The sequence below is a fragment of the Nonomuraea sp. NPDC048901 genome, from assembly GCF_040649695.1.
GTDB lineage: Bacteria > Actinomycetota > Actinomycetes > Streptosporangiales > Streptosporangiaceae > Nonomuraea.
In genome coordinates this window covers 1-56,418 of record NZ_JBEZFW010000013.1, presented here as the reverse complement: position 1 = coordinate 56,418, position 56,418 = coordinate 1, and the positions used below count along the sequence as shown (strand labels likewise).

General features: G+C 70.6%; 54 protein-coding genes and 1 pseudogene (1 of these 55 only partly in view). 38 read left to right on the top strand and 17 right to left on the bottom strand.

The window, feature by feature from the left end; translation table 11 throughout:
• From AB0C30_RS37495 to AB0C30_RS37430, 14 genes are all read left to right on the top strand, one after another.
• On the top strand, positions 1-202 hold the end of the coding sequence (locus AB0C30_RS37495; protein ID WP_357952959.1) for a DUF5605 domain-containing protein. It extends 1,547 nt beyond the left edge of the window; the window shows 202 of its 1,749 coding nt (coding positions 1,548-1,749); its start codon lies beyond the left edge, outside the window; the stop codon is at positions 200-202.
• 134 nt (positions 203-336) lie between these two features.
• Positions 337-594: a hypothetical protein gene (locus AB0C30_RS37490; RefSeq protein WP_357952957.1), complete on the top strand. Its 258-nt coding sequence runs from the start codon at positions 337-339 to the stop codon at positions 592-594.
• Positions 595-848: 254 nt separating this feature from the next.
• Positions 849-2,558 carry an IlvD/Edd family dehydratase gene (locus AB0C30_RS37485; RefSeq protein WP_357952955.1) on the top strand — a complete coding sequence of 570 codons (1,710 nt, stop codon included), beginning with the start codon at positions 849-851 and terminating at the stop codon, positions 2,556-2,558.
• A gap of 9 nt (positions 2,559-2,567) precedes the next feature.
• Entirely contained in the window at positions 2,568-3,242 is a 675-nt protein-coding gene (locus tag AB0C30_RS37480) for an SDR family NAD(P)-dependent oxidoreductase (protein ID WP_357952954.1), read from the top strand.
• Positions 3,243-3,268: 26 nt separating this feature from the next.
• Entirely contained in the window at positions 3,269-4,207 is a 939-nt protein-coding gene (locus AB0C30_RS37475; RefSeq protein ID WP_357952952.1) for a sugar ABC transporter permease, read from the top strand.
• Positions 4,204-5,028 carry a carbohydrate ABC transporter permease gene (locus AB0C30_RS37470; protein WP_357952951.1) on the top strand — a complete coding sequence of 275 codons (825 nt, stop codon included), beginning with the start codon at positions 4,204-4,206 and terminating at the stop codon, positions 5,026-5,028. Before AB0C30_RS37475 ends, AB0C30_RS37470 begins: the two co-directional genes overlap by 4 nt.
• A 32-nt stretch (positions 5,029-5,060) precedes the next feature.
• Complete coding sequence (locus AB0C30_RS37465; RefSeq protein ID WP_357952949.1) at positions 5,061-6,338, top strand: extracellular solute-binding protein; 1,278 nt, start codon at positions 5,061-5,063, stop codon at positions 6,336-6,338.
• 40 nt (positions 6,339-6,378) lie between these two features.
• Entirely contained in the window at positions 6,379-8,346 is a 1,968-nt protein-coding gene (locus AB0C30_RS37460; protein WP_357952946.1) for a PKD domain-containing protein, read from the top strand.
• Positions 8,347-8,377: 31 nt separating this feature from the next.
• Positions 8,378-9,496 carry a serine hydrolase domain-containing protein gene (locus AB0C30_RS37455; protein ID WP_357952944.1) on the top strand — a complete coding sequence of 373 codons (1,119 nt, stop codon included), beginning with the start codon at positions 8,378-8,380 and terminating at the stop codon, positions 9,494-9,496.
• Between the two features lie 56 nt (positions 9,497-9,552).
• The gene (locus tag AB0C30_RS37450) at positions 9,553-10,323 is read left to right on the top strand and encodes an IclR family transcriptional regulator (protein ID WP_357952943.1); all 771 of its coding nucleotides are present in this window, start codon (positions 9,553-9,555) and stop codon (positions 10,321-10,323) included.
• 40 nt (positions 10,324-10,363) lie between these two features.
• Positions 10,364-11,224, top strand: coding sequence for a fumarylacetoacetate hydrolase family protein (locus AB0C30_RS37445; protein WP_357952942.1), 861 nt, complete (start codon positions 10,364-10,366; stop codon positions 11,222-11,224).
• Positions 11,224-12,231 carry an alcohol dehydrogenase catalytic domain-containing protein gene (locus AB0C30_RS37440; protein WP_357952940.1) on the top strand — a complete coding sequence of 336 codons (1,008 nt, stop codon included), beginning with the start codon at positions 11,224-11,226 and terminating at the stop codon, positions 12,229-12,231. Before AB0C30_RS37445 ends, AB0C30_RS37440 begins: the two co-directional genes overlap by 1 nt.
• Positions 12,232-12,255: 24 nt before the next feature.
• Complete coding sequence (locus tag AB0C30_RS37435) at positions 12,256-15,075, top strand: FAD-binding and (Fe-S)-binding domain-containing protein (RefSeq protein WP_357952938.1); 2,820 nt, start codon at positions 12,256-12,258, stop codon at positions 15,073-15,075.
• Between the two features lie 45 nt (positions 15,076-15,120).
• Entirely contained in the window at positions 15,121-15,768 is a 648-nt protein-coding gene (locus AB0C30_RS37430; RefSeq protein WP_357952936.1) for a DedA family protein, read from the top strand.
• Here AB0C30_RS37430 and AB0C30_RS37425 read toward each other — a convergent pair.
• Positions 15,712-16,452: a GntR family transcriptional regulator gene (locus AB0C30_RS37425; RefSeq protein WP_357952934.1), complete on the bottom strand. Its 741-nt coding sequence runs from the start codon at positions 16,450-16,452 to the stop codon at positions 15,712-15,714. The two genes, AB0C30_RS37430 and AB0C30_RS37425, sit on opposite strands and share 57 nt — an antisense overlap.
• Before the next feature lie 158 nt (positions 16,453-16,610).
• On the opposite strand from AB0C30_RS37425, the gene AB0C30_RS37420 reads away from it, so the two are divergent.
• Positions 16,611-17,381, top strand: coding sequence for an inositol monophosphatase family protein (locus AB0C30_RS37420; protein ID WP_357952933.1), 771 nt, complete (start codon positions 16,611-16,613; stop codon positions 17,379-17,381).
• 105 nt (positions 17,382-17,486) lie between these two features.
• Here the strand turns inward: AB0C30_RS37420 and AB0C30_RS37415 are convergent, their stop codons facing one another.
• Entirely contained in the window at positions 17,487-18,212 is a 726-nt protein-coding gene (locus AB0C30_RS37415) for a WYL domain-containing protein (protein ID WP_357952931.1), read from the bottom strand.
• Positions 18,213-18,274: 62 nt separating this feature from the next.
• Between AB0C30_RS37415 and AB0C30_RS37410 the strand changes: the two genes are divergently transcribed.
• The gene (locus AB0C30_RS37410) at positions 18,275-19,171 is read left to right on the top strand and encodes an NAD(P)H-binding protein (protein WP_357952929.1); all 897 of its coding nucleotides are present in this window, start codon (positions 18,275-18,277) and stop codon (positions 19,169-19,171) included.
• Between the two features lie 51 nt (positions 19,172-19,222).
• On the opposite strand, the gene AB0C30_RS37405 is transcribed toward AB0C30_RS37410, so the two are convergent.
• Entirely contained in the window at positions 19,223-19,849 is a 627-nt protein-coding gene (locus AB0C30_RS37405) for a GntR family transcriptional regulator (protein ID WP_357952927.1), read from the bottom strand.
• A 95-nt stretch (positions 19,850-19,944) separates the two neighbouring features.
• On the opposite strand from AB0C30_RS37405, the gene AB0C30_RS37400 reads away from it, so the two are divergent.
• The 4 genes from AB0C30_RS37400 to AB0C30_RS37385 all read left to right on the top strand — a co-directional run bounded on the left by AB0C30_RS37400 (position 19,945) and on the right by AB0C30_RS37385 (position 23,733).
• Positions 19,945-21,132 (top strand): CoA transferase, encoded by a 1,188-nt coding sequence (locus AB0C30_RS37400; protein ID WP_357952925.1) that lies wholly within the window; start codon positions 19,945-19,947, stop codon positions 21,130-21,132.
• Positions 21,129-21,956, top strand: a complete 828-nt coding sequence (locus AB0C30_RS37395; protein WP_357952924.1) for a CoA ester lyase — start codon at positions 21,129-21,131, stop codon at positions 21,954-21,956. Before AB0C30_RS37400 ends, AB0C30_RS37395 begins: the two co-directional genes overlap by 4 nt.
• A 171-nt stretch (positions 21,957-22,127) precedes the next feature.
• The gene (locus tag AB0C30_RS37390; protein ID WP_357952922.1) at positions 22,128-23,465 is read left to right on the top strand and encodes a TRAP transporter large permease subunit; all 1,338 of its coding nucleotides are present in this window, start codon (positions 22,128-22,130) and stop codon (positions 23,463-23,465) included.
• A gap of 31 nt (positions 23,466-23,496) precedes the next feature.
• Positions 23,497-23,733, top strand: coding sequence for a hypothetical protein (locus AB0C30_RS37385; RefSeq protein ID WP_357952920.1), 237 nt, complete (start codon positions 23,497-23,499; stop codon positions 23,731-23,733).
• Positions 23,734-23,769: 36 nt separating this feature from the next.
• Here AB0C30_RS37385 and AB0C30_RS37380 read toward each other — a convergent pair whose 3' ends face one another.
• Positions 23,770-24,414, bottom strand: a complete 645-nt coding sequence (locus AB0C30_RS37380; protein WP_357952919.1) for a helix-turn-helix domain-containing protein — start codon at positions 24,412-24,414, stop codon at positions 23,770-23,772.
• A gap of 229 nt (positions 24,415-24,643) precedes the next feature.
• Between AB0C30_RS37380 and AB0C30_RS37375 the strand changes: the two genes are divergently transcribed.
• From AB0C30_RS37375 to AB0C30_RS37360, 4 genes are all read left to right on the top strand, one after another.
• Positions 24,644-25,627: a sugar ABC transporter substrate-binding protein gene (locus AB0C30_RS37375; RefSeq protein WP_357952917.1), complete on the top strand. Its 984-nt coding sequence runs from the start codon at positions 24,644-24,646 to the stop codon at positions 25,625-25,627.
• Positions 25,624-26,658, top strand: coding sequence for an ABC transporter permease (locus AB0C30_RS37370; protein WP_357952915.1), 1,035 nt, complete (start codon positions 25,624-25,626; stop codon positions 26,656-26,658). The genes AB0C30_RS37375 and AB0C30_RS37370 overlap by 4 nt, the downstream gene beginning before the upstream one ends.
• Complete coding sequence (locus AB0C30_RS37365; RefSeq protein ID WP_357952913.1) at positions 26,655-27,422, top strand: ATP-binding cassette domain-containing protein; 768 nt, start codon at positions 26,655-26,657, stop codon at positions 27,420-27,422. Before AB0C30_RS37370 ends, AB0C30_RS37365 begins: the two co-directional genes overlap by 4 nt.
• A 147-nt stretch (positions 27,423-27,569) precedes the next feature.
• On the top strand, positions 27,570-28,040 hold the full coding sequence (locus tag AB0C30_RS37360) for a pyridoxamine 5'-phosphate oxidase family protein (protein WP_357952911.1): 471 nt from the start codon (positions 27,570-27,572) through the stop codon (positions 28,038-28,040).
• A 27-nt stretch (positions 28,041-28,067) separates the two neighbouring features.
• Here AB0C30_RS37360 and AB0C30_RS37355 read toward each other — a convergent pair whose 3' ends face one another.
• From AB0C30_RS37355 to AB0C30_RS37345, 3 genes are all read right to left on the bottom strand, one after another.
• Positions 28,068-28,778 carry an SDR family oxidoreductase gene (locus tag AB0C30_RS37355; protein WP_357952909.1) on the bottom strand — a complete coding sequence of 237 codons (711 nt, stop codon included), beginning with the start codon at positions 28,776-28,778 and terminating at the stop codon, positions 28,068-28,070.
• 484 nt (positions 28,779-29,262) lie between these two features.
• A complete protein-coding gene (locus AB0C30_RS37350) occupies positions 29,263-30,567 on the bottom strand; it encodes an NAD(P)/FAD-dependent oxidoreductase (RefSeq protein ID WP_357952907.1) in 1,305 nt (434 codons plus the stop codon).
• Between the two features lie 292 nt (positions 30,568-30,859).
• Positions 30,860-31,855: an Lrp/AsnC family transcriptional regulator gene (locus AB0C30_RS37345; RefSeq protein ID WP_357952905.1), complete on the bottom strand. Its 996-nt coding sequence runs from the start codon at positions 31,853-31,855 to the stop codon at positions 30,860-30,862.
• Positions 31,856-32,305: 450 nt separating this feature from the next.
• On the opposite strand from AB0C30_RS37345, the gene AB0C30_RS37340 reads away from it, so the two are divergent.
• The 3 genes from AB0C30_RS37340 (at position 32,306) to AB0C30_RS37330 (ending at position 34,250) form a co-directional block, all read left to right on the top strand.
• Positions 32,306-32,920 carry a hypothetical protein gene (locus AB0C30_RS37340; protein WP_357952903.1) on the top strand — a complete coding sequence of 205 codons (615 nt, stop codon included), beginning with the start codon at positions 32,306-32,308 and terminating at the stop codon, positions 32,918-32,920.
• Positions 32,921-33,265: 345 nt separating this feature from the next.
• The gene (locus tag AB0C30_RS37335; RefSeq protein WP_357952902.1) at positions 33,266-33,835 is read left to right on the top strand and encodes a TetR/AcrR family transcriptional regulator; all 570 of its coding nucleotides are present in this window, start codon (positions 33,266-33,268) and stop codon (positions 33,833-33,835) included.
• Positions 33,828-34,250 (top strand): thioesterase family protein, encoded by a 423-nt coding sequence (locus AB0C30_RS37330; RefSeq protein WP_357952900.1) that lies wholly within the window; start codon positions 33,828-33,830, stop codon positions 34,248-34,250. Before AB0C30_RS37335 ends, AB0C30_RS37330 begins: the two co-directional genes overlap by 8 nt.
• A 120-nt stretch (positions 34,251-34,370) precedes the next feature.
• Here the strand turns inward: AB0C30_RS37330 and AB0C30_RS37325 are convergent, their stop codons facing one another.
• From AB0C30_RS37325 to AB0C30_RS37315, 3 genes are all read right to left on the bottom strand, one after another.
• Entirely contained in the window at positions 34,371-35,432 is a 1,062-nt protein-coding gene (locus AB0C30_RS37325; protein ID WP_357952898.1) for a GMC family oxidoreductase, read from the bottom strand.
• A gap of 273 nt (positions 35,433-35,705) precedes the next feature.
• The gene (locus AB0C30_RS37320; protein WP_357952897.1) at positions 35,706-37,271 is read right to left on the bottom strand and encodes an aldehyde dehydrogenase family protein; all 1,566 of its coding nucleotides are present in this window, start codon (positions 37,269-37,271) and stop codon (positions 35,706-35,708) included.
• Positions 37,272-37,311: 40 nt separating this feature from the next.
• Complete coding sequence (locus AB0C30_RS37315; protein WP_357952895.1) at positions 37,312-38,739, bottom strand: DUF1338 family protein; 1,428 nt, start codon at positions 38,737-38,739, stop codon at positions 37,312-37,314.
• A 139-nt stretch (positions 38,740-38,878) separates the two neighbouring features.
• Between AB0C30_RS37315 and AB0C30_RS37310 the strand changes: the two genes are divergently transcribed.
• Positions 38,879-39,775, top strand: a complete 897-nt coding sequence (locus AB0C30_RS37310; RefSeq protein ID WP_357952893.1) for a LysR substrate-binding domain-containing protein — start codon at positions 38,879-38,881, stop codon at positions 39,773-39,775.
• A 57-nt stretch (positions 39,776-39,832) separates the two neighbouring features.
• Here AB0C30_RS37310 and AB0C30_RS37305 read toward each other — a convergent pair whose 3' ends face one another.
• Positions 39,833-42,367 (bottom strand): LuxR C-terminal-related transcriptional regulator, encoded by a 2,535-nt coding sequence (locus AB0C30_RS37305; RefSeq protein ID WP_357952891.1) that lies wholly within the window; start codon positions 42,365-42,367, stop codon positions 39,833-39,835.
• Positions 42,368-42,432: 65 nt separating this feature from the next.
• Here AB0C30_RS37305 and AB0C30_RS37300 point away from each other — a divergent pair, with 65 nt between their 5' ends.
• The 3 genes from AB0C30_RS37300 (at position 42,433) to AB0C30_RS37290 (ending at position 45,770) form a co-directional block, all read left to right on the top strand.
• Positions 42,433-43,539: a hypothetical protein gene (locus AB0C30_RS37300; protein ID WP_357952889.1), complete on the top strand. Its 1,107-nt coding sequence runs from the start codon at positions 42,433-42,435 to the stop codon at positions 43,537-43,539.
• 50 nt (positions 43,540-43,589) lie between these two features.
• A complete protein-coding gene (locus tag AB0C30_RS37295; RefSeq protein WP_357952886.1) occupies positions 43,590-44,126 on the top strand; it encodes an RICIN domain-containing protein in 537 nt (178 codons plus the stop codon).
• An 840-nt stretch (positions 44,127-44,966) separates the two neighbouring features.
• Positions 44,967-45,770: a hypothetical protein gene (locus AB0C30_RS37290; RefSeq protein ID WP_357952885.1), complete on the top strand. Its 804-nt coding sequence runs from the start codon at positions 44,967-44,969 to the stop codon at positions 45,768-45,770.
• Positions 45,771-45,988: 218 nt separating this feature from the next.
• On the opposite strand, the gene AB0C30_RS37285 is transcribed toward AB0C30_RS37290, so the two are convergent.
• Positions 45,989-46,396: a hypothetical protein gene (locus AB0C30_RS37285; RefSeq protein WP_357952883.1), complete on the bottom strand. Its 408-nt coding sequence runs from the start codon at positions 46,394-46,396 to the stop codon at positions 45,989-45,991.
• A gap of 523 nt (positions 46,397-46,919) precedes the next feature.
• Here AB0C30_RS37285 and AB0C30_RS37280 point away from each other — a divergent pair.
• From AB0C30_RS37280 to AB0C30_RS37270, 3 genes and pseudogenes are all read left to right on the top strand, one after another.
• Positions 46,920-47,381: pseudogene (locus AB0C30_RS37280) on the top strand (respiratory nitrate reductase subunit gamma); the annotation flags it as partial.
• Positions 47,382-47,444: 63 nt separating this feature from the next.
• Positions 47,445-48,584, top strand: coding sequence for a N(5)-(carboxyethyl)ornithine synthase (locus tag AB0C30_RS37275; RefSeq protein ID WP_357952882.1), 1,140 nt, complete (start codon positions 47,445-47,447; stop codon positions 48,582-48,584).
• 72 nt (positions 48,585-48,656) lie between these two features.
• On the top strand, positions 48,657-49,325 hold the full coding sequence (locus AB0C30_RS37270) for a selenium-binding protein SBP56-related protein (protein ID WP_357952881.1): 669 nt from the start codon (positions 48,657-48,659) through the stop codon (positions 49,323-49,325).
• A gap of 200 nt (positions 49,326-49,525) precedes the next feature.
• Here AB0C30_RS37270 and AB0C30_RS37265 read toward each other — a convergent pair whose 3' ends face one another.
• The 4 genes from AB0C30_RS37265 to AB0C30_RS37250 all read right to left on the bottom strand — a co-directional run bounded on the left by AB0C30_RS37265 (position 49,526) and on the right by AB0C30_RS37250 (position 52,918).
• A complete protein-coding gene (locus tag AB0C30_RS37265; protein WP_357952880.1) occupies positions 49,526-50,320 on the bottom strand; it encodes a hypothetical protein in 795 nt (264 codons plus the stop codon).
• Between the two features lie 385 nt (positions 50,321-50,705).
• The gene (locus tag AB0C30_RS37260) at positions 50,706-51,302 is read right to left on the bottom strand and encodes a hypothetical protein (RefSeq protein WP_357952879.1); all 597 of its coding nucleotides are present in this window, start codon (positions 51,300-51,302) and stop codon (positions 50,706-50,708) included.
• A gap of 264 nt (positions 51,303-51,566) precedes the next feature.
• On the bottom strand, positions 51,567-51,884 hold the full coding sequence (locus AB0C30_RS37255) for a hypothetical protein (protein ID WP_357953418.1): 318 nt from the start codon (positions 51,882-51,884) through the stop codon (positions 51,567-51,569).
• A gap of 188 nt (positions 51,885-52,072) precedes the next feature.
• Positions 52,073-52,918, bottom strand: coding sequence for a hypothetical protein (locus tag AB0C30_RS37250; protein WP_357952878.1), 846 nt, complete (start codon positions 52,916-52,918; stop codon positions 52,073-52,075).
• Between the two features lie 223 nt (positions 52,919-53,141).
• On the opposite strand from AB0C30_RS37250, the gene AB0C30_RS37245 reads away from it, so the two are divergent.
• The 4 genes from AB0C30_RS37245 to AB0C30_RS37230 all read left to right on the top strand — a co-directional run bounded on the left by AB0C30_RS37245 (position 53,142) and on the right by AB0C30_RS37230 (position 55,915).
• Positions 53,142-53,504: a hypothetical protein gene (locus AB0C30_RS37245; protein ID WP_357952877.1), complete on the top strand. Its 363-nt coding sequence runs from the start codon at positions 53,142-53,144 to the stop codon at positions 53,502-53,504.
• Positions 53,461-53,655 carry a hypothetical protein gene (locus AB0C30_RS37240; protein ID WP_357952876.1) on the top strand — a complete coding sequence of 65 codons (195 nt, stop codon included), beginning with the start codon at positions 53,461-53,463 and terminating at the stop codon, positions 53,653-53,655. The genes AB0C30_RS37245 and AB0C30_RS37240 overlap by 44 nt, the downstream gene beginning before the upstream one ends.
• 47 nt (positions 53,656-53,702) lie before the next feature.
• Positions 53,703-53,843 (top strand): hypothetical protein, encoded by a 141-nt coding sequence (locus tag AB0C30_RS37235; protein WP_357952875.1) that lies wholly within the window; start codon positions 53,703-53,705, stop codon positions 53,841-53,843.
• A gap of 104 nt (positions 53,844-53,947) precedes the next feature.
• Complete coding sequence (locus tag AB0C30_RS37230) at positions 53,948-55,915, top strand: ABC transporter ATP-binding protein (protein WP_357952874.1); 1,968 nt, start codon at positions 53,948-53,950, stop codon at positions 55,913-55,915.
• Here AB0C30_RS37230 and AB0C30_RS37225 read toward each other — a convergent pair.
• The coding region (locus AB0C30_RS37225) for a serine hydrolase domain-containing protein (RefSeq protein ID WP_357952873.1) at positions 55,809-56,418 on the bottom strand (610 nt) is incomplete at its 5' end. The two genes, AB0C30_RS37230 and AB0C30_RS37225, sit on opposite strands and share 107 nt — an antisense overlap.

The window sequence follows — 56,418 nt, the reverse complement described above, 5'->3', positions numbered from 1 at the left end:
CTATTACCTCGCCTACCTCGGCCACATGCAGCCCCGCCGGCGGACCTTCTCACTGCGCCCGGGGCCCCGCTACCGGGCCGACATCCTCGACACCTGGAACATGACCATCACCGAACTACCCGGCAGTTACGAAGGAGAATTCGCGCTGCCGCTGCCCGGCCGCCCCTTCCACGCGATCCGCCTGCGGGCGATCGAGGACTGACTCGATGAGCCGGCTTCCCAACCCGTTGATTCCCGCATTCAATCCCGATCCCAGCTGCGTCGTCGGCGGGAGCCGGGACGCAGGTCATGGCGCGGGCGTGCCAGCCGACGCTCGGCCGGTCATGGACAGTCCGGGTGGCAGGGGATGAGGTCCTGCCGCGCATCGAAACGGACCATCCACCGCCCGGCCCGCCATGGACGGGAGCGGGCGACCGCATCCGGCTGATCGTCGCCGACGAAGCAGGCGCCGGGACGCGCCTGGCCGAGCTCGACGGCCGCTTCTGGGCAGCCGAGACGGCGGCACCGTTCACGGGCCGAGTCGCCGGCATGTTCGCCGAGGAAGGCGTCGTCCGCTTCGCGCACTTCCGCTATCAGGGGGAAGGCCATTCATGAGGTGCCGTGCGGCGTGTCCGGGCCACGCCTCGCGGTGGCGAAGGCCATCCGCGGATCTCGCCCCCCGCACGTAGCGGCTGTGGCCGTTCTGGGCGGCGAAACCCAGGTTTCCGAGGGTTAGACCCACGTTCCAGAAATCGAAACTTTTCCTCAACTGCCTCTTCCCTGAGCGGTGAAGTCTGAGCTAGTCTCGCCGCACGTTCCACAAAATCGATTTAAGTTCCAATAAATGGAATTTCTGGATGTGATAGCCCATGTGCCGCAGTTCTCGGTGGTACGCCGGCACCGACCGCAACGCCTACATTCACCGGGCATGGATGCGGCGAGGGCTGCCGTCTCGCGCCTTCGACGGCCGGCCGCAGATCGCGATCGCCAACACCGCCTCCGATCTCGTCCCCTGCAACATGCACCTGGATGAGGTCGCCGAGCATGTCAAAAGGGGCGTCTGGGAAGCGGGCGGTGTCCCGCTGAATCTTCCGGTGGTCTCGCTCGGCGAGACGCAAGTACGGCCGACCGCCATGTTGTGGCGCAACATGGCGGCGATGGCGACGGAGGAGATGCTGCGGGCCAACCCGATCGACGGTGTGGTGCTGCTCGGTGGCTGCGACAAGACCATCCCCGCCCTGCTCATGGCCGCCGCCTCGGTGGACCTGCCCGCGGTCGTAGTCCCCGGCGGCCCGATGCTCACCGGTCACTTCCGTGGCCGGCCGCTCGGCTGCGGCACTGACGTGTGGAGGCTGAGCGAGGAGGTGCGCGGCGGCAGGCTGAGCGAGGCCGAGTTTCTCCGCTCGGAGTCGTCCATGATCCGCAGCAAGGGCCACTGCAACACGATGGGCACCGCTTCCACCATGAGCCTGCTGGCCGAGGCGCTCGGCATGACCCTGCCCGGCCTGGCCGGCACCCCCGCCCCGGACAGCCGTCTGCTGGCGGGCGCCCACGAGAGCGGCGGCCTCGTCGTGGAGATGGTCGCCGCCGGACGCCGTCCCAGCGCCGTGCTCACGCGTGCATCGTTCTCCAACGCCATCGTCGCTCTGGCCGCGATCGGCGGCTCCACCAACGCCGTGGTGCACCTGCTGGCCATCGCCGGCCGACTCGGCGTCGAGCTGACGCTCGATGACTTCGATCGCACCGGCTCCGGCGTACCGCTGCTGGTCGACCTGCAGCCCGCAGGCCGGCACCTCATGGACGACCTGTACCGCGCCGGCGGCCTGCACGCGGTGCTGAACCAGGTCCGCGACCTGCTCGACCCCGAGGCGATCACGGTCACCGGCCGCCCCCTCGTCGATCACCTCGACGAGGTCACCATCCACGACGGCGACGTCATCCGTACCCGCGACCAGCCCGTGCTGCAGGACGCCGGCATCGCCGTGCTGTACGGCAACCTCGCCCCTGACGGCGCCGTCATCAAACCGGCCGCCGCCTCCTCCCACCTGCTCAAGCACCGCGGGGCCGCCCTGGTCTTCGACTCCGTCGAGGACCTGTACGCCCGCCTCGACGACCCCGACCTGGACGTCACCCCGGATTCGGTGCTGATCCTGCGCGGCTGCGGCCCCAAGGGCTACCCCGGCATGCCCGAGGTCGCCAACCTCCCCCTGCCTCCCAAGCTGCTCGCCCAGGGCGTCCGTGACATGGTCCGCATCTGCGACGGCCGGATGAGCGGCACCGCGTACGGCACCGTCGTGCTGCACGTCGCTCCGGAGGCCGCCGCCGGCGGCCCCCTGGCCAAGGTCCGCACCGGCGACATGATCATCCTCGACGTCCCGGGGCGGCGGCTCGACATCGACATCCCCGACGAGAAACTGGCCGCGCGTGAACCCGCTCCGGCCGCCGTGAACGCCTTCGCCCGACCGTCCCGCGGCTGGCAGCGCCTTTACCTCGAAACGGTCCAGCAGGCCAATACCGGTGCCGACCTGGACTTCCTCGTCGGCTCCAGCGGCGATCACGTGCCGCGTGAATCTCACTGAAAGGACAGCATGCGCACCGCGCTCATCACCGGCGGCGCCGGCGGCCTGGGCAAGGCCGCCGCCGCCCGTCTGGCGGCCGAAGGCGTCAAGGTCATCACCCTCGACATCGCCGACGACGCCGACATAGTGTGCAACGTTGCCCACGCCGATGCCGTGCAGGCCGTCGCCGAAAAAGTGGGCCCGATCGACATCCTCGTCAACTCGGCCGGAGTCGTCGGACCCACCGCACCGCTGTGGGAGATCCCTCTCGACGGCTGGCGAAGCACCTTCGAGGTCAACGTGCACGGCACCTTCCACACCTGCCGGACCTTCGTGCCCGGCATGCGTGAGCGCGGCTGGGGCCGCATCGTGAACATCGCCAGCATGGCCGGCAAGGACGGCAACCCCAACATGGCGCCCTACTCCGCCACCAAGGCCGCCGTCATCGCGCTCACCAAATCGCTCGGCAAGGAACTCGCCACCAGCGGCGTGCTCACCAACGTCATCGCCCCGGCCGTCATCGAGACCCCGATGAACGCCGACACCGGCCCCGAGGCGCTGGCGCACATCACCAGCCTCATCCCCATGCGCCGGATCGGCCGCCCCGAAGAGGTCGCCGAGCTCATCGCCTGGCTGACCTCCGACAAGGTCAGCTTCTCCACCGGAGCCGTCTACGACATCAGTGGCGGCCGCGCCACCTACTGACCGACCTTTCCCTTCTGGAGGAAACGATGGCGACAGTCCTCAGCCACGAGGTGCGGCGCCGCGCGCCCCGAGCCCGTCCACCTGGCCGGCGCCGCACCATCGGCCGGAACCTGTGGTGGTTCGTCATACCGGGCCTCGTGCTCTACCTCTACGTGGTGGTGATCCCCACCGCACAGGGCGTCTACATGTCGTTCACCAACTGGAGCGTGTATTCGCCGTCCCGCGACTTCGTGGTGCGCAACTACAAGACAATCTTCAACGACGCCACCTCGTCCGACATTCTGGTGCGCACGCTGGTCATCGCCGTGGCGACGACGATCATCCAGAACGTGCTGGGCATGGTCTTGGCGCTGGTCCTGAACGCGCGGGTGTTCGGACGGAACGTGCTGCGGACCGTCATCTTCGCACCCGTCATCGTCTCGCCGCTGGTCTGCGGCTACCTGTTCAAGTACCTGTTCGCTCCGCCGGGCATCGGAGCCGTCAACGACATCCTCCAAGCGGTCGGGCTGGGGAGCCTCCAGGAGGACTGGCTCGGCCGGCCGGGCACCGCGCTCACGGCGGTGATCGTCGTCGTCTGCTGGCAGTTCGTCGGCATGTCGATGGTCATCTACCTGGCCGGCCTCCAGGGCGTGCCGGCCGAGATCGTCGAGGCGGCGTCGATCGACGGCGCCGGCGCGGTGCGGAGGTTCTGGTACGTGGTCCGGCCGATGCTGGCCCCGGCCATCACGATCAACCTGATGCTCGGCCTCATCGGTGGCCTGAAGATCTTCGACCAGATCTACGCGACGACGCAGGGTGGGCCCGCCGGGCAGACGGAGACGATCTCTACGTTGATCTTCAAGCAGTTCAACATCGTGGGTGACTACGCCGCGTCCGCGGCGCTCGCTGTCGCGATGGCCGTCGCCGTCGCCGTCCTGTCCCTGATCCAGTTCACGGTCCTGCGCCGGCAGAAGGGCAACTCATGAACGCCAAGCGGCTGGGCAGCGCGCTCAACCATGTCTTCGCGTACGGCAGTGCCCTGCTCTTCGTCGTCCCCCTCTACATCTTGATCAACCTCGCCATTCGACCCGTCGACGACCTGTCGCCCGCGTTCCTGCCGACCACCCGGCCCACGACGGACAATCTGACCCGAGCACTCACGGAGTCGAACCTCGGCCCGGCCATGGTCAACAGCACTGTCCTGACGACGATCTCCTGTCTGGCCATCGTCGTGCTCGCCACGATGGCGGCCTACCCCCTGGCCAGATCGACGGCCAAACTGTCCAACGCCACCTTCTACCTGTTCCTCGTCGGCTTGCTGCTGCCCTTCCAGGTGGCGTTGCTGCCGCTCTACCTGACGATGCGGGACCTGGGGCTGCTCGGGTCGGTATGGTCGCTGATCATTTACTACGCGGGCCTGCAGATGCCGTTCGCGATCTTCCTGGTGACCACGTTCCTCAGAACCAGCGTGCCCTTGGAGTACGAGCACGCCGCGCGCATCGACGGCTGTGGCGACGTGCGTGCCTTCATCCACGTCGTCGTGCCGCTCCTGCGGCCCGTCCTCGGCACCGTGGTCATCCTCAACGCCGTGGGCATCTGGAACGACTTCTTCACGCCGCTGCTCTACCTGGCCGGCAGCCACCAGGAGACGACCCCGGTGGTCATCTTCCAGTTCGTCGGCCAGTACACCGTCGAATGGCCGCTGGTCTTCTCCGGCCTCCTCATCTCGATGGCCCCGATCCTGCTCCTTTATCTCGTCTTCCAGCGCTACGTGATCCACGGATTCGCCGGAGGGCTGAAGGGCTGACCCTTCGGCTCCAACCCCCCTGGAGAAAGTCAATGCAGATTTCCACCAAGGCGATGGGCTGCGCCCTGCTCGCCGGGCTCTCGCTGGCCGCCTGCTCGACCGCGCCCGCCGACAGCGGCGGCCCGGCCCCCACCTCCACCGCGTCGGGAGCCATCAGCGGCACGCTCACCATCCTCTACGTCAAGATGTTCCAGCCCGCCCTCGAGCCGGTCGTCAAGGCGTTCGAACAGAAATACCCCGGCACCAAGGTCGACGTGAACTACGTCAGCGGGGATGTCGGCAACCTCATCGGAACGCAGTTGCAGGCCGGCACCGCCGCCGACATCTTCGTCACGCTGCCGGGATCCGGCGGCGTCATGAACGTTCACACCCTCGCGGCGCAGGGCAAGCTCCTCGACCTGTCGGACTCGCCGTGGGTGTCCGGCATCCCGCGGCTGTGGCAGAGCGACATGGCGTTCAACGGCAAGACGTACGCGTACCCGGGAACGCTCCAGGGGCTGGGCGCCATCTACAACATGACCAAGCTCAAGGAACTGGGGCTGAAGCCCCCCAAGACCTGGAGTGAGGTGCTCGGCCTGTGCAAGAGCGCCAAGGACCACGGCCTCTACGCCTACGCGCAGGGGCTCAATGACAGCGCGGGCCCCCAGATGATGTTCCTCGCCCTGTCCGCGGACCTGGTGTACGGACCTACCCCGGACTTCTCCACCCAGCTCAAGGAGAAGAAGACCACGGTGCCGGCCTCGCCGTGGCGGCAGGTCCTCGACAAGTACAAGCAGATGAACGACGCCGGCTGCTTCGGCGAAGGCGTGATGGGCCGGACCCGGACCCAGGGTAGCGATGAGGTGGCCGCCGGCAAGGCCCTCGGGATCGTCGACGTGGGCGCCGCGATCGCGCCCATCGAGAAGGCGGCGCCGAAGAGCGAGCTCACGATCCTGCCCATGCCGGCCACCGACGATCCCGCCGGCACCTACTTCCCGGCTCTGCCCGGTTTCACGGTTTCGGCCAACGCCCAGGCCAAGAACCCGGCCGCGGCCAAGGCGTTCCTCAACATGCTGGCCGAGCCGGAGAACATCAGCGTGTACGCCAAGGGCTACGCGAGCGTGCCGCTGATCCCCGTCCCCGGCTTCAAGCCGCCCGCCAACCTGGCGGCCCTGAACGAGGCCATCGCCGCGGGGAAGTCCGCCAAGATCGCTGACTGGCCCAACCCCAAGGTCAACGACGTGGCCCAGCAGGGCGTGCAGGCGATCTTGCTCGGCAAGGACACCATCGACGAGGTGCTCCAGAAGATGCAGGAAGCGTTCGAAGGCTAGTCATCCCGACCTCGCGCGTACACACCTCACGGAGCATCCAATGAAAAGAACGCTGCCACTTACCAGCGCGGTCACCGTCGGAGTCCTGCTCGGTCTACTACCGGCGCAGAGCGCGAGGGCGGCCCAGGCCGCCGAGTGCGCGGCCCGCACGCCCGGCGGGCCCGTGTGGGTCACCGCCGGCTGCGTCGACCCGCAGTTCGACCGACCCGTCATCGACAGTGAGACGGATCCGGCCGGCCCCGTGCCGCATCACAAGGTCTCGGGCCACTTCGAGGGCACCACCGTCAAGTTCACCGTCTACCTCCCACCCAAGAGCCAGTGGAAGGGCCGCTTCTTCCAGTACGTCTACCCCCTCCAGGACGAGAACGCCACGGACGACAACATCCGCTTCGGTGCGGACAGCGGCGCCTACACCGTTCAGATCAAGGGAACCATCGGCTACCGGGCCGATGCCGCGGCGGCCAAGTTCGCCAGGACAGTCGCCGCGAACTACTACGACGAGCAGAGAAGGATCTACGGCTACATCTGGGGCGGCAGCGGCGGCTCGTACCAGACCATCGGTGCCATGGAGAACACGACGGGCGTGTGGGACGGCGCGGTGCCGTTCATCCCCGGGGTGCCGACCTCGATCCCGAACAACTTCTTCGTCCGCGCCTTCGCCCGGGTCGTCCTGCAGGACAAGGCGCAGCAGATCGCGGACGCGGTGAGCCCGGGGGGCTCGGGCGACCCCTACGCCGGTCTCAGCTCGGTGGAGCGCGCGGTGCTGCGTGAGGTGACCAGGATGGGTGTGCCGCTGCGGGGCTGGGAGGATCATTCCTACCTGCTCGGCTTGACCGACCCCCAGGGTCTGCTCGGCTACGCGGGCACGATTCGCGCCGCAGATCCCACCTACGCCGACGACTTCTGGAGCAAGCCCGGCTACCTGGGTACCGAGCAGTCGCCGCTCGGCGAGCTGTTCCGCGCCGCGAAGGTCGACCACCTGGCCACCATCACGCACGTCGATCCCACGAGCCTGACCCTGGACAGCGCTCCGCCGGCGAGCAGGACCTTCCTGGACTTCACGGTCTACGCCGCCGACGGCACGACAAAGATCGGCGCCCTCACGGGTTCGCTGAACGGCAAGGTGTTCACGCTCGGCAGCGGCAACGCGCCCGAGGTGCTGAAGGCGCTCGCGGCGGGCGTCAAACTGCGCGTCGACAACCGCTGGTCGCTCGCGCTCACCTCCTACCACCGCCACCAGGTCCCCACCCGGCCCGGCTTCTACGCCTGGGACCAGTTCCGTGACGCGAACGGGCGGCCGCTCTACCCGCAGCGCGCGGTCGAGGTGGGCCCGGGCGTGTCCCTCGGCGTCAGCGGCGGCGGCACGCACACCGGCACGTTCAGCGGAAAAGTCATCATGGTCGCCAACCTGCTGGACGTCGATGCCTTCCCCTGGGACGCCGACTGGTACCGCGAGCAGGTGGGATCGGAGGACAACTTCCGTGTCTGGTTCACCGACAACGCCGACCACATCGGTCCCCACACCCCTTACCTGATCGACGGCACGGGCATCCTGCAGCAGGCGCTGCGGGATGTGAGCGCGTGGGCCGAGCGCGGGGTGACACCTGCGAAGTCCACTCGGTACAACGTGACCGACAGCCAGGTCGCCGTGCCGGCGAGGGCCGCGGCACGCCGAGGCGTGCAGCCCGTCATCGACCTGACCGCGCGAGGTCGTACCACCATCGAGGTTCCCGCGGGCAAGCCGGTCACCTTCACGGCCGAGATCCAGACACCTGCGGGAACAGGCACGATCGTGTCAACCGAGTGGGACTTCAAGGGCGACGGAACGTTCAGCGCGCGACCCTTCGGCCCTCCCCGCGCTTCCGCGGAGGTGCGCATGACGTTCACCTACACCAAGCCCGGGACCTACTTCCCGGCGTTGCGCGCCATCGCCCAGCGCGACGGTGACGCGAACACACCCTTCACGAAGATCCAGAACCTGGGCCGCATGCGGGTCGTCGTCCGTTGACCGGCTCCACGAACGGAGAGGAAACACCCTGATGACCTTGGTAGAGACCGGTTTCGACAAGGTGGCGGACGCCTTCTCGCGCACCGTCGCCGGCGACGAGCGCGCCGGCGCCGCGCTGTCGGTGTGGATCGACGGGACGCCGGTCGTCGAGCTGCAGGCCGGCGTCGCGGATGAGCGCACGGGGCGCGCGTTCACGTCCGACACCCTCGTGCTGACGTACTCATGCACGAAGGGTATGGCGTCGGTCCTGGTGGCGATGCTCATGGAACGCGGTGCGCTGCCCGCGCTGGACACCCCGGTCGTCGATCTCTGGCCCGAATTCGGCGTACACGGAAAGGACGGGGTGACCATCGGCGACGCTCTGGCGCACCGGGCCGGTCTGTCGGCTCCGCGCCGCGACCTCACCTTCGAGGAGGTGCTGGACAACCTGCTGACGGCGGACGCCCTCGCCGCCCAGGAGCCGCTGTGGGCGCCCGGCGAGCATCACCAGTACCACGCGGTCACGCACGGGGCGATCACCGCCAAGCTCGTCACGCTCGGCACCGGCCAGGTGATCGGGCGCTGCTTCGAGGAGCACGTCGCTCGCCCGCTGAAAGCCGACGTCTGGATCGGGCTTCCGGACTCGGAGGAGCCACGCGTGGCCCGTGTCGTCACGGACGCGCTGGAGGAGGCAACGCCGACGGGCGACCCCGAGGCGATCTTCTGGCTGGAACGCGCGATAAACCTGGGTTGTGGTCTCACGATCGACCACCTCACCGAACCGCGCTTCCGCCGTGCCGGCCTGGCCGGCGTGACCGGCACGGCGACGGCGAGCGGACTGGCCCGGATGTGGTCGGCGACCGTCACGCCGACGAACGGCGTGCGCCTGATCAACGACGACTCCGTGCACGCGCTTTGCGAGGTGCGCAGCGAGGGAGCCCCGTACTTCTTCGTGGAGCCGCCCTATCAGTCCTGGGGCGCCGGGGTCATGGTGCCCTCGGACTGGCAGCGCTACCTCTCACCGGCGTCCTTCGGGCATGACGGGGCGGGCGGACAGGTGGCGTTCGCCGATCCTGAGGCACGGATGGGGTTCGCCTATCTGACGAACCGCATGGGCGATGGGGACCGCGGCAAGTCCGTCGTGGCGGTCCTCGCCCAAGCACTCGGCTGAAGCCGGTTGAGAGGAGAACTTCGTGCTTTTGGAATGATGGTCTAACATTCGGAATCATGTCCGAGCCTATGGAGGAACCCAAGCTCGTCGGGTCCGACCGGGTGCTGGCGGTGCTGGCCGAGCTGGCCCGCCACCCCGACGGGATCGGCCTGGAGGAGATGGCCCGCGCGGTGGCCAGCCCCAAGCCGACCGCGCATCGCGCCCTGGCCGCGCTGCGCCGCGCCGGGTTCGCCACCCAGAACGGCCACGGCCAGTACGTGCTGGGGGATGAGTTCCTGCGGATGGCCTTCGCCCACCACGAGGCCCGGCCCGACCACGTCCGGGTCACCCCGATCCTCAAGGCGCTGTGCGAGCGGTACGGCGAGACGGTGCACTACGCGGTGCTGGACGGCACCTCGGTCGTCTACCGCTCCAAGCTGGACCCGGCCGCCGGTGCGGTGCGGCTGACCTCGGTCGTCGGCGGCCGCAACCCGGCCCACTGCACCGGTGTCGGCAAGATGCTGCTCGCTCACTCCCTGCCGGACGAGGACGCGGTGCGCGCGTGGGTGGGCGGCCGGACGCTGGAGCGGCCGACCGAGCGCTCGGTCGGCACGGCCGAGGAACTGCACGCCGAGCTGGTACGCGTCCGTGAGCAGGGCTACGCCGTCGACGACCAGGAGAACGAGCCGGGCGTCAACTGCCTGGCGGTTCCGGCGTACCTGAACTCACCCGCCGTGCCCAGCGGCGCGATCAGCGTCAGCGGCCTGGCCTACCGCACGCCGCTGGACAAGCTCGTCGCCGACCTGCCCGCCATCCGCGCCATCGTGTCCGGCAAGGACCTCTCGTGAGGCCCGCCACCGCCCTACCGCAGATTCACGGAGACTGATCTTGTACCTCATGCGCATCGGCGCCCCCGGCGCCGAAAAGCCCGTCGTCCGCGTGGACGACACCCACTACGTGGACGTCTCTGATCTGACGCCCGACTTCGACGAGCGCTTCTTCGGCGCCGGCGGCACGGCTCTGCTGGCCGGGCCGGTCGCCGAACGTATCGCGGCCGGTCAGGTGGCGGAGTTCGCCGGCGAGCGGGTCGGGGCGCCGATCGCCCGGCCGCACCAGATCCTGTGCATCGGCCTCAACTACAGCGACCACGCCGCCGAGACCGGCCAGGCCGTCCCGGATGAGCCGATCCTGTTCACCAAGTCGCCCAACACGCTGGTCGGCCCGTACGACGAGGTGCGGATCCCGCGCGGCTCGACGAAGACCGACTGGGAGGTGGAGCTGGGCATCGTCATCGGCCGCCGCACCTCCTACCTGGACTCGGTCGAGCAGGCCCGCGACGTCATCGCCGGCTACTGCGTGGTCAACGACGTCAGTGAGCGCGCCTTCCAGATGGAGCGCGGCGGGCAGTGGAGCAAGGGCAAGTCCGCCGAGACGTTCAACCCGGCCGGCCCCTGGCTGGTCACCCCCGACGAGATCGCCGACGTCACCGACCTCGGCATGCGGCTGGACGTCAACGGCGTGCGCCGCCAGACGGGCACCACCAAGACGATGATCTTCGATCCGTACGTCATCGTGCACCACCTGAGCCAGTTCATGGTGCTGGAGCCCGGCGACCTGATCAACACCGGCACCCCGCCCGGCGTCGGCATGGGTCACAACCCCCAGATCTGGCTCCAGCCCGGCGACGTGATGGAGCTCGGCATCGACGGGCTCGGCAGCCAGCGCCAGCAGGTCGTAGGGCCCCGCTAGTGCGTGCCCTCGTCCTGACCGGCCCGGGCAAGGCCGAGGTGCGGGAGGTGGAGCCGCCGCTCGCCGTCCCCGGCGAGGTGGTCGTCGACGTCGAGCGGGTCGGCGTGTGCGGCACGGACGTGGAGCTGTTCACCGGCGAGATGAGCTACCTGCGTACCGGCCGGTCCTGGTACCCGCTGCGCCCCGGTCACGAGTGGACCGGGGTGGTCAGCGCGGTCGGCGAGGGCGTGGACGGCGGCTGGCTGGGCCGCCGGGTCACCGGCGACACCATGCTCGGCTGCGGCCACTGCGACCGCTGCCAGGCCGGCAATCACCACGTCTGCGCCGACATGGTGGAGATCGGCATCAGCCGCGGCCGTCCCGGAGCCCTGGCCGAGCAGCTCGCCGTGCCGGCCACGGCCCTGCACGCGCTGCCCGACATGATGGACGCCACGCTCGGCGCACTGGTCGAGCCGGGCGCCAACGCGCTCAGGGCCTTCCGCGCCGCCGGGCTGCGGCCGGGGGAGCGGCTGCTGGTCCTCGGCACGGGCGCGATCGGCCTGCTCGTGGCCTTGTTCGCCCGCGCGGAAGGCGTAGAGGTGCACCTGATGGGGCTGCACACCCCGGATGTCGCGCGGGCCCTCGGACTCACCGGCGTCTGGACCCGGCAGACGCTGCCGGAGCTGCCGTGGCATGCCGTGGTCGACGCCTCCAACGCCCCGCAGCTGCCCGCCCTGGCGCTCGACCTCGTCGAGCCCGCGCGACGCGTCGTCTACATCGGCCTGGCCGGGACACCGAGTACCCTCGACACCCGCGACCTGCTGCTGCGGGACGTCACCGCGGTCGGCATCCTCGGCGGCTCGGCCGGGCTGGCGGGCGCCATCGCCGCCTACGCCGACGGTTCGCCGGCCCCCCGCCCGCTGGTGGCCGCCACGGTCGGCCTGGCCGCGACGGCCGAGGTCCTGGCCGGGCACCGGCCTGACGACGCCGGCCCCGGCCCGAAGATCCACATAGATCCGCGACTGTGAGATCCGCGACTGAGAGAAGCACGCGTGAGCAGCACGATGCCCGTCCCCGATGCCGCCGTACTGTCGGCGGTGGAGGCAGCCGTCCCCGGGATCGCCCGCACCAGGGCCAGTGACCGGCTCGGCATGGCGCACGACGCCTCGCACTACCTGCTCACGCCGCAGGCGGTGCTGGTGCCCGAGAGCGCGGAGCAGGTGGCGGCGCTGCTGCGTACGGGCCTGCCGCTCACCTTCCGTTCCGGCGGCACCAGCCTGAGCGGGCAAGGGGTCAGTGAGCACCTCCTGGTGGACACCCGGCGGCATTTCCGCGGCATCGAGGTGCTGGACGGCGGGGCGCGGGTGCGGGTGCAGCCGGGCGCGGTGCTGCGGCAGGTCAACGCCCGCCTCGCGCCGTACGGCCGCAAGCTCGGCCCGGACCCGGCGAGTGAGTCGGCGTGCACGATCGGCGGCGTCGTGGCCAACAACTCCAGCGGCATGACCTGCGGCACGCACGCCAACACCTACCAGACCCTGGAGTCGATGACGCTGGTACTGCCCAGCGGCACCGTCATCGACACCGGCGCCCCCGACGCCGACGAGCGGCTGCGCGCCCTGGAGCCCGCGCTGGCCGAGGGCCTGGAACGGCTGCGCGACCGGGTGCGCGGCAACCCCGACTCGGTGCGCCGCGTCACCGCCCAGTTCTCACTGAAGAACACCATGGGCTACGGCCTCAACAGCTTCCTCGACCACTCCTCGCCCGCGCAGATCCTGACCCACCTGGCCATCGGCAGCGAGGGCACCCTGGGCTTCGTCGCCGAGGCGGTGCTGCGCACGGTCCCCGCCCACCCGCTGGCCGCCACCGGCCTGCTCGTCTTCCCCACCCTGCGCCAGGCCATGGCCGCGATGCCCGATCTGGTCGCCGCCACGCCCGCCGCCGTCGAACTGCTGGACGCCGAATCCCTGCGCGTGGCCCAGACCGACCCCAAGGCCGACGAGGTGTTGCGCACGCTCGCCGTCGCCGAGCACGCCGCCCTGCTGATCGAATGGCAGGAAGCGGACCCGGATCTCCTGGCCGAACGAGAACGGGCGGCCGAGGAGCTGTTCCCGCGGCTGGCGCTGTCGGCCCCGGCCCGGCTGAGCAGGCAGGCGGGCGGCCGGGCCGCGTTGTGGCATATCCGTAAAGGTCTGTACGCCTCCGTCGCCGGCGCCCGCCCCAGCGGCACCACCGCTCTGCTGGAGGACGTCGCCGTTCCGGTGCCCGCCCTGGCCGACCTGTGCGACGAGCTGATCGCCCTGTTCTCCGAGCACCGCTACGAGCGCAGCGTCATATTCGGCCACGCCAAGGACGGCAACCTGCACTTCATGCTCAACGAGCGCTTCGACACCGACCTGGAGCGCTACGCCGACTTCACCGAGGACATGGTGCGGGCCGTCCTGGCCCGGGGCGGCACGCTCAAGGCCGAGCACGGCACCGGCCGGGTCATGGCCCCGTTCGTGCGCCGCCAGTACGGTGATGAGCTGTATGAGGTGATGCGCGAGGTCAAGCGCCTGTGCGACCCGGCCGGCGCGCTCAACCCCGGCGTCGTCCTGACCGACCGCGACGACGCGCACCTGCGCGACCTTAAGGCCGTCGTCACCGTCGAGCCCGAGGTGGACCGGTGCGTGGAGTGCGGCTACTGCGAGCCGGTCTGCCCCAGCCGCGACCTGACGACCACTCCGCGCCAGCGCATCGTGCTGCGCCGCGAGCTGGCCGCCGCCCAGGCCGCGGGCGACCACGAGCTCGCCCGGCGACTGGAGGAGGAGTACGGCTACGACGCCGTGGACACCTGCGCCGTGGACGGCATGTGCGCCACCGCCTGCCCGGTCCTGATCAACACCGGTGACCTGACCAAGCGCCTGCGCGGCGAGCGTCACGGCCGCCTGGCCCAGAAGGGCTGGAAGGCCGCCGCCAAGCACTGGAGCGGGGTGACCGGCGCGCTCGACCTGGCGCTGGACACGGCGAAGGCGGTCCCGCCCCTTTTGCCGGAGGCGGCCAGTCGTGCCGCTCGCGCCATCACCGGCTCCGAGGCCGTTCCGGGGTGGACCCGCGACCTGCCGCGGGGCGGGAAGCGCCGCCGGCCGGATCCGGTGGAGAACGCGGACGCGGTGTATGTCCCGTCCTGCCTAAACACCTTGTTCGCCCCCGCCGACGGCGGCCCCGGCGTAGTGGACGCGTTCACCCGCCTGGCCGCGCGCGCGGGCGTGCGGCTGCACGTCCCGGAAGGGATCGGCGGCCTGTGCTGCGGCACTCCCTGGTCGTCCAAGGGCTACACCGATGGCCATGACCTCATGGCCCGCCGCGTGGCCGACAACCTGCTCGAAGCCACTGGGCTCGAAGCCACTGGGCTCAAAGCCTCCGGCCAGGGCCGGATCCCGGTCGTCAGCGACGCCGCCTCCTGCACCGAGGGCTTCCACCGCCTGACCGACTTGCTGGGACAGGACCTGCGGGTGCTCGACGCGGTCGCCTTCACCGCCGAGTACCTCCTGCCCCGCCTGACCGTACTCCGCCGCCGCCCGTCCCTGGCCCTGCATCCCACCTGCTCCTCCACCCGCCTCGGCCTGGACGCCGCCATCACCCGGATCGCCGAAGCGGTCGCCGAGCGGGTGGTCGTCCCCGACGGGTGGCAGTGCTGTGCCTTCGCCGGTGACCGCGGCCTGCTCCACCCGGAGCTCACCGCCTCGGCCACCCACGCCGAAGCCGCCGCCGTACGAGCCGGCGACTTCGCCGCGCACGCCTCGGTCAACCGCACCTGCGAGCTCGGCCTGACCCGCGCCACCGGCCGGCCGTACCACCATCTGCTCGAACTTCTCGACCAGGCATCCGCCTGAAGACGAACGTCCGCCTATGGCGGTCGGCCGGGCTAGGGTTGCTGCGTGCACATCGACGAACTGCTGCAGGCCATCCCGCCCGCGTGGCTGTGTGCCCTGGTCGGCCTGGTGATCGGGGTCGAGAGCCTCGGCATCCCGCTGCCCGGCGAGATCGTGCTGGTCAGCGCCGCGCTCTTGTCCGCCAAGGGCGTCGTCAGCCCCGTGTGGGTGGGCATCTGCGCGAGCGCGGGGGCGATCGTCGGCGACTCCATCGGCTACGCCATCGGCCGCAAGGGCGGCAAGCCACTGTTCGAGCGACTCGGACGGCGCTTCCCCAAGCACTTCGGGCCCCACCACATCGGCAAGGCCGAGCACTACTTCGACCGGTTCGGGGTGTGGGCCGTGTTCGTCGGGCGCTTCATCGCGCTGCTGCGCATCCTGGCCGGGCCGCTGGCGGGGGCGTTGCGCATGCCGTACTGGCGATTCCTGATCGCCAACGTGCTCGGCGGGATCGTCTGGGCGGGCGGCACCACCGCGGTGATCTTCTATCTCGGCATGGTCGCCGAGAAGTGGCTGAAGGGCTTCTCATGGGTGGGGCTCGTGGCGGCGGTGCTGTGCGGCATCGCCACCACCTGGTACGTCAAGCGGCGCGCGGCCTCAGCGCTCGATGAGGGTGACCTCAAGGGAGTAGAGCGAGGCCCGGTAGACATGTGAGCCGTGCTCGACGGCCCTGCCCTGGTCGTCGTAGGTGGTGCGGAGCATGGTCAGGAGCGGGGCGCCGCGCCGCTCGTCCAGCAGTTTGGCCTCGGCCTGGTTCGCCGCGCGGGCGCCGATGCGCTGGTTGGCCACCCGCATCCGCACACCCGCGCCGCGCAGCAGCTCGTACAGGCCGCGGCCCTCCAGGTCGGCCGCCGTCAGCTGGGCCAGGCCCAGCGGCAGCCAGTTGTGCAGCACGGCCAGCGGCTCGCCGGCGGCGAAGCGGAGCCGTTCGAGGTAGAGCACGTCGGCGCCGGGCTCGACGCCCAGGACGGCGGCGATCTCCTCGCTCACCGGCCGCGGCTCCAGGGCGAGAACCTGGGTCGCCGGTTCCTGGCCCGAGCGGCGCAGGTCGTCGTAGAGGCTGGTGAGCTCGACCGAGCGTTTGACCTGCCCGTGCACCACCTGGGTGCCGACGCCGCGCTTGCGGACCAGCAGGCCCTTGTCCACCAGATATTGGATGGCCTGGCGGATCGTGGGCCTGGACAGGCCCAGCTTGTCGGCGAGCAGGATCTCGTTGTCCAGCCGAGAGCCGGGCGCCAGGTCGCCTCGCCGGATCGCCTCGGCGATCTGCTCGGCCACCTGGAAGTAGAGCGGCACGGGGCTGGAGCGGTCCAGGTCGATCGCCAGGTTCGCGGTCATGCTGATCAGATTAACCCAGGTCAGAATGTCCTGACAAATCTCGCGCGTAGGCAGTAGGTCATGACAATCTGCTGTCTTGACATAATTGAAGAAGTACGTCGAATGCCCGGAATTGGGCATGACCGTGCTGATGAGCGTGAAGTGCCCCTGGAGGAGACATGGACGCGACACAGTTGCTCGACACCGCCTCGGAAGCGGCCAGGGCGGTCGGGCCGAGGCTGCGCAAGGCCTTCAGGTCGAGGCCGCCGGTCGCCACCAAGCGCGACTTCCACGACCCGGTCACCGAGCATGACCGGGCGGCGGAGGAGACGATCCGCGCCGTCATCACCGCCCGCTGGCCCGGCAGCGCGATCGTGGGGGAGGAGGGCGGCGTCACCGGCTCGGGCGAGCTGCGCTGGTACGTCGACCCGATCGACGGCACCGCCAACTTCGCCGCCGGCCTGCCGTTCTTCTGTGTCTCCATCGCCGCCGCGGTGGCGGGTGAGCTGGTGGCGGGCGTCGTGTACGACCCGGTGCGTGAGGACGAGTTCACCGCCTCCACGCTGGGCGCCTGGTGCAACGGCACCCCGATCCGCAGCCAGGGGGCCACCCGTGACAGGGAGGCGATGCTGCTGTCCAGCTACCCCACGCCGCTGGACCTGGAGCTCGACGGGGAGCGGGCGCTGCGCCGATTCGGCCGCTTCCTGGAGTCCTTCGCCGCCGTACGCCGTCCGGGCAGCGCCGCGCTCAAGCTCGCGCACGTCGCCGCCGGGTGGGCCGACGTCGCGTACGGCACCCGCTCCCACCCGTGGGACGTGGCGGCGGGCGCTTTGCTGGTCCGGCAGGCGGGCGGCGTCTACGTCGGCGACCCGCTGGAGGCAGGCGACTATCTGGCGCATGTGGGCGGCTTCGACCTGCGCGGCTCCGCCCTCGCCGAGGTGACGCCCTGAGCGGGGCCGTACTGTTGGCAGCCGGTCTGCTGAGCGTCGCGATGCCGGTCCGCGTCGGCGGCCCGGCGCTCATTACCGCTGCTGCCGCCGCGACCACCTGAGCTCTCAGCCCTTGGGCCGGCGGCCGAAGTCCGTGGCGAGCCAGGTCGCGAGGTCGTCGGCCGGCCGGCCGCGGTCGCCGGACCCCGGTTCCCCCGCCTCCGGCTCCCGCACGCGGTCGAGGCGGAACACCCGCCAGTCGCCGGCGTCGAGGTCGTGGGCGAGAACGTACCAGCGTCCGCGGGTGTAGATGCACCGCACCGCCTCCACCCGCCGCCGGCTGGCGGTCCCATGCCGGTCGCGGTAGCCGAACCGCAGCACGAGGTCCTGATCGGCCGCATGGAGCAGCGCCGCCAGGGTCGAGGGTTCCACGCCCTCACCCTCGCCGTCGACGTTCTCGCTGCCCGCGGCGGCGGTGTCCAGGACGGTGCGCAGCCGCCGCGGGAGCACCTGCGACAGCTTGGCCAGCGCCCGGTGCGCGGCGTCCCCGGCGAGGATCCCCTCGGCCATGCGCAGGGCCGCCACCAGAGCCACGACCTCGTCGTCCTGGAAGACCAGCGGCGGCATCCGGTGCCCCGGGCGCAGCGCGTAGTGGCCACCCGGCCCAGGCCGGCCCTCGACGGCGTAGCCGAGCCTCTGCAGGCGGGCCACGTCGCGACGCAAAGTGCGGGTGCTGACCTCGAGCCGCCCGGCCAGATCGGAAGCCGACCAGCTCGGCCGGGCGGCCAGCAACTCCAGCAGCAGGAGGGTCCGTCCGGCGGGATCGCCATCGGCAGGGGCGAAATCGGTCATGACTCCAGTGTCGCCACAATCGCGGACAGGATCCGGCCACATCTCCCCATACGGTGGAGGTCATGGAGATCGCAATCACAGCACCGTCCGGCAACGTCGGCCGCTTCCTGGTCGGTCACCTGGTCCGGGCCGGTATCCGTCCGCGGCTGCTGAGCCGCCACCCCGAGCAGCCCCGCGCGACCTGGGGCGACCTCGTCGACGCCCGCGAGGTCGACCTGCGGGACGCCGCGGCCGTCACCGAGGCGACCCGCGGCGTCGACGCGCTGTTCCTGATCGTGCCGCCCGGCGAGGCCGCCGACCCCGTCGCGGCGTACGCCGAGGTCGGCGAGGTCGTCGCCGCCGCGGTCGCCGAGAACCGCGTCCCCCGCACCGTCCTGCAGAGCAGCGTCGGAGCGGAGCTGCGCGAGGGCGCCGGTGAGATCGACGGGCTGGCCCTTGCCGAGGAGGCGCTGGACCGGGTCGTCGCCAAGCACGCCGATCTCGCCGTCACCCACCTGCGGTGCGGCTACTTCTTCAGCAACCTGCTGTTCGAGCTCGACAGCATCCGCTCGGGCACCGTGGCCGTGCTCCTGCCCACCAGCCAGCGGTTCTCCTGGGTCGCGCCGGCCGACATCGCCGCGGTGGCCGCGTCCCTGCTGCTGCGCGCCGACTGGTCGGGACGCCGGGTGCAGGCCGTGCACGGACCACAGGACCTGTCCTGGGACGACGCCGTGGCCGTGGTCGGCGACGTCCTGGGCCGCACGGTCACCGCCCACCGCGTCGCCGACGACGAGATGCGCGCCACGCTGGCCGGTGCCGGCATGTCCCCGGCGTGGGTCGAGGCCATCATGGGCATGTCGACCGGGCTGCGCGATGGATTCGTCCCCGAGCAGCCGAGGACCCCCGTGACCACGACCGACACGACGCTCGGAGCATGGGCCTGGGCCGAACTCCGTCCCGCCCTCGACGCGACTGGGTGACGCGTGCGCGACCTGTGACGACCACCGCCGGGGAGGTCCGGCTGAGGGCGGTCAGTGGCCCTTGCGGTAGTCGCCGGCCAGGCGTACGTGCTCGATCATGATGTGCTCGGCCGCGGCGCCGTCGGCGGCGGCCAGGGCGGCCAGGATGCCCTCGTGCGCGTCGAGCTGCAGCTTGACCTGCTCGTCGTCGAGCCACAGCGACGCCCCGGCGGGCACGGGGAAACTGTCGCGGACCGCCCTGGCGTGCTGGCCGAGGAAGGCGGGACCGCCGATGTCGGCGATGCGCAGGTGGAAGTGCCTGCTCTGCTCGCCCAGCCGCTCGTGCCGGCCCTCTTCGGCATCAAGGATCATCGAGGCGTGCAGCTCGCGCAGCGCGGCCAGGTCGGCGGCGGTGATCCGGGTGGCGGCCAGCCGGGCGCCCAGGCCCTCGACGACCGCCCGCAGGCCGTAGTACTCCTCCACCGCCTCGTCGCCCAGGTCGACCACGGTCGCGCCGTGGTGGGCCTCGTAGCTGATCAGCCGGTCCTTCTCCAGTCTGCGCAGCGCCTCGCGGACCGGCGTGACCGAGACGCCGAGCCTGCGGGCCACCGCTCCGGCGCGCAGGGCGGTGCCACCGGGGATCCTGGCCGTGCGGATCTCCTCGAGCAGCACGTTGTAGACGTATTCGGCTTTGCTCATGGGAGGACGCGGCTCGCTGGTCGGCATGACCATCAGTGTCCCGCAATCTGAGAAGCGTATTGACCTATGACATATTTCTTATAAGTTACATCGTTATGACGAGCCTCGCCGACCTGCGGGTCATCGACGCCGCGACGTTGTTCGCCGGGCCATCCACCGCGATGATGCTCGGCGACTTCGGCGCCGACGTGATCAAGATCGAGCATCCCCGCCGCGGCGACCCCTCGCGCGGGCACGGCGCCTCGGTCGACGGGGTGGGCCTGTGGTGGAAGACGCTGTCGCGCAACAAGCGCGCCGCCGCCGTCGACCTGTCGCGCGCCGAGGGACAGGAGATCCTGCGCCGCCTGGTCGAACGCTCCGATGTGCTGGTCGAGAACTTCCGCCCCGGCACCCTGGAACGCTGGGGCCTGGCCCCCGGCGACCTCATGGACATCAACCCCCGCCTGATCGTGGCGCGGATGACCGGCTTCGGGCAGTTCGGCCCGATGTCCAGTCAGCCCGGTTTCGGCACGCTGGCCGAGGCGATGAGCGGGTTCGCGGCCATGACCGGCCAGCCGGACGGCCCGCCCACCCTGCCGCCCCTGGCCCTGGCCGACGGCATCGCCGGGCTGGCCATGTCGTACGCGATCATGGTCGCCCTGCGCGCCCGCGAGCAGACCGGCCGCGGCCAGGTCGTCGACATGGCCATCATCGAGCCGATCCTGGGCATCCTGGGCCCGCAGATGAGCGCCTACAAGGCACTCGGCGTCGTGCCCCAGCGCACCGGCAACCGCTCCAGCAGCAACGCGCCGCGCAACACCTACCGCACCCGCGACGGCCGCTGGCTGGCCATCTCCACCAGCGCCCAGCCCATCGCCGAACGCGTGGTCACCCTGGTCGGCCGGCCCGACCTGGTCGAGCAGCCCTGGTTCGCCAGCGGCCAGGGCCGGGTCCAGCACGTCGACGAACTCGACGAGGCCGTGGCCTCCTGGATCGCCGAACGCGACGCCGACGAGGTCATCGCCCGCTTCAAGGAGGCCCAGGCGGCGGTCGCCCCCATCTACGACGTCTCCGACATCGCCAAGGACCCGCAGTACGCCGCCCTCGACACCTTCATCGAGGTGCCGGACGAGGAACTGGGCACGGTCACCATGCAGAACGTGCTGTTCCGCCTGTCCGACACACCCGGCGCGGTCTCCTGGCCGGGGCGCCCCCTCGGCCATGACACCGACCAGGTGCTCGGCGAACTCGCCTACGGGCCCGAGGAGATAGCCCGGCTGCGCGAGGACGGGGTGATCGCGTGAACACCCCCGTCACCTGGCTGTACGTCCCCGGGGACCGGCCCGAGCGGTTCGACAAGGCCGCCGCCTCCGGGGCGGACGTGGTCATCATCGACCTGGAGGACGCGGTCGCGCCCGTCCGCAAGGACGAGGCCAGGGCCAACGCCGCCGCCTACCTGGCGAGCCGAGGCCGCAGCGGATCCGTCGAGGTGCACGTCAGGATCAACGACCTGGCGGGCGGGCGCGGGCGCGACGACCTCGACGCGCTGGCCGGCCTGCCGGGGCTCGACGCGGTCCGGCTGCCCAAGGTCGAGTCGGCCGGCGTCCTGGACGGGCTGGGCGTCAGGGCGTACGCGCTGCTGGAGTCTGCGGCCGGGATCGTCGCCGCCCAGGCCATCGCCGCCCACCCGGCCGTGGCGGGCATCGCGCTCGGCGAGCAGGACCTGGCCGCCGAGCTGTCGATCACCGACGAGAGCGCCATGAACCACCTGCGGCTCCAGGCGGTCATCGCCGCCGCGGCCGCCGGACTGCCGCCCGTGCCGATGTCGGTCTACCCCGATGTCAAGGACGAGGCGGGTCTGGCGGCCTCCTGCCGGGCGGGCCGCGCGCTGGGCCTGTTCGGCAGGACCGCGATCCATCCCCGCCAGATCCCGGTGATCAGGCGGGCGTTCGCTCCCACACGGGAGGAGAGGGACCGGGCCGCCGAGATCGTCCAGGCGGCCGAGCAGGCCGAGCGGGCCGGGGCGGGCGCCGTCGCGCTGCCCGACGGCCGCTTCGTCGACGCGCCGATCGTCGCCAGGGCCCGTCGTACGTTAGATCTCGCCGAGCGGCTCGCGCCCGAGGGCTGACCTTTCACAGCGGCCGACATCGCACGCCCGAGGACTGACTTTTAGCGGCGGCTGGTTTTCCCGCGCCCGAAGGCTGATCTTTCGCCGCGGCCGGCTTTGCCGCGCCCGAGCACCGACTCCATAAGCCGCAGCTCCCTTTTCGCCACCACCCCCAACGGAGGCCATTTCGCCATGGGCATCGCCGTCTGGGCGCTCGTCGCCTATATCGCCATCATCGTCGTCTGGAACGGCGTGCTGAAACGCAACATCGGTGAGGCCATGCTCATCGGTTTCCTCGGGGTGTGCCTGTTCGGCGGTACCGGCTTCCTCGGCCTGGCCTGGGCGGGCATCTCCGACGCGCTGGCCGAGGAGGTCGTCTTCGCCGCCCTGGCCTTCGTGTTCATGGGCTACCTGCTCACCAAGCTGGGGCTGATCCAGGAGCAGGTGACCGTACTGAACTCGATCTTCGGGCGGCTGCGCGGCGGCGCCGGGTACGTCTCCACCTCCGCCGCGGCGCTGCTCGGCGGGCCCGCCGGGTCCGGGTCCGGCATCGCCGCCTCGGTGGGGTCGGTGACGATCCCGTGGATGACCAGGTCCAACTGGCGGCCCGACCTGGCCGCCGCGCTGGTGGCGGGCAACGCCGGGCTGGGCATCTCGATCCCGCCGAGCTCGTCGATGTTCCTGCTGCTCGGCTCGGCCGCCGTGGCGCCCGTGCTGACGGCCGACCAGCTGTTCGTGCCCGCGCTCGTCGGCGGGCTGTGGACCGTGCTCTACCGCTTCATCGTCGTGTTCGTCTGGGTACGGCGCCACCGGATCGAGGCCACCGACGCCGCCGACCTGATTCCGTTGCGGGCCGCCCTGCGCGCCGGGTGGACGTCGCTGCTGGTGTACGCGGGCATCGCCGTACCGGTGGTCATGACCCTCGACTTCGGCGTCAAGTGGATGGAGTCGCGCGTCGGCGAGGCCGCGGACGACATCAGCATCGTCGTCTGGATCCCCGTGCTGACCATCCTGGCCACGCTGGCCGTGGCCTGGAAGCGGCTGCCGCGCACCGGGCGGGCCTGGAACGAGCTGCTGGGCGACATGGCCCCGCGCTACGCCGTGATCGGCGCGACGCTGTTCTTCGCCTTCGCGGCCGCGGCCAGCCTGGGCGAGCTCGGCCTGGTCGACCAGCTCACCGCCATCATGAAGGGGCTGAACGCGCCGGTCGCCGTCATCGCCACGCTGGTCGGGCTGCTGATCGTGATCATCGCGGCGCCGCTGACCGGGAGCGCGACGATCGCCGCCGTCGGCGGGGTGGCCTTCAGCGCCCTGACGGCGGCCGGGGTCTCGCCCGTGGCCGCGGCCACCGCCATCATGATCTTCGCCTCCACCGAGGGTGCCTCTCCTCCCGGCGCGGCACCCATCTACATCGCCAGCGGCATCGCCGGGGTGGACCCGGCCAGGACCTTCGGACGGCTCATCATCTGGTTCGTCATCCCGATCCTGGCCCTCGGCGTGCTGGTGGCGACCGGCGTGCTGCCGATCTGATCTGATCTGATCTCCCCGAAAGGAATCCGCAGTGGACACCCTCAAGCGCGTGACGATGGCGCTGTTCAAGATCGGGCTCGTCGTGTTCCTCGTCCTCGGCGTCGTGGTGGTGCTGATCCAGGCCGTCGGCCTGGTCGCCGGCACCCCGGGGCTGGTCTCCGGCGCCGTGTCGAGCCTCGGCTTGGCGATGACCGTGGCGGCCGGGGCCACCGGGCTGTTCGGCTTCGTGATGTCGTACCTGTTCCACTGGAAGGCGGGGGAGGACTGAGGCTTCCGCTGGAAGGCGGGAAGGGCGGAGGCGGGATCAGGGCGAGCCGGGCGTCCAGCGGGCCCGCAGCTCGGCGTCCTGCGGCGGCGGGCCGGGCAGCGGCCGGTGGGCCGGCGGCCGCCGCAGCGAGTCGAGCAACAGCGCCAGGTAGCGGTGCCGCAGCTGCTCGGTGCGCTCGTGCTCGCCCAGCTTGACCGAGGCCAGCTGCTCGAACAGCATGGCCACGTCCGACACCGTGACGTCCTGCCGCAGCACACCGGCGGTGGACGCCTTGCCGTGCACCTGGGTCGCCAGGTCACTGGCCCGTACGGCGGCCTCGTACAGCTCCTCCGTCGGCTGGAACGTCCCGGCCAGCGCGATCGTCAGGGAGTGGGTGTCGGCCTCGACGATCTCCCGCATGAACGTGGCGAAGGCGTCCCAGGGGTCGCCCTGGTCGGCCAGCGCCTTCTCCGCGGCGGCGATGTACAGCATCAGCCCGTCGAAGCAGAGCTTCTGCAACAGGGCTTCCTTGCTGGGATATCGGCGATAGAGTGCGCTGATCCCGACGCCCGCCCGCTCGGCGACGGCGGCGATCGGAGCGCCCGGGTCGGCGGTGAACACCGCCCGTGCCGCCTGGAGGATCAACGTGTCGTTGCGGGCGGCCTGTGCCTTGCGGCCGCTCATCGGTGCTGGGGTCGTCATCCCCCTAGCATATGGGAACGTACGATTCCGTTCTACTGTCAGGGGTTCGGCCAGGTAGGCGGCGTAGAATCGAGGGTGATCGCGGCTCCTTCTTCTTGGAATGCGTGGCGACCATCATGTCCTGACATCAGGACGAAACCATGATTGTCACCATTGGTCCGTATGTCTATACAAGCAGATGACATTGGGGTAGAACCAGGGACGAGCCCGTTGGTCTTGGAGGTGTCGGATGAGACGAATCCCGATCGTGGTGGCGTTGCTGGGCGCTCTGGCGTTGAGCGGCTGTTCCTCTGCGCCGCAACCCGCCGCGCAGAGCAGCGCACCGGCCGCAGGATCCGCGCCCGCCGCGGCGAGCGGCGGCACCTTCGCCGTCATCACCCACGCCGGACCCGGAGACTCCTTCTGGGACGTGGTCAAGAACGGCGCCGAGGCCGCCGGCAAGCAGTACGCCGTGAAGGTCACCTACCAGGGCGACGGCGACCCGGCCAAGCAGTCGCAGCTCATCGACCAGGCGGTTTCGGAGAAGGTCGACGGCGTGGTGGTGTCCATGGCCAACCCCGACGCCCTCAAGGAGGCCATCGGCAAGGCCGTCGCCGCCAAGATCCCCGTCGTGACGATCAACTCCGGCGCCGACTCCTCCAAGGCGTTCGGCGCCATCACCCACGTCGGGCAGTCCGAGGAGGTGGCCGGGCGCGGCGCGGGCGAACAGCTCAAGGCCGCCGGCGTCACCAAGCTGCTGTGCGTCATCCACGAGGCCGGCAACGTCGGCCTCGACCAGCGGTGCAAGGGCGCCGAGGCGACGCTGGGCGGCACGGTCGAGCGGCTGCAGGTCGACGTGAGCAACCTGGCGGACGTGACCTCCAAGGTCACCGCCAAGCTGCAGTCCGACAAGCAGCTCAACGGCGTGCTCACGCTCAACCCGGCGGTCGCCATCGCCGCCCGCGACGCCATCAAGGACGCCGGGACGCAGACCAAGCTGGGCACGTTCGACCTGTCGGGCGACGTGGTGGCCGCGATCAAGGACGGGGAGATCCTGTTCGCCGTCGACCAGCAGCAGTACCTGCAGGGCTACCTGCCGATCGTCTTCCTCTACCTGTACAAGAACAACCTCAACACCGTCGGTGGCGGCCTGCCCGTCAACACCGGCCCCGGCTTCGTGACCAAGGACAACGCCGAGCAGGTGGCCAAACTGGCAGAAGCGGGCACCAGGTGACCACTGTTCCCGCCGATGAACGGATCGGCAGCGTCGGCCTGGCCCGCCGGCTGCTGATCCGCCCGGAGCTGGGGGCGGTCGTCGGCCTGGTCGCGGTGTTCGCCTTCTTCGCCGCCCAGTCCCCGGTGTTCCGCTCGCCGGCGGGCATCGCGAACTGGCTCGACCCGGCCGCGACGCTCGGCATCATGGCCGTCGCGATCGCGCTGCTGATGATCGGCGGCGAGTTCGACCTGTCGGCCGGCGTGCTGACCGGCACGACCGGGCTCATCCTGGTCACGCTCGCCACCCGCTACGGCTTCGACGTGTGGACGGCCATGCTCGTCGGGCTGGTCGTCGCGCTGCTCATCGGACTGGCCAACGGGCTGGTGGTCACCAGGACGCGGCTGCCCAGCTTCATCGTGACGCTGGGCACGTTCCTCATGCTGCAGGGCATCAACCTGGGCGTCACCAAGGCCCTGACCGGCACCGTACAGGTCAGCGGACTGCGCAGGGCGGCGGGCTACGAGACCGCCCGGACGATCTTCGCGGGCACCATCGACATCGGCGGCACCTCCTTCCGCGTGGCGATCCTGTGGTGGGTGCTGGTCACCGCCGCGGCGACCTGGGTGCTCATGCGTTCCAGGGTGGGCAACTGGATCTTCGCGGTCGGCGGCAACGAGCAGGCCGCCCGCGCGGTCGGCGTGCCCGCCGCCCGTACCAAGATCGCGCTGTTCATGACCACCGCGGTCGCCGCCTGGCTCGTCGGCTCCATCCTGGCCCTGCGCTACACCTCCGTGCAGGCCAACATCGGCATCGGGCAGGAGTTCATCTACATCATCGCCGCCGTGATCGGCGGGTGCCTGCTCACGGGCGGATACGGCTCGGCGATCGGCGCCGCCATCGGCGCGGTCATCTTCGGCATGGCCGACAAGGGCATCGTCTTCCTGGGCTGGGACGCCGACTGGTTCAAGTTCTTCCTCGGCGCCATGCTCCTGCTGGCCACGCTGGCCAACCGCCTGGTCCGGCGGTACGCCGAGGAGGTGAAGCATTGATCATCCAGACGCGCGACATCGGCAAGACCTTCGGCTCGGTCCTGGCGCTGCGGGAGGTGTCGATGAGCGTCGAGGCGGGCCAGGTCACCTGCGTCCTGGGTGACAACGGCGCCGGCAAGTCGACGCTCATCAAGATCCTCGCCGGGGTGCACCAGCACGACACCGGCTCCTTCCTCGTGGACGGCACCGAGGTGCGCTTCGCCAGCCCGCGCGAGGCGCTGGACCGCGGTATCGCCACCGTCTACCAGGACCTGGCGATGATCCCCCTCATGTCGGTCTGGCGGAACTTCTTCCTCGGCTCCGAACCCCGCAAGGGCCTGGCCTTCGACGTCGCCACGGCCCGGCGGGTGGCCCGCGAGGAACTGCGGGCCATGGGCATCGACATCCGCGACGTCGACCAGCCCGTCGGCACGCTGTCCGGCGGCGAGCGGCAGTCGGTGGCGATCGCCAGGGCCGTCCACTTCGGCGCCCGGGTGCTCATCCTCGACGAGCCGACCTCGGCGCTGGGCGTCAAGCAGGCGGGTGTCGTCCTGCGCTACATCGCCAGGGCCCGCGACCGGGGTCTCGGCGTGGTCTTCATCACGCACAACCCGCACCACGCCTATCCGGTGGGGGATCGGTTCCTGCTGCTCAACCGGGGGACGAGCCTGGGGGAGTACGGCAAGGGGGACATCACGCGGGAGGAGCTGACGGGGCTGATGGCGGGGGGAGCGGAGCTGGAACAGTTGTCGCACGAGCTGTCCCAGGAGCCGGACCGGGACTGAGAGGGGAACGCGCTGCCGAGCCGTCAGAACACCGTCTAGACCTCGACCGTCTAGACCCCGACCGTCGGCATGGACGCGGTGGGTCCGTACTGCGGGCCCGTACCTCCCGGCCGGGTTTTTGTCGGTGCCTTCGTTCATGATGCTCACATGACGTCGTGGAAAGAGTTCGAGATCCAGGCCCCCGAGCTGGCGGCGGTCGCTCGGGGAGTGATGGAGCGTCACAAGCACAAGGTGCTGGCCACGCTCCGTAAGGACGGCTCTCCCAGGGTGAGCGGCACCGAGTCGCGCCTTGACGGCGGCGAGCTGTGGATGGGGTCCATGCCCGGTGCGGTCAAGGCGCTCGACCTGCGGCGAGATCCGCGCATGGCCATCCACGTCACCTCGCCCGACCCTGATGAGGCGGATCCGTCGTCATGGGCCGGCGACGTGAAACTGGCCGGGCGGGCGGTGGAGATCACCGACCCGAAGGTGCTGGCCGAGGCGGGCCTGCCCGGCACCGACTCGCACCTGTTCAGGATCGACCTGTCCGAGGTGGTGTGGACTCGGGTCGAGGGCGACGAACTGGTCATCGACACCTGGCACGAAGGCGCGGAGGTACGACACATCCGCCGCAAGTAATCTACAAAGTAAAGGCGCTCGGCTGAATTAGTGCACGAAAAAGCCACCATCAACAAACAGCATCTGGCCGGTGACAAACGCGGAGGCGTCACCGGCCAGAAACACCGCGGCACCGGCGAAATCGTCTGGCACGCCGTTACGGGCGACCATGTGGCGCGCGGCGAGCGCCTCGACCCGGCCGGGGATGGCCTGAGCCGGCTCGGTCAGCGGCGTCAGCACGAATCCGGGGATGATCGTGTTGACGCATACGCCCCGGCTTGACCAGGCTTCGGCCTGCGACCGCGTGAGGCCGCCGATCCCTGCCTTGGCCGCACCGTACACACCGCTGTTGCCGAAGGCGCTGACGGTCTGCTGGGAGCCCACATTGATGATCCGCCCCCAGCCCCGCTCGGCCATGCTCGGCCCGAAGTGCTGGCCGAACAGGTAGGGGGCGGTCAGGTTGACCGCGATGGTCTGCTCATAGTCGTCGTCGGTGAGCTCGGCCATGGGCTTGCGGATGTTGTTGGCGGCATCGTTGACCAGGATGTCGATCTGGCCGGCGCCGGCGCAGACCCGCTCCACGGCGGCGCGGTCGCCGAGGTCGGCGCTGATGCGGGAGGCCGTCACGCCGTGCTGCCGCAGCTGGTGCACGGCCTTGTCGAGCTCGGCCTCCCGGCGAGCCACGATCACCACCTCGGCTCCGGCGCGGCCGATCGCCTCGGCCATGGCATAACCGATCCCTGAACTGCCGCCGGTCACCAGGGCTCGCCGGCCGTCCAGGGAGAAGAGATCACGAAGATAGTCAGACACGAAGGGTCAAGCTAGCATCCGGCGCACGGCCGTCCGCGACGGGGCAGGAGGGGCATGGGGTTGTTGGTTGTACGACCGGGAGTCTTCCAGGAGATCGTCGGGGTGCAGGCCGGCCAGGTCGACGCCGGTGTCCGTCCAACGTCCACCTCGTCCGCAGGCTCGCCGATGGTGGCGGACGTCGGCCAACGTCTACCAGTTCACGAGGCTCAAGGGCGACGCCGGCACCCTGACCAAGGAGACCGACTCAGCCTGCTGCTCCCCAGCCACCACATCGGGCGACGAACCGGTCACCGCCCCACTGGCAGGAAGCGGTGGACCGGGCCTTTCGGCGCTTACCGGCGGATTGCCCTGCTACGAGGGTCGGCGGGTTGCTGGCTCTCAGGTGTCCGAGTCAGCACCCACGGGGCCTCTGTAGGGGCGGTGGCCCGGGGGTTCATGCGGTGGGGAGTGGGTTCTGGCCGAGGAAGCGGTGGCCGTTGTCGGCGGAGGCGCGTACTGCGGCGAACCCGTAGCCGGTCATCGCGGCTTCGTATTCGCCCAGCGCCGCGGCCAGCGGGCGTCCGTGTGCCGCCTCGTTCAGTGCGTCCGCCAGCGTGGCCGCGTCGCGCAGCGCGGTGTTGGCGCCCACCCCGCCGGCCGGGCTCATCGCGTGGATGGCGTCACCGAGCAGGGTGACGGCACTGGTGGGCCATGGCTCGATGGGGACGCTGGTACGCAGGATGGCGGGGAAGATGCTGGCCGGATCCCACTCCCGCACGATGCGCTGGACGCGGGGATGCCAGCCGTCGATCAGGTCCAGCACCATCGCGCGGAGTTCGGTGCCGGTCATCCGATGGAGTTCGTCGTCGGTGCGGGGGAGGTGCTCGCGGCGGGTTCCGAAGCTGACGGTCATGTAGTCCCGTACGTCGTGGAGCTGGACGTCGGGGGCGTGCCGGGCGACGGCCTGGTTCATCGGCTCCGGGAACTCCACTGGAGCCACGCCGACGAAGGCGTTGCCGGGGCCGACGATCGCGGTGAAGACGTTGAACATGTCGTCGCTGAACAGCGCTCTGGTCTGGGCGGTCAAGGGGATCTTGCCGTAGAGCTGGCGCAGGCCGGTGTCGATGACGCTGGCGTGGGGGAGGAACTGGCGGCGGATGACGGAGTTCACGCCGTCGGCGGCTACCAGCACGTCGCCGGTCACGGTGCTGCCGTCGGCGAAGTGGGCGGTTGTGCGGCTGTTCGCGGTGGCAACGGGGTCGTTCGCGGCGGTGTCAGGGCCGTTCGCTGTGATGCGGCTGCGCGGGATGACGGTGTGGTTCATCGCGGTGGCGGTGGTGGTGTGGTTTGTCGCGGTGCCGTCGGTCGGGGTGGTTTCGAAGCCGGTGCATGTCTTGCCGTAGGTGACGACGTCTTCCAGTCCGGTCAGCAGTATCTGACGCAGGGTCAGCCGGTCGGCCGCCAGGGGCGCGGGTCCGGAGTCGGCCTCCGCTGTCCATCGCGGAAGGAGTTGTTCGTCGAGGAACACCGAGCGGGGGCCGGGTGTCCCCGTCGTGGCCAGGAAGAGTCGCCATAGCTGTGGCGGGAGGGCGTGTTCGAGGGCGCGCCGGCCGTCGGCGTTGATGTGGAGGCGGTAGCCCTGGTGGCGGAAGACCGGCGTGGTGTCTCGCTCGTGTACGGAAACGCTGATGCCGAGACGGCGCAGTCGTTGGGCCAGGCACAGGCCACCGAGTCCGGCGCCGATGACGATCACATGCATGGTGGTGATTCCCTTCTGGTCATCGGCAACTGTCGGCGTCGGGCCGGGGCGAGGGCGATCCAGGTGCTGTGATGCGGTGGTTTCCGGCATGATGGGCAGGCAATCAGCCGGAATCCGGCGAGCGGGCTCAGGTCGGGTCGAACCTCTCCTAGCGGAAGCCGAACCTCTCCTACCGGAGGCGGGGCCTCTCCTGCCGGGGGCCGGGGCTCTCTTGGCGGAGGCCGGCCGGATCCCCTGCGGGAAGGCGGACTCCTCCCGGCGGGAACCGGGCCCCTCCTGGGCCGGGCCTCTCCTAGTGGAAGCCGGGCAGGATGGCGCCTGCTCGCTTGACGGTGCGGATCAGGGGCGCCGTCTCTACATGCCGTACGGCCTTCAGGGATCCGATGCGCTCGGTCAGGTACCGATACAGGTCGCGGGAGTTGCGGCAGGTGACGCCGGCGAAGAGGTTGGCCGGACCTGTGGTGGCGGCGGCGATCGTGACCTCCGGGTGCTGGGCCAGGGCCTCGCCTACGGCGGCGAGTTTGGCGGGCTTCACGGACATCCACAGCCAGGCTTCGGCGTGGAAGCCGAGGGGTTCGGGTGGGATGTCGACGTCGAAGTAGAGGATTCCGGCCTGCCGCAGGTGTGCCATGCGCCGTCGTACGGTCGACTCCGACCAGCCGGTGATCGCGGCCAGGTCGGTATGGGTGGTACGCCCGTCCTTCGACAGGGTCTCCAGGAGCGCGTGGTCCGCTTCGTCGAGCTGGACGGTTTCGTCGATGGGCGGGGCGGTTTCCGCATGCACGGTGGGATCAACGAGGAGTGCGGCTGCTTGCTCGGCGGACAGCGCCCGCAGGCCCGCCCAGCCTGCCGGGCCGCCCGCGAACCTGTGCAGCATGCGGTGCGCGGTGACGCCCACCACTTGCCGGCTGCGGGGGAGTTTCTCCAGCAGGAAGGCGTCGCGTTCGGCTGGCGTGCGGGCCAGTGTGCCGCAGGCGATCTCGGTACCGCCGGAGAGCAGGCTCACCCAGGCGGTGTCACTGCGGCGTGCCAGGGCGGTGGCGACGGCGCTCGCGGCGTCTGGTGTGCAGCGCAGCCGGATCGCCCAGGAGACGTGATCGAGCCGGAGCCCGTCGACCACGCCGACGACGCGGAGTATCCCGGCCGAACGCAGTCGCCGGTATCGGCGGGCGATGGTGTTCTCGGAGACGCCGAGCACTTCGCCGATCTTGCTGAAGGGTGCTCGGCCGTCGATCTGGAGCGCGTGTGCCAGGCAGCGGTCCAGGCGGTCCAGGGTGACGGTTTCCATCTGGGTACGGTATCCCGGCGCCGGTTAACGGCATGATGATCGCCGCGGGTGAGTTCGAACGGCCGGAGTCTTTGGGACAAGCCGCGGTGCCTGAGAGACGAGCCGCGCTAGCCGGGCGACAAGCCGCGGCGCCTGAGGGGCAAGTCGCGCTGGCTGGGCGACAAGCCGCGGTGTCTGAGGGGCGAGTCGCGCTAGCCGGGCGGCAAGCCATGCTGCCTGCGGGGTAGGTCATGCCTCCGTCGCTGCCGGGGCGGCAGCTCGCGCCGCCGTCCCCCGGGTGATCATCCTGCTATATTCGCGGCCGGTTGCGAGGTCGTGTCCCGTACTGACACGATCCGGCTGGAGTGATGGCGGCGGCAGCCGTACACGGGCGATGACGTCAGAGGTGAACGGCGCTTCACCCCAGCTGTAGGAGTTGCTATGGCGCCTTTATGGCGTCATAGTGATGTCATGGATCTCGCGCCGTACGTCGACAACCTGCGCCGCGAACTCGCGGTCGCCGCTGAGGCGGGTGGCGATGACGCGCGCGCCCTCGCCGAGCGCCTCACCTTGCCGTTGGAGTCGGCGACGCGGCTTGTTCTGCTGGAGGCGTTGTCCGCCGCCGCCGACGAGATCACCCGGGAGCTCGCACCGGGCTCGGTCGACGTACGGTTGCGCGGGCGCGACCCCTCCTTTGTCGTGACGCCGCCGCCCACGGACCGCCCCTTCGAGGACGGGGGTGAGGGCGGTTTTGACGCGTTGCCCGGTGTGGCGGGTGGTCGGCGGCGGACGGCTTCGGGCGGCCCGGGTGCTCCAGGAGGCCGGGGGGCTTCGGAGGCTGGGGCGCCGGCCGGTGTGGGGGTGCCGCAGGAGGGTGAGGACGGTGGCACGTCGCGGATCTCGCTGCGCGTCCCCGAGCACCTCAAGCCGCGCATCGAGGAGGCGGCCGGTCGCGAAGGACTCTCCGTCAACGCCTGGCTCGTCCGGGCGGTCTCGGCCGCACTCGAACCCGATGGTGGAGGGCGCCGTTCCGGATGGCGCGAGGAGCCGAAGGGCGGTCGCCGCTACACCGGCTGGGTGCGCTAGCGCCTTCGGCTACGTCGGCGTGGGCGCGCTTGTACCACCCGCGGCCGGTCGCCAATCGGCACCGCCGCATGGCTGAACGTGGCCTGCCAGCTATGGCACCGCGCACGGCATTTCGGCGGGCGGCGATGGCCCTTAGGGGTTCGACGAGAGCGGCGAGGTGCGTGGCGCAACCTTCCGCCAGGCCGATGTCGGCATGTGTTCGCCGTAGCCGCCCTTGCTGGCTCGTCTCACCGTTGCCGGGCGCCGCACGCCGAGCGATGAGCCCGCAAACAGCCTCCCCGAGTTGGTCGCGTCGGCGAGAGGCGGCCGATTGTGCCGGGTTTACAGACCTGTAAGTATGGCGGGGTGGAGAAGTACAGTCCCGGCGGGCGGCGGTTGCTGGAAGTGGCGACCGAGGTCTTCTACGCCGAGGGGATCCGGGCCACCGGCGTTGACGCGCTGGTGGAGCGGGCCGGGGTGTCCAAGCCGACCCTGTACGCCCAGTTCGGGTCGAAGGAGAACCTGGTGGCCGCCGTACTGGAGTGGCGGCGGGCCGTACGGCAGACGGAGCTGACCGCGTTCCTTCTCGACAGCGGCGGGTCGGCCGAGGAGCGGCTGCTGGCGGTGTTCGACTGGCTGGCGCGGGGGCATGGGAGCGAGGGGTTTCGCGGGTGCCCGTTCACCAACGCCGCGGTGGAACTGCCCGATCCGGACCATCCGGCGCGCAAGGTGATCTCCGCGTACAAGGGGTGGTTGCGGCAGCGGTTGACCGAGCTGGCCGAGCAGGCCGGGCTGGCCGACCCTGACGGGCTGGGTTATGCGTTTTTGCTGCTCATCGACGGGGCCAATGCCCGGGTCGTGGTGGATGGGGATCGGTCGGCGATGCTGCGGGCCAAGGCCGCGGCCGCCCGGATGATCGGTGGTGTACATGGCTGAAGGGCTGGTCGCGGGGCTGGAGCACGAGTTCGCGTTCCTGGTGCCGGAGAGCAAGATCGTGGCGGGGCTGTATCCGGAGTCGGCGGAGTTCGGGGTGATGCCGCCGGTGTTCGCCACCGGGTTCCTGGTGGGGCTGCTGGAGTGGACGTGTGTGCGGGCCGTCCTGCCGTACCTGGACTGGCCGCGCGAGCAGACGGTCGGCACGCGCGTCGACATCACTCACCAGGCGCCCACGCCGGCGGGGATGACGGTGACCTGCCGGGTGCGGCTGGTGTCGGTGGAGGGGCGGCGGCTGCGGTTCGAGGTGGCGGCCGGTGACGGGGTGGACGTCATCGGTGAGGGTACGCACGAGCGGGTGATCATCGACGCCGAGCGGTTCACGGCGCGTGCCCTGGCCAAGGGCGAGCCCTCCTGAGCCCCGCCGACCCGAAACCCTCCGATTCGTGGGTCGGCAAGCCGGGGCGCGTCATCGGCCGGCCGGCTCGGCCGGCTGATGCGCCCGCCTGGATCGGCCCGGTAGCGCCGTTGCGGAGTCTCAGAGCAGGGTGCGGACAAGGTGTTCGGCGAGGGCGACGACCGGGAGGTTGGTCGTGGCCCGGGGGATCACCGGGATGATCGAGGCGTCGATGACCCAGAGGTTGTCGCTGCCGTACAGCCGCCCGGTGGCGTCGACGACGGCTCCCGCGGCCGGGTCCGTGCCGATCGCGCAGGTGCCCACTGGGTGCCAGTAGTGAGCGGCGGCGGCGCGCATCGCGGCCTCGCGCGGGCCCGTGAGCTTGCCGCCGGACAGACCTGCGGGTTGGTCGCGGGAGGGATCCGCGGCAAGCCCGTCGCGCGGATCCATGGCGCGCCTCTCGCGTCGATGACTGGCGAGTCCGTCGCGCGGGTCCTCGGCGAACTCCTCCAGCCAGGCCGCGGTGAACTCGTCGAGAGGCTGTCCCAAGAGAGGGGCCAGCGCCGGTGAGGTGGCCATGCGTCGGCACAGGCCGATGCCGTGCCGCAGCACCTCAAGGTCGCTCCCGCCGGGGTCCGTCAGGTACGCGTGGTCGATGAGGGGTCTGGCCGCGGGGTCGGGTGAGGTCAGTCGCAGCGTGCCCCGGGATCGCGGCGTGAGACACGCGGCGGGCAGTACGCAGGTCCAGCCTCCGGGCTCCTTGCCGGTCCACGGGAGGAGATGCAGGTCGTAGGGTGCGCGGCCGCCGGTCGACAGGGCCTTTCCGATGACCTGCTCGTCCGGGACCGGCCGCCCGCGCTTGTAGTCGGCGAGCCGTCGTACCAGTTCCTCGCTCGCGGCGAACCGCAACTCCAGGGTGGGGTGGTCCATGGTGAGCCGCTCCTGCCCGTGGCGTACGTGTGCGCGGTGGACCACCGAGCCGTGGAGTTCGAGGCGGTCGACCAGCGCGTGGTCCACCACGCGCAGCCGCCGATCGCTCCGCCCCGGCTCCGGGCGGTCGCGTACGGGGTCCAGGTAGGCGAAGGCGCTGTTCCAGCGGACGCCGTCAGGGTTGTTGACCGGTGAAGGTCCGCAGCCGGCGCCGCCGAAGAGGTCGTCCAGGTCATCCGTGCGCGGTACGCCACAAAGGATCATGGCCTCCATCGCCGCCGCCTGGAACGGGTGAGGTCGTCGTCGGAGTCCCGGCGGACGCGCAGTCTGGCAGCCGCGTGCCGCATCAGCTCGGTGAGCGAGGCGTCGGTCCAGGACGGTCCCCATGTCCGGTAGTCGATGGCGTGGCCGACGGTCTGGGAGCAGCCGTTGTGGGAGGAGCAGCCGCCGATGACGCGGGCTCGGTCGAGCGGCAGGTCGCCGCAGGGCCGATGGTCAGGTCCGGTGGTGTGGGCCGGATCGCTGGTCTGGGTCGTGGTGCGGTTGTTAGAGGAAGCTCACGTTCTGGGCGAGGGTCAGCTGGTCGGAGTAGTTGACGGTGCCGGTCGCGCGGCGCATGTAGGCGCGCCAGGAGTCCGAGCCGGACTCGCGCCCGCCGCCGGTCTCCTTCTCGCCGCCGAAGGCCCCGCCGATCTCCGCGCCTGAGGTGCCGATGTTGACGTTGACGATGCCGCAGTCGGAGCCGTCGGCGGCCAGGAACCGCTCGGCCTCCCGCAGGTCCCGGGTGAAGATGCTGGAGGACAACCCCTGGGGCACGTCGTTGTTCAGGGCGATGGCCTGGCTCAGTGTCCGGTAGGTCTGCACGTACAGGATGGGCGCGAAGGTCTCCTCCCGGACGATGCCCGGCTGTGCGCCGATGCCCGATTGCCCGTCGCTGCCCGGCTGTGCGTCGATGCGGACGATGGCGGGCTCGGCGTAGTAGGCGGCGGGGGCGGCGTCGGCGAGCCGGCGCCCGCCACCGGCCAGGATCTCGCCGCCCTCGGACCGTGCGGCGCTCAGCGCCCGCCGCATCGCCTCGTGGGCCTGAGCGGAGATGAGCGGCCCGACGAGGGTGGTGTCGTCGAACGGGTCGCCGATGGGCAGCTTCGCGTAGGCGATGGTGAGCCGGTCGATCAGGTCGCCGGCGATGTCGGTGTGCGCGATGAGCCGGCGCAGGGTGGTGCAGCGCTGCCCGGCGGTGCCGGCCGCGGCGAACACGATGGCGGAGGCGGCCAGGTCAAGGTCGGCCGACGGGGTGACCACAGCGGCGTTGTTGCCGCCCAGCTCCAGCAGCGAACGCCCGAAGCGGGCGGCGACCCGCGGCCCGACCTGGCGCCCCATGCCGACCGAGCCGGTGGCGCTGACCAGCGCCACCCGCCGGTCGTCGGCCAGCCGTTCCCCGATGGCGCGCTCGCCGAGCAGCAGCCGGTGCACGTCACGGGGCACGCCGCTGCTGGCCGCCGCCACGGCCAGCAGCCGGTCGCAGGCCAGGGAGGTGAGCGGCGTCAGCTCCGACGGCTTCCAGACGACGGTGTCGCCGCAGACCAGCGCTATGGCGGTGTTCCACGCCCACACGGCGGCCGGGAAGTTGAACGCGGAGATCACGCCGACGACGCCCAGCGGGTGCCAGGTCTCCGACAGCCGGTGGCCGGGCCGTTCGGAGGCGATGGTGCGCCCGTACAGCTGGCGCGACAAACCGACCGCGAACTCGCAGATGTCGATCATCTCCTGGACCTCGCCGAGCGCCTCCGAGCGGATCTTGCCCGCTTCGATGGTGACGAGGTCGGCCAGGTCGTCGCGGTGCCGGCGCAGGAGTTCGGCGAGCCTGCGTACCACCTCGCCGCGACGGGGGGCGGGCACCGTGCGCCATGCCAGGAACGCCTCGTGCGCGGCCCCGATCGCCTCGTCGGCGTCGGCGGGCGTCGCGGCGGTGAGGCCGAGCAGGGTCTCGCCGGTGATCGGCGTACGGGCGTGCAGGTCGTCGCCCTCCTTCAGGGTGACGTCCAGGCGGGCCAGGATGTCGAGGGCGCGTCGGCGCAGGACGCCGGTGGCGGGCAGGGTGGTCGTGGTCATGAACGGTTCTCCGTAGCAGTACGAGGTCGGGCTCGGGGGGTCAGCTGATCTCGGGCAGGCCGAGCGCGTGGGCGGCGTCCTCCAGCGAGCGCCGCTGCTGGCTCTCGTACAGGGTGAACGGGTCCAGCACCTCGGCCCCGATGGCGCCGGCGAGCCAGTCGCTGTCGTAGTCGGCGGCGGCGCGGCTGTCGTCCCTGACGCCCTGCCCGGTGAGGTTGGACTGGAAGATCCCGGCCGCCGAGCGGGGCAGGAAGTCCTCGTAGACGATGGGCTCGGCGCGTACCCAGCCGTGATCGATCAGGTCGGCGAGCCCGGTGCCGGGCCGCCGCCCGTCACGCGGGCGATCCGGCACCGGCCGATAGGTGAAGTACGCCAGCCGCTCGACCGCCAGATCCCGCTCCGTCGCGGGAAACTCCCGCTCCCAGAGCGCCCGGGCGGCCCGCGCACGGCCGTCGACGCCGCCGGCGAGCCGGGCGGCCGAGCGGTCGGCCGAGCGGTCGGCAAGGTTGGCGTCGGCTCTGGCTTGTAGGTCGTCGTAGCGTTCGCGGCCGGCCCGGGTCAGCGCGATTCCGCGCGCCTCCACCTCGCCGAAGCGCACCCGCAGCGATCCCGTGGTGAGGCCGCCGTCAGGCCGGCGCAGCGCGCGCGGCTCGGCCAGGGCGCGAAAGGAGGTCTGGCGCAGCAGTACGTCCGGGCCGGACCAGCGCGGCGGCCCCTGGATCTGGTCGATCATGGTGATGCCGCGCTCGGTCATCCGCGCGTACAGCTCGTCGATGTCGAGTACGCGCGGCGTCAGGTGGTTGATGTGGGTGCTGGTCACGCCGCCGATGTCGGCCGCGACCGCCGAGACCCGTTCCAGGGTGTCGTACCAGGCCTGGTCGATCGGCTCCCGGCCCAGCGCGAACGCCTGGACGGCCAGGTGCGTGAAGCGTTCGGCCTGCTCGCGCGGCAGTTCGCGCTGGCGTCCGGCCCGATCGGCCAGCTCCAGCAGCTCCGGCGGGAACAGCCGCCGCACGGCCAGGAACCTGTCCAGCCGCTCGCGCAGATCCGGGTCGAAGAAGCGGGGATCGGCCGGGGTGAGCATCGAGGTGAAGACCCGGAAGGGATCGCCGGCCAGCTCGTCGGCCGCGACGGGCCGAAAGGCGGTCGAGACGACGGGCACGGCGCTGGCGGCGGCCTCACGCAGGTCGTAGAAGCCGACCGGGCGCATCCCCAGCGCCCCGAAGATCCGCGCGACCTGCCGCAGCTCGGCCGGGGTGCCGACGCGGATGGCGCCGTGCCGTTCGGCGGTGACGCGCTCGATGGAGCCCAGCCGCTCGGCGCCGGCTCCCGCCCGCCGCAGCACGCCGTCGTTGACTTTCCGGCAGACCTCCACCAGCGTCCGGTAGGCGGGCACCTCCTGCCCGTACATCTCCGACAGGCGCCGCGCGAACGCCGCGCGCAGCCGCCCTTGAGAGACCATGACCATGCGTTATCTCCTCCAGGTACGGATGGCTTTGTCCACGATGGAGGCGATCCCGGGTGAATCCAAGCCCCAGCAGACCGATAGATTTCCCGCCAAAGCCCAAGAACTGCTTAGGGTGCTCTACTGGCGGCGCGGAGTCGGCATGATCAAACCCCTGCATCTGCTCACCCTGCGAGAGGTGTGCCGGACCGGATCGTTCGCGCTGGCGGCGCGCGAGCTCGGCTACACGGCCTCGGCGGTGTCGCAGCAGATCGCGGCGCTGGAGAAGGACACCGGGCTGGAGCTGTTCGAGCGTGAGGCGCGCGGCGTGCGCACCACCGCCGCGGCGCACCGGCTGGTCGAGCTGAGCCAGCGGGTGCTGGCCACGCTGGAGGACTTCGGCTACGAGGTGCGCGAACTGGCCGCCGGCACCACCGGCCGGCTGCGGCTGGGCAGCTTCCCCACCGCCAGCGTACGGCTGGTGCCGCCCACCCTGTCGGCCTTCACCCGCCGCTACCCCCGCGCGGAGATCCTCCTGGAGGAGGGCGAGCCCGAGGAGCTGATCCCGCGGGTGATCGACGGCGCCCTGGACCTGGCGCTGGTCTACGAGTACGGCCTCACCCCGCAGCAGTGGCCCGACGGCCTGGCCGCCCACCACCTGCTGCGCGAGGACCTGCTGCTGCTACGGCCCCGCGACCACGCCCCGGGCGCCGATCTGCCGGAGCTGGCCGGGGAGCGCTGGATCACCAGCCGCGAAGGCACCGGCGGCGCCCTGTCGCTGGCCCGGCTGTGCGCGGCGGCCGGGTTCGTGCCCGCGGTCACCTTCCGCAGCAACAACTATGACGTGGTCCGCCACCTGGTGGCCGCCCGGCTGGGGGTGGCGGTGGTGCCCGCTCTGGGCCATGTTCCCGACGATCGCGTCGTGGCGACGCGCCTGGACCTGCCCGCCGCCCACCGCACCGTGGTCGCCCTGCACCGCCAGGCCAACGGCAACCCCCTGCTCGCCGACGCCCTGGAGACCCTGCGGCAGGCGGCCGGGCCGCACTTCGACCAAGGCTGAGGCACGAGCGGCTACCAGCGAATGAGCGCGGTCAGCTCCCGTCCGAACCCGGCAGCACTATCCCTGCGGCCCGCTCAGGAGGGAGGCGAGGGCGGTGCGATCGTTGACGCCTGTCCTTTCGTAGATGGCGTACAGCGTGTTGGCCACCGTGCGAACGGACACGACGAGCCGCTCGGCGATCTCGCGGTTCGTCAGCCCCTGGGCGGCCAGCACGGCGATCTCGCGCTGCCTCGGCGTCAGGCCCGGGACGTCGAGGTCCATCAGCGCGAGCGTACGGGCACCCTGGCAGCGCTGGGAGAGCCGCCAGGCCCGGGTCTGCGCCGCCCGCATGCCGCGCCACAGCCTGGACTCGCGGTAGCGGGCCGCCGCCTGCGCGGCCGCCTCGGCCGCGTACAGCAGCAGGCCGAGCCGTTCGAAGCCCTCCGAGACCACGTCGAGCTGCGCGCCGTCGCGGGCGGCGGCATGCCGCGCGAACAGGGCGACCAGCGGGCTGTCGACCTCGAGCGCGGCGAGCCGGGCGGCCACGAGGTCGGGGCGGCCCAGCCGGACGACGTCGTGCAGCGCGAACGGCACGTCGCACGGCAGCGCGCTCTCGGCGCTCTCCAAACAGATCTCGACGGCACCGGCGGCGTCGCCGCGCCCGGCCATGGTCCACGCGCGGGCGAATCGCAGGGGCAGGACGCCGTACGGGCCGATCGGCGTGCCCGCGCCCTCCGCTCGCGCCAGCGCCTGCTCGGCCGCGGCGACGTCGCCGAGGAGCGCGTAGGCGTGCGCGAGTTCGCCCAGGCAGGCTCCGGCCAGCGTGCTGGGGACGGGCAGCCGCACGACGGTGTCGCGGGCCCAGGCGAGGGCGTCGGTGAGCCGGCCGCGCATCCGCAGCACGCGGGCCTTGGCCGCGCCGAACTCCAGGATCGCCCGCGTCCAGCTGCCCCACTGGCCTCCCAGGTCGTATCCCTCGTCGGCCAGTCGCTCGGCGGTGTCCAGATCGCCGAGCAGCAGGGCGGCGTTCGCGGCGTACCCGGTCAGCGCGGCCGACAGGCTGCGCATGGCGTCTGGTTGCTGCGCCAGCCGGGCGCCGGCCTCCTGCACGCGGGCCAGGCATTCCGTAGCCTGGCCCCGCGCCAGCAGGACGGCCGCCTCGGCCCCGCCGATCATGCGCAGGCCGTGCGGGCTGAGCGGGCCCATGTCCCGCGTCCGTGCCAGCAGGTCCTCGGCGGCGGCGATGTCGCCGGTGAGGGCGGCCAGCACGGCCCGCATGATGAGCGTGCCCTGCCGTCCTTCGACACCGCGGGCCAGCCGGGTGGTCTCTTCCAGGACGGCCCGCGCCCGTGCGACGTCCCCCAGCCCGACGGTCAGGTTCAGCGCGCGCTGCACGCCGAGGTCGATGCGGGCCGTCTCGCCCATCTCCGCCGCCCAGACGCCGGCGTACATCTCCTCGGCCTCGGCGTGCCGGTCGGTGTAGAACAGCACGGTGCCGAGCGCGGCCAGCGCGGGCGTCGCGCCGCCCGCGGCCACGGCCGCGCGTCCGAGCCGTACGGCCAGCTCCAGGTCGCGGATGACCCTGGCGCGCTCGCAGCCGGCCAGCAGCAGCCCGGGATCGCCGCTCATGCCGCCGTCCAGCCGCCACAGCGCCACTCTGAGCACGTCCTCGCGCCGTCGTAGCCCGGCCTCGGTGACCGCCTGGGCCAGCCGGCGCATCATCGTGCGGGCGCGCAGTACGCCGCAGCCGTCCCTGATGACCTCGCCGTACAGGGGGTGCGCGAGCCGTACCTGGAGCCGCAGGCCGTCTCGCTGCACGGTGACGAGCTGACGGTCCTCCAGCTGCTGGACGGCGTCGAGGGACCCCAGGACGGCCAGCAGGTCGGCGCCGAGCGGCTCACCGTAGGCCAGGAGCTCCATCGCCTCACGCTCGCGCACGGTCAGGTCACCGATGCGTGCGGCGACGGTCTCGCGCAGCGTGGGCGTGATCGTCAGCGGCCCGCGCCAGCGCCACACCTGCCCGTCCTCGATGAGGATCCCGGACAGGACGAGCTCGTGCAGGTAGAGCGCGTTGCCCTGGCTGACGCGCCACAGCCGGGCCACGGTCGCCGACTCCACCCGGCCGCCCAGGGCGGCCTCCAGGACGGCCGCGGTGTCCTCCAGGGAGAACGGCTCCAGCTCCAGCCGCGGCACCAGGCCGTCCTTCCACAGGGCGTGCACCGCGTCCGGCACGGCTGTGCGGCTGCGGAGCGTGGCGATCACCCGGGTGCCGCCCCGCGTCACGAGGTGGTGGACGAGCGCGGCCGAGGCCGGGTCGAGCAGGTGGGCGTCGTCCACGACGAGCACCGGGGCGCGCAGCGCGGCGGCCGCCCAGCCCAGCGGGTTGCCGGTGGGCGGCGTGGCGGGCAGCAGCGGCGCGAAGGCGCCCAGCGGCAGCTCTCCGGCGGCCGCCGTGGCCCGCGCCCAGGCCACCCCGTCGAGATCGTGTACGGCCTGCGCCACCAGGCGGCTCTTGCCCGTGCCCGGTGGTCCGGCGACGACCACGCCCCGGTCGGCGGACCTGATGGCCGCGAGTTGCGCCGTACGCCCGACGAACGGCCAGGAGGCTGCCACGGCGAAAGCCTATTTGAGTAGGCCGTGCTCATGCGAGGCAGTATCGCGCTCGGCAGGCTGGAGCCATGACCAACACACCGGCCACCGGCCTGACCGACCTCGTCCGCGCGAGCCTCGGCGATCCGCTGGCCGAGATCGCCGAGCAGCGCGTCGAGCCCGTCCACCACGGTTCCGGGTCGCTGTCGACGGCCTCGCTCCACCGCGTGCGCGGCACGACGACCAGCGGCGTGAGCTGGTCGTTCTTCGTCAAGTCGATCCACGCGATCAAGCACTCGGCCTGGTTCGCGCGGATGCCGGAGGAGCTGAGGGCCGAGGCGCTGGCGCAGTTCCCCTGGCGGGCCGACGCGGACGCCTACCTGGCCCGCTCCCCGCTTCCCGACGGGTTGCGGCTGCCCCGGATGTACCGGCTGGAGGACCTGGGGGACGACCGGCTGGTCATGTGGCTGGAGGACGTGCGGGTCGAGCCCACCGCGTGGGGCCTGGACCGCTACCGCGCCGCCGCCCGCCTGCTCGGCGACCTGGCCGCCGCACGGCCCGTGGCGGGCCGCTCGTCGGCGCCGCGCGAGCCGCTCAACCTTGGGCTGCGCTGGTTCTGCGCGGGTCCTGTCGCCAGGCTGTTCCTGCCGATCCTGCGGGACCCGGCCACCTGGCGCCACCCTCTGGTCGCCCGGCATGCCGATCCCCTGCTGCGGGCCGACCTGCTGGCTCTGGCCGACCGGATCGGCCCGCTGCTGGAGGCGCTGGAGCGCCTGCCGCACACCCTCGTGCACGGCGACGCCGGCCCCATGAACCTGCTGGTCCCGGCCGACGGCTCGGCGCAGTTCGTGGCCGTCGACTGGAGCTGGCCGCACCCGGCGGCCGTGGGCTTCGACCTCGGCCAGCTCCTGGTCGGCCGGGCCCACACCGGTGAGCTCGATCCCGCGGACCTGCCCGCCGTCCATGAGGTGATCGAGGCCGCCTACGCCGCCGCGACGGCCGCAATCGCCGACCCCCGCGAGGTCTCCTTCGGCTACGCCGCCGCGCTCGTGCTGCGCAGTGCGTGGACCGCGATCCCCGTGGAGCTCCTTGACCATGACCCCACTCCCGAACTGCACGACCTGTTTCGCGCACGGGCCGCACTGGCTCGCTTCATCGTCGACCTGGGGCGGTCGTTGCGCCTGTGCGACGGATGAGGAATCGGCTTCGCACCCCCACTCTGGATCACATGAGAGGAAAAATGATCATGTCTTTCGCAGCAATCCGCCGTGCTCTCGCCGTGGCCTCGGCCGCGGCCGCCGGCCTCACCCTCACCGCACCCGGGGTCGCCCACGCCGAAACCACCTACTACGAGATCGTCGCCGAGCACAGCGGCAGATGTTTAGACGTCCAGGACGCCAGCCGCGCGCATGGCGCCAACGTCCTGCAGGCGTACTGCGTGAGCGGATACAACCAGCAGTGGTCTTTCGTGCCGACCGACAGCGGTTACTTCAAGCTCGTCGCCCGGCACAGCGGCAAGTGCCTGGACGTCCAGGACGCCAGCCGCTTCCACGGCGCCAACGTCCTTCAGGCGAGGTGCTGGGAGCCGGGCTACAACCAGCAGTGGAGGATGCGGACGCCGCCCGGGGCGAAATGGCGCGGCACCGGCGCCTTCGAGCTGATCGCCCGGCACAGCGGCCTGTGCCTGGATGTTCAGGACGCCAGCCGCGCCCATGGCGCCAACGTCCTGCAGGCGATCTGCAAGGATCGCCTCAACCAGATCTGGCGTCGCCGAACCCCATGAGCGTCAGGCGTCTGTGCCCGGACGGAGCCGATGTGGACCACGCCGACGGCGCAAGTGTGATCCAGGACCGCCGCTGGGGCGGCGAGAACCACGGCCGGAACGCCACCAGCACTGCCTGGAGACCTTCGGCCCCCGCATCGCGTCGGCGCGGGGGCCGTCCGCTTGCAACGCCATGCGGTGGACGTGCGGGGCCGGGCGGCCTGCCGGGAGGGAGCGGCGTGCGTGCCTTCGTGCGAGGGGGATGCGCGTGCGCGCAGGTTCCGACCAGCCGACACTGTCGCCAGCGCCGTTGCCGTGAACGGCGAGTCGGCGATGACCGTGGCGACGCAGCTGGGCGATATGACCGAGTTCTCTCTCACGTCGCCGCCGGGACGCTGCACCAGCATCGCGGCCCCGTTGTGCCGCCGATCGACGCCAGCGCGTTCGGACGGCCGGGGTTGGTGCGCATGGACGCTGTCGGGCAGTTGATCGGTGCGGTGATGGACGGGTGCCGCGCTTGTCAGGAGGCCCTGGCTGACCGGGTGCTGGACGGTGACCGGGTGGCCGCCACGAGCCTGGTTGGGTCGGTGCTGTCGCTGCTGCCAGGACCTCCCGGACAGTTCTCCGGTGATGCGACCGCGGCCGTCTACCAGTTGGCCACCGATCACAGTGATGACGGTGTGCGCACGCTGGTGGTTCACGTGGGAGGCCTGGATCGTGCGGTCCTGGCAGATGTGCTGGAGGACGTGCTCGATTTCGTGCCGGTCCTCATTGACGTCCTGGGAGAGATGCGTACAGGCACCGCCCCCGAACCCGGCGATGAACCCAGGCGGGGAACTGGGGGAGGAAGCCACTTCGAGCGTGGCGATGGCTCTGGCGGTCTACCACGTGGCCGCGGGCATGGACGTGCTGCTGAGCCAGGAGGAGATCCACGAACTTCTCGCGCTGGCCGAAGTCAGCGCGGGCGGCGGGCAGCCGCTGGCGTGTGTGCTGTGCGGCAAGCCGATCGACGTCACGGCCACGGCCGAGGTCAACCTGGGGCTGGCGATCTCGATGACGGGCGGCGGGCAGCAGACCCCCGATCTGCTGGTTCCGGCGTGGACGCACCCGTCGTGCGGGGGTGCGCGCGTCTGGGCGCAGGGCCGGCTTAACGCGGTTCGCCGCGCGGCGGGGCTGCCCATCTGGGGGGACGATCCGGCGCCGCAGGGCCTGGCCGCTGGGCGGGAGCCGGACTGGTTCGCCTCCAGCCGAGTCCGCCACCACAGCACGATCTATCCGCTGCTGATCATCCAGCCTGGCCAGCTTCACCCTTACGGCACCCTCGGACATGTGGCCGACATGCTGACCATGGGCCTGCGTCCGGTCGACCTGACACGCGACCGGATCGAGGAGGTCGCGGGCTGGCAGGTGCGGATGGAGCGCGGCCGCGTCGCCGAGATCACCCGCCGCGGTGCAGGAGCGTGGTGGCGGGCCGATGCCGCGACCGGAAACGTCGACGTTGAGTGGAAGAAGGCGGGCAAAGCCCGCCGTCAAGCGGTGCTGCTGGTCTTGCCGCCGGGCTGGCTCACCGATGATCAGAGGGACCCCGCCGAGCTGATGTTGCGGGCGTGTGCCGAAGGGGCCACCTACGGTGGACTGATTCCGGTGCGGGGCTCCTTCTTCTGACTGGCGGGCGACCGCTCCCCGGGCACCGCCCCGCCTCCTGCCCTTGACCCGCTGACTTCTCCGATGAGCCGCCTTTCTGACGGACCACGGAATCGCCTACACCGTTGCTCGGCATCGATTTTCAAACCCGTCCGAGGAGGCTATACCTTCATGAAGATCAGGCATTCCGGCGACCGCCCTCCACGCTTTTGCGGCCTCGGCCACCGCGACGCCGTCCCTTATGTGGAGGCGCTGGCGTTTTGGGGCCGCGCCGTTGAGCAGCGTCTGGTGCCGCGCAGGTACGCCCTCATCAGGCCGTGGTCGTGGCCGGTAAGCAGGACCAGGTGCCCGCCCCGGCCGGGAGCCGGCAGCTCGGGGCGGCGAATCTCCTTGTGGACCGAGGCCATGACCAGGTGCCCGTCGGCGAGCAGGCCGGGCAGGTCCGCGACGGCCAGGTGCGGGTGCACCTCGGCGTGCAGGCCATGCGCGGCGCGTACGTAGTCGGCGAACGGCGCGTAGTACAGGCCCTTGATCCGGCCGTCGTCGTGCTCGACGTAGCCGCCGTAGGCGCGGCAGCCGTACAGGAGCTCCAGCAGCGGCTGGGCGTGCCCGTCGCGGTGATCGAGGGCCATCTGCAGGCAGGCCATGCCGCACGCGTGCCGGCACCAGCGGCCGTACTCGGCGCGGGTGCGTGCCCCCGAGGCGTGTCATCGTGGGTCATCAGCGGGATCGGCGCCCTCGTAGGCGATGGCGCCGATCCGCTGTGGGCTCATGTACTGGGTGAACAGGGCGACACCGTCATGCAGCGCCTACTGGCTGCTGCCCGCTCCAGGCGTGCAGGGTAGGCACCCCACTATCGCCCCCAGCAGTCTCGGCGCGGCCGAGGAGCGACCGCAACGTGGTCCAGGCGGTGTTCCCGCCGGACAGGACCACACCGATTCTGCCGGAAAAGACCTCGATCCGCCCGCACGCCCGCCGCCGCGCCCAACTTACCGCGGCGAAACCGCCCGGCCGACCAAGGACAGGAGCGACGCCGCACTTGACACGATCGCAGCCCATAGCACTGGCCGGCGGTGCGGGGGAGCCCTGCTACTGCCGGCCACGGGCTGGTGGTACGAACCTTTGGGCAGGCGGACGTGACCGCCTCGTAGACGGCTTGCTGCCGCTCCGGCCGTCGCGCTCGGCACCATCGCGGGCGCCGCCACCCTCGGCGGCCTGGCCGTACTCATCTACCGGCGACGCACCGTCGGACCGGTTTTCACCGACACCACCCGCAACGACAAGCTCATGTACGCCGTGCTGGGCATCACCATCGTGCTCGGTCTGGCCGCCACGGTGGCGGCCAACGTCATCGGGGGCGGCTACGACTATCGCGCCACCATCTCGCCGTGGTTCCGGTCGATCTTCTTCTTCAGCCCGGATCCCGCGCTGATGGCCGGTGCGCCGATCCTGTTCCAGGTGCACACGCTCAGCGCGCTGCTGCTGTTCGCCATCTGGCCGTTCACCCGGCTGGTGCACATGCTCACCGCGCCCATCGGCTACCTGACCCGCCCCTACATCGTCTACCGCAGCCGCGCCGACCAGCCCACCAGCGCCCGCGCGCCTCGGCGAGGCTGGGAACCCTCACGCTGATGGCCACTGCGCGTAACACCGATGTGGACCTGCTAGACATAGGGTCAACCCAAGGGAGCCCGTATGGATCAGCTCAGTCTCGGCGTCGTGGCACACTCCCGCAAGGAGAACGAGCACCGGCTGGCCATCCACCCGCTGCACCTTGAGCGGATCGAAGCCGATCTTCAGCACCTCATCTACCTCGAACGCGGCTACGGCGAGCGTTTCGGCATCTCTGATGAGCAACTGGCGCCGCACGTGGCCGGGTTGCTGTCACGGGAGGAGCTGGTGGCGCGCTGCGATGTCATTCTGCTCCCCAAGCCCCTGGCCCAGGACCTCAAGGAGTTGCGCGACGGACAGATCCTGTGGGGCTGGCCGCACTGCGTACAGGATGAGGAAGTGACACAGCTCGCGATCGACCGGCGACTCACTCTGATCGCCTTCGAGGCGATGAACCACTGGAACAGTGACGGCAGCTTCAACCTGCACGTCCTGCACAAGAACAATGAGATGGCCGGCTACTGCTCGGTTCTGCACGCCCTGGCGCTCACCGGGAAGACCGGCGACTACGGGCGGCGGCTGCGGGCGGTCGTCATCAGCTTCGGCGCGACCGGCCGGGGCGCGGTGACGGCACTGAACGCGCACGGCGTCAACGACATCGATCTGCTCACCTTTCGCGACGTCACCGCGGTCGCCTCTCCCATCCACTCGGCGCGCATCGTGCGTTTCGAGCACGAGGCCGACGACCCCAACCGCAGTTACGCGCTCACCGACAGCGGCCGGATACCGCTCGCCTCGTTCATCGCCGACCATGACATCGTCGTCAACTGCGTGCTCCAGAACACCGACAATCCGCTGATGTTCGTCAACGAGGACGATCTGGCCGCCTTCGCGCCGGGCACTCTCATCGTGGACGTGTCGTGCGATGAGGGGATGGGCTTCAGCTGGGCGCGGCCCACGTCGTTCACCCAGCCGATGTTCGAGGTGGGGGACAAGGTCCATTACTACGCCGTCGACCACAGCCCGTCCTACCTGTGGGACTCCGCCACCTGGGAGATCAGCGAGTCCCTGCTGCCGCATCTGCGGACGGTGCTCACCGGCCCCAAGGCCTGGGACGAGGGCGACACCATCCGGCGAGCCATCGAGATCCGTGACGGCGTCATCCAGAACCCCGCCATCCTGTCCTTCCAGCATCGCTCACCGGACTACCCGCATCCGAACTGAAGCGCTGCGTGATCATTCACAAAACGTGGCCCATACCCGGTTGACGTAGGAAATTGGTGGATACGTGAAGGGATGAGCCTCTGGACCCCGGACCCCACGTTCTATCCTTCGCCCAGGGACGCGGCCGGCGCACCCGCCGAGAAACTGGCCTATGTCGTCGCCTTCGACCGGTCGGCGACCAGGCCGGACGCGCTGGCCGTACTCGACACCGATACCGCCTCGCCGCACTATGGCCAGGTGGTGGGCTGGAGCGACCTGCCCAACACCGGCGACGAGCTGCACCACTTCGGCTGGAACGCCTGCAGCACCGCCCTGTGCCCCAGCGCCCCGCACCCGCATGTCGAACGCCGCTACCTCATCGTGCCCGGACTGCGCTCCTCACGCATCCACGTCTTCGACACCAAGGACCGCCTCAGCCCGGAACTGGTCAAGGTCATCGAGGCCGACGAACTGGCCAAACGGGCCGGCTACTCCCGGCCCCACACCGTGCACTGCGGGCCCGGCGGGATCTACCTGTCGGCGCTCGGCGGCGCCGACGGCAACGACGGGCCCGGCGGGATCGCGATCCTCGACCACACCTCCTTGGAGGTGCTCGTGCGCAAGGGATCGCCACGGTGCTGCGCTGGTCGTAGCCGGTGGCCAGCACGTCCCACATCAGGATGCGCCAATCGGTGCCGTCCTCGTTCTCGAACAGGAAGCAGTCGACCGCCGTGGGCGCCTCCGCGACCAGGCCCGGCATGAACCACCGGGCATCGAACGGCCTCAGCGTGTACGGCGGGGACCGAACTCTGCCGTTCGTCCAACCTCGCCCGCTCAGGCAGCGGCGTCACCCTCGTTCTTGGCGGCCCGTGATTGCGCCTCACGGTCCAGGCCATCGCGTGCGCTGGAGCTGTGGTTTGGCCGGGCGATGCCGGAGTCGCCGGCTGCTGACCTAAGTCGTCTCACTCCTGCAGGCGGGAGAGCAAGATCAATCGGTGCCGGGGCTCAAGACAAAATTTGACCGGGAGCCCATCTTGCGTCGGCGTGGCCGTCAGGCCGCCGTCCGGCCTGGTACCGCGCGGTACAGCGTCCGGGGACAGGTCCAGCCGCAGACGCAGGCAGCGCATCGGGTGCCGCCACCGGCCGCGCTCGCGGGCGACGTCGACCAGCACCTCGACCACCAGCTCCGGCACGATCCGCCTGTAGGTCACGGGGTCGCCTTTGCCGTGTAGGCCGCTCGCCCACCCGGCGGGCAGCTGCTCGGGCCACGGATGGTCAGCCGCGGCGGCCGGGCGAAGATACGCCGCCACCTCGGCGGCCAGGTCGTGGCCCAGCCGGGTAGTCCGGCCGACGACCCGCAGATGTCCTCCCTTAGGGGGATAGCGGCCCAGCACAAGCCCTGAGGGCCGGGCCAGGCTGCCGGTCACCCCTCCGGTGATCGCTTCGGTGGTGGTCCTGGACTTGTACTTCCACCAGTTCCGGGCGCCCGGCTGATACGGCTCACCGGCAGGCTTGATCATCAGGCCCTCGATGCCGTGCCCGGCCAGGGACGTGAACCACGGTCTGGCCTCGCCGGGGTCGCTCGTCTGCATGGACAGGGCAAGCGGGCACGCGGCCGGGATGCCAGCGAACAACTTCTCCAGGTGCTTGCGGCGCTCGGCCAGGGGTTGAGTGCGGACGTCGACGCTGTCGATCTCCAGCAGTTCGAAGATCACGTAGCGGCAGGGCTCCAGTGTCGACAGGTGGCGGGCGCCCACCTTATCTGGGGTTGTAGGACCCTTCCAGCAGGTCAGAGGATGATGATCTCTTCTTTCACGTAGGCCAAGTTGACCGAGCTCCGCCCGGACCCAAAGAAGAACCAGGCATGCGGAGAGCGCCTCGGGGTCTAAGAGCGCGTCACTGCACTCCGACGTGTCCGTCGGGAGCAGGAACGTTTGTTCACCGGTTCGAGTGACGCCGACGAGAGCGCCGAGGCGGGAACGTCGACGAGATCCGGGAACGATGGCCGTCCGTCGTTCCCGGTCTCCCCGCTGCGGCCGTCGGTGGCCAGCCGGACCGCGTGTGGTGCCGTGGCGGGCAACGAGGCCACGGCTTCCCCGACGGCGCGAGATCACCTCAATGCGGGAGTTGCTTTGGTTCGGCTCAGGTTGGGCTCACCCAGTGCGCCGTGACTGTGGTGCGTCCGTCTTCGTTGCTAGCGATGGAGGCCGCGCCAGCCTGAGGATGGATGCGGGCCGCGTGGAGCGTCACGACGTCCCCGGCGGCGAAGGTGTGCGTGAACGTCTGTCCGGCGGTGGCCTGAATTATCTGATTCGGGCCAGTGAGGCCGGTCACGGCCTCACTTCCGGGGATACGCGTGCCGTTCTTGAACAACGCTGTGCGGATGTACATCGCCCCGCTCGTCGTGGGTTGAACGACCGGGCGGGCGTGATAGGAGAACTCCCACACGCCGGGAAAGGGAATCGTGAGTGCCGGGACCTCGGAGATTTGCTCGTAGACGCGGTCGGCGCCGGTGAGAGTGTGGCTGAAGGTGAGCGGATCGGTCTGGATCCATTCCTGGCCTCCCGATTGGGAGGCTACGGTGGCCGTGGATGCGCGGGCTTTGCCGGGGACGTTCGGCGTTTCGCCGGCGTAGGCCGGTGCGGCCATGAGGGCCGTCAACAGTGCGCTGCCGACGGCCGCGCTGACGGTGATCGGCCGTCTGGATCGGGAGTTGGTTCGTGTGGTTGCTGCCCGCATGGAGATCTCCGTATCTGTTCGCGGCTTTGAGGCTGGTGCACGCCCGCCGGGTACTATATGTCACCGAATCGTTACCATATGTTACCGAACATGTCGATCACCAGGCCCATGCGGTGTGGCGTTGGCCGGCGCTGCCGCTCGCTGGTGACCTCGGCGGCTGCGGCTCGTTCGGCCCGGTAGTGCCGCTCGGCCGCACCTGACCTGCCCAACATGCCGTATGGACTCCCAGATACTGTGCGTCAAGTAGCCGCGCACGACTGAGAGTCACCAAAGATAACGCTGGCCGCCGCCCACGCGACGCTGCAACGCTTCGAAGTCGAGCCTGCCCGCCTCGCTCCAACGGACGATCTCCCCCTCGACGATTGTCCGTTTCGGGAGGTGCTCCCATAGGGCGAAAGCGAGTTCAGGGAACATCTCGTTGAGCCGGGTGCCGTGCCGCAATTGCAGTTGTACGCCGCCGTCGTTGTCGATCCTGGCCAACGCGCGATACCCGTCATATTTCGGCTCGTAAAAGACACCCTCCGTGGCGACTGGCCGGTTCGGGCAGGTGGTCGATGGCGAGTGCCAGCATGGGGCCGGCAGCGCGCAGTGTGGCCATGACGCTCCCCAACGGTTCGACCGACGCGGGGGATGCTGAGTTTGCCTAGGTCAGGGTCAATAGCTGGTAAAGCGAAGGCCGTCACGATGTACGGCTATAACGTACGCAGCGGCCGCCTGATCGTTGATGTGGGCTTGAGTGTGAGCCTCCTGCCGAGTTCCGCATCCTGCGCCTAATCCAGCAAGGCGGCAGGGAGACCTGCGCACTGACCAGACCTGGCACCAACGCGGACGGCACATGCGGAGCTCGCCGCTGAAGGGTTGGCTGACCTCAGAGCCTCCAGCCGGGCCGCGGCCTGCAGTGGCTCGGACGAACGGAGGAAGCGCAGGTCCTTCATGACCAGGGCGACATCGGTGGCGCCGCCGCGGCGGAGGGCCGGGGTCAGCGCGTCCAGGTCGGACCAGCGGGACGGGCGGAGGTGGACGCGGTAGCCGTCTCCGGCGGGGTCCAGGGTGAGGGCTTCGCCGATGGCGAGCCTGCTCTCTGGGAGGTGGGCGGCGGTCGCTCCGGCGGCTCGTTCCAGGGCGGTGACCGAGGTGACCCCGGCGGCGATGGGCAGGGTCGTGTCCGGGCTGATGACGTGTTCGTGCAGGTCAAGCAGGCGGGCGGCGGCGGTCGTACGGGCGGGGTGGTCCTTGGGCAGGCGGTCGGCCAGGAGCCTCGCAGCGCGGGCGATGTGACCCAGCGGCGGTGCGGACGGACGCTCGCCGAGCAGGGCGATCAGCGCCTCCAGGGCGTCCTCGGCGCCGGAGGCGAGGGTGACCCACTGCTCGGTGGTGAGCGGGGCAGCTCGACGGCGCGGTTGCGGGTGAACAGGAGCGGGTCGGGGCCGTCCGGGGTGTGGAGGAGCGCCGTGACCGCGTACCCGTGCCCCACCTGCTCGTAGTCGGCGACGGCGGCGGCGCGCCGCGCCGGTATCCCTGCGCTGACTCCCGGTGGGGGAGAGCCGGCAGGAAGCAACGTGGACCCTCTTGAACCACGACTCGAAGAGCGCATTTCCGCAGGACAGGGCACGCATCCGCGCCTACGCGCGGCACCCTGGGCAGGGGCGGCGCTGGATCCCCCGTCCAGGCCGTGAGGGGATGAAGGTGACGCCTTGGCAGACACGGTCGTGTAGCGCGGATGTGCGGGCGCGGCGGCTGCCGCTCCGGTAGGACTATGCACGCGGCCCGTCGGGTGCGGGCTGTGCGCCGCCGCCCCGCCCTGGGGTTGTCTGGCGCTGCGCCGAGAAGGGACTCCTCGTGACCGATGTGAGCACCAGCACCGCCGCTGCTTCCCCGGACGAGTGGCGTGACCAGCTCGTCGACGCGCTCGTGGCCGATGGCACCATCACCCAGGCGCGGGTCGAAGCGGCGATGCGGACGGTGCCCCGGCACGAGTTCACCCCCGCGGCGACCCTTGAGCAGGCCTACGCCCCCTACGAGGCGGTGCGCACCAAGTGGGATGAGCACGGCAACGCGATCAGTTCGGTCTCCGCCCCGCAGATCCAGGCCTTGATGCTGCAGCACGCCGACCTGCGGCCGGGCATGAGCGTGCTACGCCGCGCTCATCGCCGAGCTCGTGGGCACAGCCGGCCGGGTGGTCAGTGTCGACATCTTCTCTGAGGTGACCGACCGGGCGGCCAGGCTGCTGGATGCGACCGGGTACGGAGGCCGGGTCACGGTCGTGCTGGCCGACGCCGAGCACGCGATCCCCGACGCCGTCCTGTTCGACGCGGTCTGCGGTACTGCCTCGCCTGCGGCTGTGATCTTCTAAGCCCGCCGCGCGCCGAACCGCGCCCCGTCCTGGACATCCTCACCAACATGGTCGCCTTCGACACGCACGCCATCGGCCTGCCCGGACCCGACCGGACGGTCACTGACATCTACGCCAACCGGGTCCGCCCCGACACGGACCGGCGCACCCGCACGCCCACGGCGCACCGCCCTGCCAAGCATCACTGATCACGCAACGGGAGGAGCCTGCCCACGACCTCACCTGCACCGAAGACGGGCCTGTCGTCGAGCGCCCGCCGCGAGTCCATCCCCCGACTGAACGGAGCTCGTCAGTGAGTGCCAGGACCAACCCCCCTGAGGCAGAAGACACCTCGCAGCACGACACCCCGAAGGAGGGTGACGCGCAGGTCGGCGCGCCCGATCCACTGTTTGGGAGCGGTATCCGCTACACCATGGGCTGGGCCCGCCACGAAGGGGACAGGACGGCCGGGTTCGGCCGGATGATGCGCCGTCTGCCCGAGCTGGTCGGCATCTGCCTCAAGCTGAGCTGGCGAGCCGACCGCAACGCCCTGATCATCGTCACCGGCTGCCAGCTCCTGGTCGGGGCCGCCACAGCGGGCGGGCTCCTGGCCACCAACAGCGTCCTGCAGCAACTCCTGACCGCGGGACCGACCCCGGACCGGATCGCGGCCGCGCTGCCCGCGCTCGCGCTGGTCGGCATCTCGGGCATCGCCATCGCGGTGATGACCGCCTGGTCCAACGCCATGTCCGGCCGCCTCCAGCCCAAGGTGGAACACCTGGCCTACACCGAACTGCTGGCCAGGTCCGCCCGGGTGGAGCTCCTGCACTTCCAACGCGCCGACTTCCACGATCTGTTGGATGCCGCGCAGTACGGGGCCGGGTGGATCGACCTGGTGATCGAGCAGCTCATCAAGACCGTCACCGCGGTGATGGGCATCATCGCGGCCGCCGGCGTCCTGGGGGTGCTGCACCCCCTGCTGCTCCCGCTTCTGCCTCTCATCGTTGTTCCCCGGGGCTGGGCCGCCGTCCGCGCCACCCGGATGCGCAACGAGTCCCGGCTGACATGGCTGTCGCACATGCGGCAGCAAGCCAGCCTCACCAGCCTGTTGACCAGCAAAGATCCGGCTGAGGAGATCCGTGCTCACGCCGCTGGGGACTTCCTGCTGGGCCACTACGACCGGCTCGCGACCCACTCGGCGGTTGAGCAGGCGCGTCTGGCCCGCGCCGACGCCAAAGCCGATCTGGTCGCGGGCGCTCTCAGCGGGCTGACGACAGCGGCGACCTACGTGCTGCTCGGCTGGCTGCTGGCCACCGGCCGGATGGCGCTGGCCGCCGCCGGTACCGCCGTCCTGGCCATCCGCACGGGCACCAACCAGCTCGGGAGCGTGGTCAGCTCGCTGGCCTACATGCACGAGTACGGCCTGTACACCGCGGACTGGAGGGATGCCTGCCGACAGGCCCAGGAGCTGGCCATCCCCGCCGGAGGGACCGTCACCCCGGCGACCGGCCCGGAACGGATCGAGGTCCGAGACCTGCGCTTCAGCTACGTCAACGCCGACAAGCCCGCCCTCAACGGGGTGAACCTCACGATCGGTCGCGGCGAAGTGGTCGCCCTGGTCGGCCACAACGGGTCCGGGAAGACCACCTTGGCCAAACTCCTCACCGGCCTGTACCTGCCCGAGGAAGGGTCGGTCACCTGGGACGGCGTCGACACCGCCCACCTCGACCGCGACCGCGCCTTCGACAGCGTGGCCCTGCTGTCGCAGGGCTTCGAACGCTGGCCCTTCACCGTCCGCTCCAACGTCGCGATCGGCCGCTATGAGACCGATCCGACGGCCGAGGCCCTCACCCGAGCAGCCGCATCGGCCGGCGCGGTCGACCTCATCGAAGGGCTGAAAGACGGCTGGGACACCCTGTTGGCGCCCGAGTTTCAAGGCGGGGTCAACCTGTCCGGCGGGCAGTGGCAGCGCATCGCCCTCACCCGCGCCTACTTCCGCGACGCGCCGCTCCTGGTGCTCGATGAGCCCACCGCCGCCCTCGATCCCCGCGCCGAGGCCGCGACGTTCGCCGGGGTGCGGGCACTGGCGGGCGGCCGCACCGTCGTCCTCATCACCCACCGCCTGCATTCGGTGCAGCACGCCGACCGGATCCTCGTCTTGCAGGACGGCGTGATCACCGAAAACGGCACCCACCAGGAGCTCCTTGAATTGGCGGGCGAATACGCCGAGCTGTGGGCGTTGCAGGCCGGCCAGTACAACGCCGACACCCCCACACCCTGACCTCGGGTGCCGTGCAGCGGTACGGGCCGCATCGGCCCGTACCGCTGCACGAAGTCGAGACATTGCCGGCACCGAAGCCCCAGCTGGCGTTGGCGTGGTGCATGTCGCGCAGGGCGCCGGTGGAGTCAGCGTGATAGCCGTGCCCGTGCGGGCCCTTGATGCCCTCCGGGGGCTTGGTGAGCGCGTAGGTCCGGGTCATGCCGAGCGGGCGGAACAGGCGCCGGTCGAGTTCGTCGGCCAGGGTGTGCCCGGTCACCTTTTCGATGATCATGCCGATGAGGGTGTAGTTGGTGTTGGAGTAGGTGAACTTCTCACCCGGCTCGCCGGTGCGCGGCAAGCCGCGCGTCGTCTCCACGATGTCGATGGGCCGGTAGTAGGTGGTGAAGTCGAAGACGTCGAACGCCGGTTCGGTCGAGCCGCTCCGCGACCACCAGTCGGGGATGCCGGAGGTGTGCTGGATCAGCTGCTGGACGGTGATCTCGTCGGCTCGTTCCACCGGCCCG

Excerpts from the sequence above, each read along its gene's own strand:
- AB0C30_RS37450 (WP_357952943.1), top strand. The coding sequence starts at position 9,553 with ATGTCCGAGCCTATGGAGGAACCCAAGCTCGTCGGGTCCGACCGGGTG.
- AB0C30_RS37475 (WP_357952952.1), top strand. The coding sequence starts at position 3,269 with ATGGCGACAGTCCTCAGCCACGAGGTGCGGCGCCGCGCGCCCCGAGCC.
- AB0C30_RS37455 (WP_357952944.1), top strand. The coding sequence starts at position 8,378 with ATGACCTTGGTAGAGACCGGTTTCGACAAGGTGGCGGACGCCTTCTCG.
- AB0C30_RS37270 (WP_357952881.1), top strand. The coding sequence starts at position 48,657 with ATGAGCCTCTGGACCCCGGACCCCACGTTCTATCCTTCGCCCAGGGAC.
- AB0C30_RS37325 (WP_357952898.1), bottom strand. The coding sequence starts at position 35,432 with ATGGAGGCCATGATCCTTTGTGGCGTACCGCGCACGGATGACCTGGAC.
- AB0C30_RS37285 (WP_357952883.1), bottom strand. The coding sequence starts at position 46,396 with ATGGCCTGCCTGCAGATGGCCCTCGATCACCGCGACGGGCACGCCCAG.
- AB0C30_RS37295 (WP_357952886.1), top strand. The coding sequence starts at position 43,590 with ATGTCTTTCGCAGCAATCCGCCGTGCTCTCGCCGTGGCCTCGGCCGCG.
- AB0C30_RS37415 (WP_357952931.1), bottom strand. The coding sequence starts at position 18,212 with ATGACCGATTTCGCCCCTGCCGATGGCGATCCCGCCGGACGGACCCTC.
- AB0C30_RS37410 (WP_357952929.1), top strand. The coding sequence starts at position 18,275 with ATGGAGATCGCAATCACAGCACCGTCCGGCAACGTCGGCCGCTTCCTG.
- AB0C30_RS37315 (WP_357952895.1), bottom strand. The coding sequence starts at position 38,739 with ATGGTCATGGTCTCTCAAGGGCGGCTGCGCGCGGCGTTCGCGCGGCGC.
- AB0C30_RS37235 (WP_357952875.1), top strand. The coding sequence starts at position 53,703 with ATGGTCGCCTTCGACACGCACGCCATCGGCCTGCCCGGACCCGACCGG.
- AB0C30_RS37420 (WP_357952933.1), top strand. The coding sequence starts at position 16,611 with ATGGACGCGACACAGTTGCTCGACACCGCCTCGGAAGCGGCCAGGGCG.
- AB0C30_RS37330 (WP_357952900.1), top strand. The coding sequence starts at position 33,828 with ATGGCTGAAGGGCTGGTCGCGGGGCTGGAGCACGAGTTCGCGTTCCTG.
- AB0C30_RS37400 (WP_357952925.1), top strand. The coding sequence starts at position 19,945 with ATGACGAGCCTCGCCGACCTGCGGGTCATCGACGCCGCGACGTTGTTC.
- AB0C30_RS37250 (WP_357952878.1), bottom strand. The coding sequence starts at position 52,918 with ATGCGTGCCCTGTCCTGCGGAAATGCGCTCTTCGAGTCGTGGTTCAAG.
- AB0C30_RS37425 (WP_357952934.1), bottom strand. The coding sequence starts at position 16,452 with ATGACCGCGAACCTGGCGATCGACCTGGACCGCTCCAGCCCCGTGCCG.
- AB0C30_RS37390 (WP_357952922.1), top strand. The coding sequence starts at position 22,128 with ATGGGCATCGCCGTCTGGGCGCTCGTCGCCTATATCGCCATCATCGTC.
- AB0C30_RS37460 (WP_357952946.1), top strand. The coding sequence starts at position 6,379 with ATGAAAAGAACGCTGCCACTTACCAGCGCGGTCACCGTCGGAGTCCTG.
- AB0C30_RS37405 (WP_357952927.1), bottom strand. The coding sequence starts at position 19,849 with ATGAGCAAAGCCGAATACGTCTACAACGTGCTGCTCGAGGAGATCCGC.
- AB0C30_RS37345 (WP_357952905.1), bottom strand. The coding sequence starts at position 31,855 with ATGGAAACCGTCACCCTGGACCGCCTGGACCGCTGCCTGGCACACGCG.
- AB0C30_RS37300 (WP_357952889.1), top strand. The coding sequence starts at position 42,433 with ATGACCAACACACCGGCCACCGGCCTGACCGACCTCGTCCGCGCGAGC.
- AB0C30_RS37275 (WP_357952882.1), top strand. The coding sequence starts at position 47,445 with ATGGATCAGCTCAGTCTCGGCGTCGTGGCACACTCCCGCAAGGAGAAC.
- AB0C30_RS37480 (WP_357952954.1), top strand. The coding sequence starts at position 2,568 with ATGCGCACCGCGCTCATCACCGGCGGCGCCGGCGGCCTGGGCAAGGCC.
- AB0C30_RS37485 (WP_357952955.1), top strand. The coding sequence starts at position 849 with ATGTGCCGCAGTTCTCGGTGGTACGCCGGCACCGACCGCAACGCCTAC.
- AB0C30_RS37380 (WP_357952919.1), bottom strand. The coding sequence starts at position 24,414 with ATGACGACCCCAGCACCGATGAGCGGCCGCAAGGCACAGGCCGCCCGC.
- AB0C30_RS37470 (WP_357952951.1), top strand. The coding sequence starts at position 4,204 with ATGAACGCCAAGCGGCTGGGCAGCGCGCTCAACCATGTCTTCGCGTAC.
- AB0C30_RS37260 (WP_357952879.1), bottom strand. The coding sequence starts at position 51,302 with ATGCGGGCAGCAACCACACGAACCAACTCCCGATCCAGACGGCCGATC.
- AB0C30_RS37375 (WP_357952917.1), top strand. The coding sequence starts at position 24,644 with ATGAGACGAATCCCGATCGTGGTGGCGTTGCTGGGCGCTCTGGCGTTG.
- AB0C30_RS37350 (WP_357952907.1), bottom strand. The coding sequence starts at position 30,567 with ATGCATGTGATCGTCATCGGCGCCGGACTCGGTGGCCTGTGCCTGGCC.
- AB0C30_RS37340 (WP_357952903.1), top strand. The coding sequence starts at position 32,306 with ATGGATCTCGCGCCGTACGTCGACAACCTGCGCCGCGAACTCGCGGTC.
- AB0C30_RS37465 (WP_357952949.1), top strand. The coding sequence starts at position 5,061 with ATGCAGATTTCCACCAAGGCGATGGGCTGCGCCCTGCTCGCCGGGCTC.
- AB0C30_RS37360 (WP_357952911.1), top strand. The coding sequence starts at position 27,570 with ATGACGTCGTGGAAAGAGTTCGAGATCCAGGCCCCCGAGCTGGCGGCG.
- AB0C30_RS37320 (WP_357952897.1), bottom strand. The coding sequence starts at position 37,271 with ATGACCACGACCACCCTGCCCGCCACCGGCGTCCTGCGCCGACGCGCC.
- AB0C30_RS37310 (WP_357952893.1), top strand. The coding sequence starts at position 38,879 with ATGATCAAACCCCTGCATCTGCTCACCCTGCGAGAGGTGTGCCGGACC.